This window comes from Neorhizobium sp. T25_13 (assembly GCF_002968675.1).
GTDB classification, from domain to species: Bacteria; Pseudomonadota; Alphaproteobacteria; order Rhizobiales; family Rhizobiaceae; genus Neorhizobium; species Neorhizobium tomejilense.
This window is the reverse complement of sequence record NZ_PVBI01000006.1, coordinates 342,921-396,912: the sequence shown is the minus strand read 5'-3', so window position 1 is coordinate 396,912 and position 53,992 is coordinate 342,921. Positions and strand designations below refer to the sequence as shown.

The window sequence follows — 53,992 nt, the reverse complement described above, 5'->3', positions numbered from 1 at the left end:
TCGAAGGCGCCGGCGGAGCGCTGATTTCCGGCAACCTGTTCGAGGCGGTGAAGGACGGCGCGGTGATCGGCCACCGGTGGAAGACGCCTTCCACGACCGAACTGGCTCGCGGAGACGGTCAGGCCCAGGGGTTCAAGCACCTGACGATCGTGAACAACCGGATCGTTTAGTCTTTCGCCACCATCTTTTCAAAACGGGCGTCAAGGCGTTTTCGGACCTCTTCAGGAGACAAGAGGCGGTCCGGATGCGCCCTGAGTTCGTCATAGGCCGGAACCACCTCCTCCACCAGCCACTTCTCGATTGCCGCATCGCGGGCGAGCAGCGTGCGCAAGCCGTCGCGGATGACTTCGCTTTCGGTGGCGTATTGGCCGGAAGCGACCTTGGCCTTGACCATCTGCGCCATTTCGAGCGGCAGGGTGATGCTGAGCGACTGGGTGGTGCGCATGATCGGTTCCTTTCCAAGAAATCGGACACGATTAAATCCTATCGAAAACTTTCATGATCGTCCAACGCGGATTGGTCTTCCGTTTTGGGCGGCCTGCCCGTAGCTTGCGCTCGCATTTCCTGGAGGGACTTTAATGCTGAAAGTATATGGTGTTTACCGTTCGCGCGCCACGCGGCCGCTGTGGCTCATCGAAGAGCTGGGTATTCCTTTCGAACTCATTCCGATCATCCAGGGCTACCGCCTGCCCGAGCCGATGGCACCGGGCGCCCCGGTCAACACGCTGTCGCCGGAATTCCTGAGCATCAACCCGATGGGCTCGATCCCGTCGATGGACGACGACGGTTTCGTGCTGCACGAGTCGCTGGCGATCACGCTCTATCTCGCCCGCAAATACGGCGGCGACCTCGGCCCGAAGGATATTGCCGAGGAAGGCCAGATGGTCCAGTGGTCGCTGTTCGGCGCGACCAGCGTCGAGACGCCGGCCCTGAAGATCTCCGCCACGATCGCCGGCGGAAGGGCGGAAACGGAAGAAGGCAAGGCCGACATCGAGGTTGCGGCCCGCACCCTGAAGCGGCCTTTCGACGTGCTCGAAAAGCACCTGTCCAAGACCAGCCACATGGTCGGCGGCCGTTTCACCGTGGCGGATATCAATGTCGGAGAAGTCGTGCGATATGCGCAAGGATATGCGCCGCTGTTCGATAGCCGCCCGGCCTTGAAGGCCTGGATCGAGGCTGCCCAAGCCCGCCCCGGCTTCAAGGCGATGTGGGACAAGCGGACCGCCGAACCGGCGTAACGCCTTACTTCCGGCTTTCCGCGAGCGGCGGCAGTTCCGTCTTCAGCCAGTCCCGGAAGGCCCTCACCTTCGCCGGCGCCCGAGCACCGGTGCGGGTCACGAGATAATGCCCCATGCCGGTGCAGGCCCGGATCGAAAACGGCTCGACCAGCCGCCCCTGTTCCAGCGCGTAGGTCGCCAGGGTATGCCAGGCGAGCATGACGCCCTGGCCCGCAATCGTCGCATCGAGGCAGAGTGAGGCGTCGTTGAACACATGCCGCGTCGCCATGCCGGCACCGGACAGGCCCGCTTCGTTCAGCCAGATCTCCCAGGAAAACATCGAGGGGCCGTCGATGATCGCCGGCAGCTTCAGGATGTCCTTCGGCTCCTTCAGCTTTTCTGCAAGCGCGGGCGAGCAGACCGGAAACACTGTCTGCTCGATCAGCAGTTCGGCATCGACGCCCGGCCAAGTGCCCGGCCCGACGCGGATGCCGAGATCGATATCGTCGACACCCAGATCGGCGAGCCTGGTCGTCGCATCGATGCGCAGGCGGATTTCCGGGTGCAGGCTCGAGAACCGATCGAGCCGGTGGACGAGGAACCGGGCTGCAAACACGGGTGCGACGGAGATGGTCAGCAGCGCATCGTCCTGCCGCCGGCCGATCGCCACCGCTTCCGAAAGCGCATGAAACCCTTCGCTCAATCGCGCCAGCATGGGCCGCGCCGAATCGACCGGCATCATGCCCTTCGGCAGGCGTTGAAAGACCGGCTGACCGAGTTGGGCTTCGGCCTTGATGACCTGCTGGCTGACGGCACCCACCGAGACGCCGAGTTCGTCGGCAGCCGCCTGCAGCGAGCCCAGGCGTCCGACCGCCTCAAGAGCCCGCAAACCGTTGAGATGCACGAGGTTCAGATTGCTCATATAGCTTTTCTATAGCCACGCTCTCAAGAACTCAATTGAAAAACCGAACGGTAAAGCCGATGTTACGTCTGCAAATGGTCACATATTTGCGAGGTAACGGTCATGGCACCGCTGAAGATTTTCTTGAACTTGAAAGCCTGGTTGGAAACGACCGAAACATTGACGGACCTGCAGTCGAACGACCCGTTCCGTCATCCCGATATCCGCGCGATGGACCTGCGGCAGCTCGCCGACCTGCCCTTCCCGCGCCCGCTTCAAGCCGACACGAACTGCAATAAGGCGCCTCTGGCGAAATGCGCCTGACGCTCCGATGATCCGCTTACCGGGCAAGGGGCGGATCATGAGGCTGAGGTGAACCCGTATTCGAGCGGAAAATCTTGATGCCGTCTTCCGGCGTTAGACCGCGGTCGCGGCAGCCTGTTCGGCCAGGGCGCGCTGAACGGCGGGACGCTGTTTCATCCGCTCGTAGTGCGCGTTGACCTTCGGAAAATCCGCACGATCAAGCTTCATGTTCGCGAGCCAGTCGGCCATCAGGTAGAGATAGGCGTCGGCGACCGAATAGGTTTCCCCGAGCACGTAGGGGGCTTCGAGCAACAAGTCCTCGATCACCTGAAAACAATCGTGAAAGACTTTTGGTGCCTTGGCGGCCATGTCGTCGAAGGAGGACTGGTTGTCCGCCCAGCGGTAGCCGCGGCGCCAATGGGCGTAGGCGACATGCACCGTCGAGGCGATATAGGCGTTGAACGCCTGCATCTTGCCGAACAGGAACGGGTCGTCGAGCGGCGCCAGCTTCGCCTCCGGTGCAGCCTGGGCGATGAAGGCGAGGATCGCGACGGACTCGGTGATGATCCCCCGGTCCGTTGCGAGTGCTGGGACGCGGCCCTTCGGATTGATCTTCAGGTAGGTTTCCGACTGCTGTTCCTTGTCGGCGAATTTCACCCATTTGATCTCGTAGGGAAGACCGGATTCGGCAAGCGCGATGTGGCTGGCCAGCGAACAGGCATTGGGCGAAAAGAACAGCGTATACATGAAAATCCTCCTTTGGACCGCGTGTGTTCTAGCACGGTTTTTTCAGGCCAGAAGTCTCAAACCGCCGGTCAACTGACACCGGGCACGTCTTCCAGCCGATGCCAGACCGGAATGCCGCGTTCGTTGGCGATCCGGACGTCGTTGTCGGCGCCCTTGGAGGCACCCGGCAGGCGCAGGACGCCTTCGCAGAGCTGCAGCAGACGTCCCGCCACCGGGTGAAAGATCTCCTCGTAGAGGTCGTCGCCCACATGTTTTCCGCCGGCTGCATGCCAGACCGGCAGTGCCACCCATTCGCCGATCATCGGCACATGGCCCGCCTTGAACAGCGCATGCGACGGCGCTTCGAGCCGTTTCAGGTTCTCGGCCATCTTCTCAGGGTCGTCTCCGGTGCCGGAGCGATAGGGGCCAGCGATCAAAATCAACATCTTCGTTTCTCCAAACTTGTCCGCATTCATCGCGGAATTGCACGAATGTGCCGGAAACGCTTTACATCAATGGCATTTTCAGGCACACTTGCGCTTATTCATGCAATTTCGTGCAGAGTCAAGAACCATGCTGACAACCCAACGCAAGAACCTCATCCTCGACATATTGCGCCGGGAGGGGCAGGTCGTCGCCAAACGGGCGGCCGAAGAGTTCTCGCTTTCGGAGGACACTATCCGGCGGGACCTTCGGGAGATGGCGACGGAAGGGCTGCTGCGGCGGGTGCATGGCGGAGCGATGCCTATCTCGCCCGACCTGCCGGATTTGTCCGCCCGGCGGGCGGTGTCGTCAGATGTGAAGCAGCGGCTCGGCAGGGCGGCGGCTGACATGGTGAAGCCGGGCCAGACGATCTTTCTGGACGGCGGCACGTCGACTGCGGAGATCGCCCGCGCCCTGCCCCGCGACTTCGCCGTGACGATCGTCACTCACAGCCCGACGATCGCGGCGGAACTCGAACACCATCCGACAGTGGAGGTGATCCTGATCGGCGGGCGGCTCTACAAACATTCGATGGTCGCGACGGGTGCAGCGGCAATGGCGCAGATCGCGCTGATGCGGCCGGACATATTCTTCCTCGGCGTCACCGCTGTGCATCCCGCCCGCGGGCTTTCGACCGGCGATTTCGAGGAGGCGGCGATCAAGCGCCACATCGCCGCCTGTTCCACAGGGACGGTCACGCTCGTGACAGTGGAAAAGCTGGATGCGGCCTCGCCGCATGTGATCATGCCGGTTTCGGCATTGTCGGGCATGATCGTGCAGGAGGGCATCGACGAGGAGCGGCTGGCGTCCTACAGGGCTTTGGGGATGCGTGTGATCGAGGTTTAGTCCGGAGCGCGAAATCGGACGTAGCCGGGCACAAGCAACGTCTTTTCACCGCCGTATGCGCAGGGGGCCACCATCCCCACCGTTATCCTCTGCCTCACAAGCGACGCTGGGCGATCGAACTGTTCTTCCGCGGGGTCAAGCAGACCCTGAAAATCCGCCATTTCCTCGGCACCTCCGAGAACGCCGTACGCATCCAGATCGCCGTCGTCCTCATCGCCTTCCTGCTCCTGCGTATGGCCAAGGACGACCAACACCGTCCAAGGCCCGCTCGCCTTCGCACGCCTCGTGCGCGCAAACATCATGCACCGCAAAAGAACAGACCAACTCCTCAAGCCGCCTCCCGACACGCCGACAGACCAAAACCAAATGGTCTTTACATGGTCAGCAATTTAAACCGGACAGGAGCGGACTTGACCCGAGGATGATGGAGCGTGGGTAAGCCCCTACGCTTTTCTATTCTCTTTCAACAACGAGTTTCCGCAGGACACCGCGACTGTCAGGAACCTGGACTTCGATAGCTTTGCTCTTATTTCCGGGTTTCGCCTTGTCACAAATTGCGATCGCAGCCCTCATGAGGCCTCTGTCAGTCACGCGTTCTCTGTCAGTGGGTATAATTGGCTTGAAAGTATCTGTGGCTTCTCTCGCCGATTCCCATGTCATCTGGAAATTACATCCCCTCATCACAAGATCCCGAAAGAAGTGTTGAATAAGCGGTCGACCGTCAGCGGTAATGCCAGTTGTAGTGCAGCTTGCAACGGCGAAAGAAAGCGCGGCAGCGCCAATAAAGCGAAATTTCATTGTCCCCATCCAATTGATCAATCCCCGCGAGCACTAGAGGCGGAATATTGGTAAAGTCAATCGGAGGTTGGTGGAAATGCGGTTCTAATCTTTGTCATCCTGGGCCTTGAGCCACTGCTGTCCGGTCCTCGGCACCTCCGAGAATGCCGTACGCATCCAGATCGCCGTCGCCCTCATCGCCTTCCTGCTCCTGCGCATGGCCAAGGACGACCAACACCGTCCAAAGCCCGCTCGCCTTCGAACGCCTCGTGCGCGCAAACGTCATGCACCGCAAAAGAACAGACCAACTCCTCAAGCCGCCTCCCGACACGCCAACAGACCAAAACCAAATGGTCTTTACATGGGCAGCAATTTTAAACCGGACAGCAGTGGACTTGACCCGAGGATGATGGAGCGTGGGGAAGCTGCCACTCCAATTGCCTTCCGCCGAAAACAGTCTAGCCGATCTCACGCAAACAGCGCGTCGGTCACCCTCACGTCACCCACATGGATGCCGTTCCAGTTCTTCATCGGCTTGTTCGCCATCGCCATCAGGTTGGCGTGCACCTCGCCGCCCTTTTCGAAATAGCGGGCGATCAAGGCGAAGATCATCGCTTCGGCGGCGCGGGTGGTGCCGTCCTCGCATTTCACCGCCATGGCGATGCCCTGGTCCGGCAGGGCAGCGACGAAGACGCCTTCGGCTCCGGTCTTGGCAAAAATCTTGCCGGGGGCGACTTCCATCAGCTTGGTGCAGGCGCGGTTGGTGCCGGCGACGTAAAAGGGCTCGGCCATGCAGGCATCCATCAGCCGGCGCGAGGCTTTGGCACGTTCGGCCGACAGCGTGTTGCCGGTCGCCATTTTTGCAAAACCGTGGGCAAGGCCCTTCAGCGGCACCGCATAGGTGGGGATCGAGCAGCCGTCGGTGCCGCAATTCTGGTGGCCGATGATGGCGCCGGTCAGGGTTTCCATCGTGCTGCGGATTTCGGCCTGCAGCGGATGGTCGTAATCGACGTAGCCTTTCAGATCCATTCCCGTGTGCACGCAGGTGCAGACGAAGCCGGAATGTTTGCCGGAGCAGTTGTTGTGAAGTGCCGTCGGCGCCTCGATGGTGCGGGCCTGATGGATCAGCACCGCCTGTTCCGAGGACCAGTGGGCGCCGCATTCGAGCGCGCTGTCGTCGCGGCCGGCCTTGCCCAGCATCGAGGCGGCCATCGCCACATGCGCGTCCTCGCCGGAATGGGAGGCGCAGGCAAACGCCAGTTCCCGGTTTCCGAAGCCGTAAGCATCCGCCGCACCGCTTTCGATGAGCGGCAACGCCTGCATGGCCTTGCTGGCGGAACGGGGGAAAACATGCGCGTCCGCCTCGCCGAACGAGAACAGCACCTTGCCGTCGCCATCCACCACGGCGCCGAGGCCGCGGTGACGGCTTTCGACCAGATTGCCTCTAGTAACTTCGACGGTAACGGGGTTTTGCATGGTCTGTCCTGAAAATGCCGGTTTCAATGTGCCTATCGTCTGGCGATATCACAGGCTCTTAAACGAGTCCGAGGGGATTTTCATGGGGGGCCGTATGAAATCGGTTAAGCGGTTGTTTCTGGTCATCTTCATCGTCTACCTGATTCCGACCTTTGCGTCGGCCGGGTTATGGGCGATGAAGGAGCGACCGTCGGGCTGGCGCGATGCGCGATGGTCCTCGGCCGGTATATTGCCGAAGCCAGAGACGAGCAACGAAGCGGCGATCTACGTCTTCTCGGCGATGACGGGGGGCATGAAGGGCGCGGTCGCAAGCCACGCCTGGATCGTCTTCAAGGAAAAGGGCGCGAAAACCTACACGCGCTTCGACAAGGTGGGCTGGGGCAGTCCGATCCGCCGCAACGGCTATTCGCCTGACGCCTACTGGTATTCCAACACGCCGCAGCTCGTCACCTCGGTGACCGGCTCGAAGGCGGAACTGCTGATCCCCAAGATCGAGGGCGCGATCGCCGCCTACCCCTATGCCGAGCCGGGCGGCTACACGATCTGGCCGGGACCGAACTCCAACACCTTCGTCGCCCATGTGCTGCGCAGCGTGCCGGAGCTCGACGCCGTGCTGCCGCCGCACGCAGTCGGGCGCGACTATCTGCCGGATGGCGAATTCATTCATGTGGACGACGACTGGCGCGACATACACCTGACCGTGCGCGGCCTCATCGGCCTGTCTGCCGGTTTGCGCAGCGGGTTCGAGGTGCACTTCCTCGGCCTGGTCGCAGGCCTCGATTTCGCCAATCCCGGCATCAAGGTGCCGGCGCTCGGACGGGTCGGGATTTAAGATGGCAGCTATGCATGAAATGCAAAACGCCCGCGGATGCGGGCGTTCGACATAACTTCGTGTCAGATGGCGATCAGAAGCCGACGGCCTGACGCGCAACCCGGCGGATGTCGCCCTGGGCGATGCCGAGATCGCTGAGTTCGCGCGGTGTCATACGGCCCAGTTCGGCAACCGTCTGACGATACTTGCGCCAATTGTTGAGAGTGCGTGCGACGTTCATGATGGTTCCCCTTTCCTGGGATTTTCGAAGCCCAGCTGCCAGTCCTTGGCGCTCTCGTTTGCTTCGATGACGCTTATATAAGCTCATCAAACGTGCACTGAAAGCGCCCACTTAGCAGGCCACCTATGCGAGAGGCGCATGGGTGTTCTCATATTAGAAATAATGAAAAATGAAGAACCGCCAGCGCTGAAGAAAGAGCCGCGGAAATGAAAAGGCCATAAAATGGAAAAGGGCCGCTCGAGGCGACCCTTCCATGAGTTTGGTCCGGTTCAACGAACCCGGGGCGCTTCGTGAGCTCCCCGAAGGAAGATGAGGTTCAGGCCGAGGGTTGCCCCGTCAAGACCGCCACCTTTCCATTGCCCGTTACACAGACCGAAATCTCACTAGACATTGGACCACCTTCCTTTCACTACGTTGATGATGATTAAAAGGTAGGGGCCAAAGCCTGAGTCTGCAAGCCACGTTATATAAACGATCGCGAATTTAATTGAGTTGCGGAAGCGGCCTTCCGTCCCTAGAATTCGCCAGCTTCAATCGAGGCAGATTCTCCCCTTCAGCTCAGCGCCACCACGATCTTGCCGATTTCCGCCAACTTGTGGGATCGGAAATCAAGCTGCGTCCGCGATATCCAACCGGACGGAAAGCCCAACTTTCCCGGCCAATTCAACGAGCGCGTCCAGACTGAAATTTGCGATCCTGCCCCGCAGCAAGTCGTTCAGGCGGGGCTGGGTGATGCCGAGGCGAGCCGCGGCATCCTTCTGGGTCACATTCCAGTTCCGGACCTTCTGCTCGATCGCAATCAGCAGGGCCGAGCGCATGGACATATTGGCCGCTTCCGCCGGGGTGTCTTCCAGCGCGTCCCAGACATTTGAAAAGCTCTGACGTTCCATAGGTTCAATCCAATCAGATCTGCCGCAGACGTGACAGCTGCAAGGCGACTAAGCAAGCGTCACCACGATCTTGCCGATATGGCTGCTGGTTTCCATCAGCTTGTGGGCCTCGACCACCTCTGCGAACGGCAGGACGGAGTGGATGACCGGGGCGACCGTTCCGTCCTCCAGGAGTGGCCAGACCTGGGCCAGAAGATCGTCGCGGATGGCGCGTTTTTCGTCCGCGGTGCGCGGGCGCATGGTCGAGCCGGTGACCGTCAGGCGCTTGACCATTATCGGCGACAGGTTGACCTTTTCGGCGAGGTTGCCGCCGAGGAAGGCGATGATCGACAGGCAGCCGTCCTTGGCGAGAACCGAGAGGTTCTTTTCGAGATAGGCAGCGCCGATCATGTCGAGCACGACATCGACGCCCCGGCCAGCGGTTTCCGCCTTGATGACCTCGGCAAAGTCCTCGGTCCTGTAGTCGATGCCTCTCACGGCGCCGAGCTTTTCGCAGGCCTCGCATTTTTCCCTGGAGCCGGCCGTCGCGTACACCGTCGCGCCGAACGCCTTGGCGAGCTGAATGGCCGTCGTGCCGATGCCGCTGGTGCCGCCGTGGATCAGCACGCTCTCACCTTCGGTCAAGCCCGCCATCTGGAACAGATTGGCCCAGACGGTGAAGAAGGTCTCCGGTAGCGCCGCGGCTTTCACTGCGTCAAAACCCTTCGGCCAGGGCAGAGCCTGCCCCGCCGGCACGGCACAATATTCGGCATAACCGCCGCCGTTTGCGAGCCCGCAGACCTTGTCGCCAAGCTTGAATTCGCTGACGCCCTCCCCGATTGCCACCACTTCGCCTGATATTTCCAGACCGAGGATCGGGCTTGCGTCCTTCGGCGGCGGATAGGCGCCCTTGCGTTGCTGCACGTCCGGGCGGTTGATGCCGGCCGCCTCCACCTTGACCAGGATTTCGCCCGGCCGCACCGCCGGCAGCGGCCCTCTGGCAATGGTCATCACCTCCGGCTCTCCGAAGGACGGCAGATCGACGAAACGCATTTCGGTGGGAAGCGGCATGGCGGGACTCCTCTCAGTGCGGCCACCGACGGGATCGGTGATAGGCCTCCTGACTTAGGATAGTCGCCCCGCGATAGGAAGGCGGCGTTCCGCCGCCTAGGTCATTTTGTCTCGCCGAAACTTGCGAAAACCAGACCGCCATCGCTTTCCTTGGCTTCCGCCTTGACGGCGGCGATCTCCGAACCGATGCGGCCGACATCGTCGAGCAGCAGGCCCTGGGGCAGTTCGAGCACGCCGATCGAGCAGCGCAGCAGCGGGAAATCCCGCTCAGTGCCGGAACGGTCGTGGCCGCGGATCTTGCCGGCCGCGCGTTCTTCCGGGGAATAGAGTTCGACGACATCGTCATGGAAATCGGAGAGCAGGCGCTCGAGGATTTCATTGAGCTCGTCGCGGCTCCAGCCGCGTACGCCGATGAAGAAATCGTCGCCGCCGACATGACCGAGGAAATCGCCGTCGGAGAAGAAATAACGCTTCACCAAGGCTGCGAACAGCGAGATCGCATGGTCGCCCATCTGGAAGCCGTAATGATCGTTGAACGGCTTGAAGTTGTCGAAGTCGCAATAACAGAAGAAGCGGGTCTCGTCGTCGTCGCGGCCGGTTTCCTGCATGAAGTCGCGGATGGCGCGGTTGCCCGGCAGGCCGGTCAACGGGTTCTGGTCCTGGGCGATCTTCAGCTGCTTTTCGTTGACGACCTTGATCAGCGAGGCGGCGGAGACGACACCCGCATACCGCATGTTTTCGGTGAGGATGATGCAGGCGCTGTTTTCCATGTTGGCAAACAGGGTCATCAGCTCTTCGGCTTCCGCATCCAGCCCGACGATCGGGGCGCGGTCGACGAAATGCGAGATCGAGCGTTCGTAAACCTTGTTCTTCAGGAGATCGCGACCGAAGGGTTGATAGATATATTCCTTGAGGTGGTATTCGTTGATGACGCCGCGCGGCTCGCCGTTTGCATTCAGCACCGGGAAGAAAGCCTGGCGCGGATTGCGGCGGAACAGGTCGAAGACGCTGTCGATGCTCTGGTTCTCATAGACGGTCGGCAGGTGTTCGATCTGCTTGCGGATGAGGATTTCGTCGAGCGACTGGCTGGAGCGACGGGTACGGCCGATATCGGCGAGATAGGGGAAGGAGGGCTGCAGTTCGGACACGAATGTGGTCGGTCGGGCAATGAACCAGCCCTGGACGAGATCGACGCCATATTCGCGGCAGACGAGGAATTCCGCCTCCGTCTCGATGCCCTCGGCGATGACGCGGATGCCGAGCACGTGGGCGATGCTGACGATGTTCTTGACGAGGTGGCGCTTGCGCGGGTTTTTGTCGATGCCGGCGACGAAATGGCGGTCGATCTTCAGATAATCGACCGGATAGTCGCAGAGCAGTTTCATCTCGCCGTGGCCGACGCCGAAATCGTCGATCGCCAGCTTGAAGCCTTCCTTCCGCATCTGGGTGACCAGATCTGCAAATTCCGGCACGCTGGTATTGTCGAAACGCTCGGAGAATTCGAAGCAGACGGAAGACGGAGCGATATTCGCCTTGCGCAGGTGCTGCACGACCTTTTCGAGGAAATGTTTGCCGTGGCGGATCAGCCGGACATCGAGATTGAGAAACAGGGTCTGGGACGAAAAATCCGGCAGGCTGGCAAATTTCGCCAATGCCCGGGTTGCCATCATCTGTTCGAGCGCCAGAAGCTGGTTGGTCTCCTGAGCCTCATCGAGCAGTTCGAGCGGTGACGAGAAGCCTATCCGTTCCTGGCCGCGCAGCAGCGATTCATAACCGAAGACCGAACCGGTGCCGACCTCGACGATCGGCTGGAAGGCATTTTCGAGTACCAATTTTGCCAGAGTGACAAGCTGATCGCTCGCATACCGACGGAAAACGCCCGGTTCCAAGATGGCCGCAGACGACATTACTCATTACTCCACTGCGCAATGGCCTAAAACATGCCTCAACACGAACGTCAGGTTCCCAGCAATTGGTCAAAAATACCTTTCCCGAACATGAAGGCTGGATGAAAGTTTTGTGACGATGAAAAGCATTTTTATACAAGATTTTATAGACTTAGCGGCAACCTCTGCGTGCCTCAGGACTTGGCCGCAAGCGCTACCGCGACCAGGGCCCAGCCCTGCATCGTGAGGTCGATCGCGAGGAACAGGCCGAGGATCCAAAGGCTATTCACCGGCCAGCCGAGCGCGATCACCAGGCCCGGCAAGCGCCGTTAGGACGCCGCCGAAAATGATCCAGCCGGAACCGCGCATCGGCCGCATCAACGGGTCAACGGGTCAACGGATCGATCATGCGGCATCGTGGAGCGGGCGGGCGCGCTCGATCCGCTCGATCTCCCTGGGGTCATGCATGGCTGTCCAGAGATCGTTACGCCGCTGGATATTCAGCCAGAAATCCGGGCTGTTGCCGAATACCCGCGCCAGAATGAGTGCGGTCGGTGCGGTCACGCTCCGGCGGTCGTTGCAGAGTTCATTGACGTGCTTGCGCTGCACTCCCATGGCTTCCGCCAGCGCCGCCTGCGTAAGGCTCATCGGCACCATGAATTCTTCGACGAGGATTTCGCCGACCGTTACTGGTTTACGCTTGGTCGTCAGCATGCTCATGTTGAGTCACCTGCGCTTTTGGAACAGGAAGGTTCGCAAACTATCCTTGATTGCTGACACGATCAAAAATAACTCAAATCACTGAAGGAATCTAAGGCAAAATCGAAATGATGATAGCCGAGCGACGACGCATGACGCCCCGCCTCCTCAAAAGCGCTGCCATTGCAGGTGGTGACGTATCGCGGCCCATCCGCGGCAGTGCACGCGGCTGGATCCTCGGGTCAAGCCCGAGGATGACGACGGAGAGGCCCCGGGATGACGACGGAGAGGCCCGAGGATGACCATTAAGAGGGAGGTGCGACAGATGCCCAAAGAGACCTCTGAGCGAATTGCAATGTTTCCTATTTCGCCGATCGATCCCACGCGCTCCGTCATCCTCGGGCTTGACCCGAGGATCCATGCCCCACCGAGCGGCATGCTATCGCCCACGGCATGCGTGAAAATCTGTGCCTTGGGCGCCCATGTCGACATTTGAGGACAGCATGACCAAACCCAATATCCTCATCGTCATGGTCGACCAGTTGAACGGGACGCTGTTTCCTGACGGGCCGGCTTCGTTCCTGCATGCGCCGAACCTCAAGGCGCTTGCCGCGCGTGGCGCGCGGTTTGTCAACAACTACACGTCGTCGCCGCTCTGCGCGCCGGCGCGTGCCTCGTTCATGGCCGGGCAGTTGCCGAGCCGGACGCAGGTCTATGACAATGCCGCCGAATACGTCTCGTCGATCCCGACCTTCGCGCATCACCTGCGCCGGGCCGGTTATTACACGGCGCTTTCGGGAAAGATGCATTTCGTCGGGCCGGACCAGCTGCACGGGTTCGAGGACCGGCTGACGACCGATATCTATCCCGCCGATTTCGGCTGGACGCCGGATTACCGCAAGCCGGGAGAGCGCATCGACTGGTGGTATCACAATCTCGGTTCGGTGACCGGCGCGGGCGTCGCCGAAATCACCAACCAGATGGAATATGACGACGAGGTCGCCTTTCTCGCCAACCAGAAGCTCTATCACCTCGCCCGCGAGCGGGACGATGCGGAGCGGCGACCCTGGGCGCTGACCGTCTCCTTCACCCATCCGCACGACCCCTATGTGGCGCGGAAGAAGTTCTGGGATCTCTACGAGGATTGCGAGCACCTGCTGCCGGAAGTCGGGCCGATCCCGCTCGAAGACCAGGACCCGCATTCGAAGCGGATCATCTTCTCCTGCGACTACAAGAACTTCGACGTAACGGAAGAAAATGTCCGCCGCTCGCGGAGAGCCTATTTCGCCAACATCTCCTATATCGACGAGAAGGTCGGCGAGCTGGTCGACACGCTGACGCGGACGCGGATGCTGGATGACACGCTGATCCTGTTCTGCTCCGACCATGGCGACATGCTGGGCGAGCGCGGACTGTGGTTCAAGATGAACTTCTTCGAGGGCTCGGCCCGCGTGCCGCTGATGATCGCCGGTCCCGGCGTGCCCGCTGCCCTGCATCTGGCGCCGGTCTCCAACCTCGACGTGACGCCGACGCTCTGCGACCTCGCCGGCATTTCGATGGACGAGATCAAGCCCTGGACGGATGGCGAGAGCCTGAAGCCGATGATGGAGGGCGTTCCGCGCACGAGCCCGGTGCTGATGGAATATGCCGCCGAAGGCTCCTATGCGCCGCTCGTCGCCATCCGCGAGGGCAAGTGGAAATATGTCCATTGCCTGCTCGATCCGGACCAGCTGTTCGACCTGGAAAGCGATCCCCAAGAGCTCAATAACCTCGCCGACGATCCGGACCTTGCCGAAGTGGTTGCTCAGTTCCAGCGCCAGCGCGAAGAGCGGTGGGACATGGGTGCCTTCGACGCGGCGGTGCGTGAAAGCCAGGCGCGGCGATGGGTGGTCTACGAAGCGTTGCGCAACGGCGCCTATTACCCCTGGGACCACCAGCCCTTGCAGAAAGCATCGGAGCGCTACATGCGCAATCACATGAACCTCGACAATCTCGAAGAGTCCAAACGCTACCCGCGCGGAGAATGAGATGAAAGCCCAGCCGATCGCCAGCCATTTCATCGATGGCGAATATGTCGAGGATACCGACGGCACCGTCATCGAAAGCCTCTATCCGGCGACAGGAGAGGTGATCGCGCGGCTGCATGCGGCGACGCCCGCGATCGTCGAGAGGGCGATTGCTGCCGCCAAGCGCGCCCAGCCGGAATGGGCGGCCATGAGCCCGACCGCCCGCGGCCGCATCCTCAAGCGCGCCGCCGACATCATGCGGGAGCGCAACCGCGAGCTTTCCGAACTGGAGACTCTCGATACGGGCAAGCCGATCCAGGAAACAATCGTCGCCGACCCGACATCGGGGGCCGACAGCTTCGAATTCTTCGGGGGTATCGCAGCGGCAGGACTCAACGGTAGCTACATCCCGCTGGGGCAGGACTTTGCCTATACGAAACGGGTGCCTCTGGGCGTTTGCGTCGGCATCGGCGCCTGGAACTATCCGCAGCAGATCGCCTGCTGGAAAGGTGCGCCGGCGCTGATCTGCGGCAATGCCATGGTGTTCAAGCCCTCGGAAAACACACCGCTCGGGGCGCTAAAGATTGCCGAAATTCTCATGGAAGCCGGGTTGCCGAAGGGGCTCTACAACGTCATCCAGGGCGACCGGACGACCGGGCCGCTGCTCACCAACCATCCGGATGTCGCCAAGGTGTCGCTGACCGGCTCGGTGCCGACCGGCCGCAAGGTGGCGGCGGCTGCGGCCGGGAGCCTCAAGCATGTGACGATGGAACTCGGGGGCAAGTCGCCGCTGATCGTCTTCGACGACGCAGACATCGACTCGGCGGTCGGCGGGGCGATGCTCGGCAATTTCTATTCGACCGGCCAGGTCTGCTCCAACGGCACCCGCGTCTTCGTGCAAAGGAGCATCAAGGAGACATTCCTCTCCCGCCTCAAGGCACGCACCGAAAACATGGTGATCGGCGATCCGATGGACGAGGCGACCCAGATCGGCCCGATGGTCTCCTTCGACCAGCGCCAGAAGGTGATGAGCTATATCGAAAAGGGCAAGGTCGAGGGTGCCACGCTCGTCACCGGCGGCGGCATTCCGAACCACGTCACCGGCGAAGGTTATTACGTGCAGCCGACCGTGTTTGCCGATGTCACCGACGAGATGACGATCGCGCGCGAGGAGATTTTCGGGCCTGTCATGTGCGTGCTCGATTTCGACGACGAGGCCGAGGTGATCGCGCGCGCCAACGGCACCGAATTCGGCCTTTCGGGCGGGGTATTCACGTCCGATCTGACGCGCGGCCATCGGGTGGCGGATCAGCTCGAGGCCGGCACGCTTTGGATCAATACCTACAATCTCTGCCCGGTCGAAATCCCCTTCGGCGGCTCCAAGCAATCCGGCTTCGGACGCGAAAATTCGCTGGCGGCGCTGGAGCACTATTCCGAGCTGAAGACTGTCTATGTGGGCATGGGCAAGGTCGAGGCGCCGTATTGATGTTCACCACGGCTGTCGTCGCGCTGGCACGACACGACCTCAAAAAGATGTCTGGAGAACACTGACATGCTTCAGGCAGACTTCGTCATCATCGGTTCCGGGTCCGCAGGCTCCGCCATGGCCTACCGCCTGTCGGAGGACGGCAAACATTCGGTGATCGTCATCGAGGCGGGAGGATCCGATTTCGGGCCGTTCATCCAGATGCCGGGGGCGCTCGCCTGGCCGATGAGCATGAAGCGCTACAACTGGGGTTATCTTTCCGAGCCCGAACCGAACCTCAACAACCGCCGCATCACCGCACCGCGCGGGAAGGTGATCGGCGGGTCGTCGTCGATCAACGGGCTTGTCTATGTCCGGGGGCACGCCGAGGACTATAACCGCTGGGAGGAGCTGGGTGCGACCGGCTGGGCCTATGCGGACGTCCTGCCCTATTTCAAGCGCATGGAGCATTCTCATGGCGGCGAAGAAGGCTGGCGCGGCACGGACGGGCCACTGCATGTAAAGCGTGGGCCGGTGACCAATCCGCTCTTCCACGCTTTCATCCAGGCGGGCTCCCAGGCCGGTTTCGAGATGACGCAGGATTATAACGGCTCGAAACAGGAAGGTTTCGGGCTGATGGAGCAGACGATCCATAACGGCCGGCGCTGGTCTGCCGCCAACGCCTATCTGCGGCCGGCGCTGAAGCGCAAGAATGTCGAACTGATCTATGGGCTGGCGCAGAAGATCGTCATCGAGAATGGCCGCGCCGTCGGCGTCGAGATTTTTCGCCGCGGCGTCAACGAGACGATCAGGGCCAACCGCGAGGTGATCGTTTCGGCCTCCTCCTTCAATTCTCCGAAACTGCTGATGCTCTCCGGCATCGGGCCGGCGGACCATCTGAAGGAGATGGGCATCGAAGTCACGGCCGACCGGCCGGGTGTCGGCGCCAACCTGCAGGACCATATGGAATTCTATTTCCAGCAGGTTTCGACCAAGCCGGTATCGCTCTATTCCTGGCTGCCCTGGTTCTGGCAGGGCGTGGTCGGCGCGCAGTGGCTGCTGTCGAAGGGCGGCCTCGGCGCCTCCAACCAGTTCGAGGCCTGCGCCTTCCTGCGCTCAAGCGCCGGTCTCACGCAGCCTGATATTCAATACCATTTCTTGCCGGTGGCGATCTCCTACGACGGCCGCGCGGCGGCGAAAAGCCACGGCTTCCAGGTGCATGTCGGCTACAACCTGTCGAAATCACGCGGAAGCGTGGCGCTGCGTTCGCCCGATCCGAAGGTGGATCCGGTAATCCGCTTCAACTACATGAGCCATCCCGAAGACTGGGAGAAGTTCCGCCATTGCGTGCGGCTGACCCGCGAGATCTTTTCCCAGAAGGCATTCGACCAGTATCGCGGGCCGGAAATCCAGCCGGGCGAACAGGTCGAGACGGACGACCAAATCGACGCGTTCCTGCGCGAGCACCTGGAAAGCGCCTATCACCCCTGCGGCACCTGCCGCATGGGCCGCGCCGACGATCCTCTTGCGGTGGTGGACCCGGAGTGCCGGGTGATCGGGGTGGAGGCCTTAAGGGTCGCGGACTCGTCGATCTTCCCGCATGTGACCTACGGCAACCTCAACGGCCCCTCGATCATGACCGGCGAAAAGGCGGCCGATCATATCCTCGGCAAGACGCCCCTGCCCCGCAGCAATCAGGAGCCCTGGGTCAATCCGCGGGCGATGGTGAGTGATCGGTGATCAGTGGTAGTCTTCTTCGCGCTGATGACGGACTGCGGCGATGGTGACAGTCTTGTCATTGTCGATCCTGAAGAGGACGATATAGCCGGATGAGCCGAAGGGAACCAGAAGTTCTCTGAGAAACGCATTTTCTCCGGGCGCTTTGCGACAGCTGAACGGAAACTCCTCAAGCAACTCCATTGATTTCGCAATCGCGTCGAGCGCGCGGGCCGCCGCCTCCTCATCGCGATCAAGCATAAATGCATAGAGGCGTTTCAGATCTCCACGCGCCCTCTCTGTCAGCCTGATCGCATATGTCATTTAGAGCGTTTCTCAGCTCGTTTGGCATCGAGCATGCTCTTCAGTTCGCCAAGAACCTCTTCAGAGGAATAGTAGACGCCTGTTCGTTCCGCCTCAGCCAGCGAAGCAAGCCCCCTTGCGATAAATTCGGCCTGCGTCTGCCTATAGTTGATCTGAGCCCGCAACGAGTTCTCGACGAAAGCAGAAAGCGTTTCGCCCTCTTTCAGCACACTCTCGGCTGCGGCACGCAGTTCCGGATCGACGCGCAGAGAAGGAATGGTCGCAGTTTTCATATCTTCACCCCATGCATTGCAATTGCGATGCAGTGTGCTTCAGACGTTTGAATTAATCAAGACGTCTACAAAAACCCGATCCATCTGCCGGCGATCACCGCGCTGATCCAGATCACGATCGAGAGGATGGCGGAAAACCGAAGTGCCGTCGTCGGCGCGTTGCCGGCGAGCACCGTCCGCCATCCGGAATTGAAATGAACAATGGCAACGTTCAGAAGGCCGAGCGCCACCAAGCCGAGCTTGGCGAGGAAAGCCGGGTTGCGGACATATTCCAGCGGCCGCACCGAGAACAGGCAGAGGCCGGTAACGATGGCAATCAGGACGCCGGCGCCGGCCAAGCGTGACAGGTAGGGCGCGATCGCGGCAAGCGGGACGACCGGGGCCAGGCCGAGCAACCGGAGATCCAGCGCCAGGATGGCGCCGAACAGCATGCCGATGCCGAGGATGTGCGCAGCGTTGACCAGAAGATAGAGCGTCGAAGACGTGATCAGCGCCCGTGCGAGCGGCGTTTCGACAAGCGACGCGAGAAATTCCATGCCCGCCTCAGTTGGTCTTGATGCGTTCCGGATAGATGTCGAAGGTCTTGCCGGAGACGACGATCCGGACTGCCTTCATGCGTTTTTCACTGCGGTCTTCGGAGCGGTTGCCGGTTGCGGTGATTTGGTCGCCGACCTTGGCCTGCCCTTCGACGAAGCCGGAGCGCTGGGTCTGATTGGGATTGCCGAGCTCGACGCGCCAGACGCCGTCTTCGGCTCTGATCTCGAGTGTCGGATGCGGCGGCGCGAACGAAATCGACTGGATCGTACCCTTGAGGTCTATCTGGTCGGCTTCCGCCCAGGACCAGCCGTGATGGGCAACGGCAGTGCCGGCGAGCGATGCGGCGATCATGGTGCCGGCTAGAATGCGGGCGATCGAAAGGCGGGGCATGACGGCTCTCCTCTGTTCCGGATCATATGCCGGAGATGTAGGATGCCTTACCGAATAACCAGAGGTTTCACCGTTTCTTGAACGTCAGCCCGCTATCGACGCTCAGTTGGTCGCCATCAGCGCCACGGCCCTGTCGACGATCAGGCGGTTGAGGGCGCGGTAGTCGCCATCGAAATGGTGGCCGCCTTCGCGGGCGAGAACCTGGGTGCCGCGGATCTCCCGGACTGCCGGGCAGGCGCTGCCATCTTCTTTCAGGCCGTAGATGCACTGGATCTTGGACGGCTCGACCTCGCGAAGATCGTCGACCGGATCGCCGTATTTGCCATGGCCTGCAAACCCGAGCCAGCCGGTCACGTTGATCTCAAAATCCGCCTGGTGTGACAGCGCCAGAAGCGAGATGAGCGAGATCGCCTGCTTGTCGGCATCCGGCAGCAGCCGGTAGGTGGCCGGCAGGATATCGGCACCGAAGGAATATCCGATCAGCAGGACGTTATCGACGTTCCAGCGTTTGCGGTAGGAACTGATGATACGGGAAAGGTCGGCTGCGGTCTGTTCCGGAGTTCGCTCGGTCCAGAAATAGCGCAATGCATCGACGCCAACGACCGGGATGCCTTCTTCCTTCAGATAGGCGCCGAGCTGCTGGTCGATATCGCGCCAGCCGCCGTCGCCGGAATAGATGATCGCCATGGTGTTGTGCTTCGGCGTCGCATGGATCGGCACGATCGGCAGATTGAGTGGCGAAGCGGACTGGGCGAGCCGCCGGACGGTGGCCGATGTATTCTCCAGCAGGGCCACATCCGCGGCCCCAGCCGTTTCCCGGTACTCGATCGCGGGATGGGTGTTTTTCAGATTTTCCGTGTGGATGCGGCCCGCCGCGTCGGCCTTGGGGGTGAACACGATCCGGACGGGATTGGGGAGATCGCCTTCGGTCAGGCCGTAGACCGTGCCGTCGGTGACCGGCGTCTTCGGCGCCGGAGTGCAGAGGATGGTCGACAGCGGAATGGCAGTCTGCGGGTCGATGGCAAGCGTCTCGGCGATCGTCGAATCAGGCGTCTGGGCGGCGATGGCGAGCGCCAGCGTACCGCCGTCGCCAATGCCTGCCACGACCGGCGGATAGTAGGTGGCGATATCGGCCGAGCGGTGCAGCTGGCGCGTCACGTCTTCAATGTCGGAAACCAGGTAAAGGCAGTCGCTCCGCTCTTCCTCGAGCGCCGCATAATAATCGCGAATATCCACGCCGACCACCATGGCACCGTCCCTGACCAAGGCCTCGGACGTGCGTTCCTCGCGGTCCGACCACCCCTCGCCGCCCGAAAGCAGCACCACGACCCCAGTCGCCTTGGCTTCGGGAAAAGAAATCCGGTCGATCGGCAGGCTTTTGGCCTTCAGGGCCGGGTCGGAGACGATATTGACGATGGCAGCGACGAAGGTGATGCCTGCAACAATGATCGGCAGAACCTTCATCTGCGAAGGATGCCCTTCAGCCCGCCGCCGATCAGCATGGTAACGTCGACCAGTGAAACGATTGGCAGGCCACGGCCGGAGACAGCGATGTAACGCGGCTGCCATTCCGGATCGAACTTGTCCTTGAACAACCTCACGCCGCGGAAATTGTAGAAACGCTCGCCATTCTGGAAGATGCGCTCGCCCACGTGGTTCCAGAGCGGCGCCTTGCTGTGGGTCGAAAGGCCGGCAAGCGGCGCCATGCCGAGGTTGAGGGTGCGAAAGCCTGCAGCCCTCAAATGCTCCATGATCCTCACGAACAGCAAGACCATCATACCCTGATGAGCATTCGGCAGGTGGCGCATCAGGTCAATGCAGGCGTCCCCGGCGGAGCCGGTCGAAAGGACGTTGGCGAATGCAACAATCTTGCCCTCGATGCGGATGACGCCAACCGGGCCGGTCGCCACGTATTGAGGCTGGAAGGTTCCGAGCGAAAAGCCTTTTTCCGTGGCATTCTGGGCCGTCAGCCAGGCACGGGAGACGGACCGGAGTTCATCGAGAACGGCGGGCACGTCATCTGCCTCGATCATCGAAAACTCAAGGCCATCGCGAACCGCGCGGTTGACGGCGCGCCGAAGCCTGATCCGAGTGCCACCCTTGAGGTCGAAGTTCGCCAGGTCAACCACCGCCTGTTCGCCGAGCTTGTAGGGCTTCAACCCGGATTCGACGGTGAGCGGCAGGAAATCCTGGGAGACCTGATAGAAAATGGCGCGGCAACCCGACTTGCGGGCATGTTCCATGAATTTCAGCGTCAGGCCGGACCAGGCGCTGCCGGGGCCGATGGGATCGAACAGCGCCACCCAGGAACGGCCCCGCTGGGCGTACATGATGAACGCGTTGCCGCAATCGGAAAATAGCAGCTTCTTGTCGCCGAGGCGTACGAGACCGGCGCTCGCATTCGGCTGGGTGGCGAGGATTTCGACGGCGCGGTTCATTTCGTCGCTCGCCGGCGGCTTGCGGCAGCGCCGCGGGCGCCGCAGCCGGTTCGTGGCAAGCGTGCCGATCAGGAGCGTCAGCGCCAGGCCGGTCGGCGCTTGGATATTGGTGTTCGACAGAAGCAGGCTCCAGCCGAGCCTCACCAGATTTTCCTCGAGGAAAACACTCACGCCAAGCGCGATCACGAACAGAACGAAACCGAAAGACAGGAGAATGCTCGTATCGGGAGTCAGGCGATCAATCAGCACCCTCCCCATGGAGATGGCCGACTGTGCCGACTGTTTTGCGGGCGAGCCGGCGACCGGCTCGGAGGGTTCTTCGAGGTGGGCAATGTCTGCCATAGGTTATCCGTCGCGGAAATAAGCGTTAGGCCTGCATTTCGTCAGAGCTTGCGCCCAAAAGGTTCTTACCTGTTCTGTGCCAATCAACAATTGACACATATCAATTTTGAAAAACTTTCCGTGATTAAGGTAAAAACGCCACGCAACAACGGCGCGTGCACTGCGATTTCAGTGGCACCGCATATGCCGCAGCGTGTAACGGGCGGCTAACGTCATCTTGAGGCTGCGGAAACGCTATTTGCGGAAAACCTTCCAGCGTGTCGGACGGAAGCGCGTTTCACTGCCGAGCTCGATCGGCGCATGCAGCGGGACCTCCACCTCGACGTGATACGGCGCGTGGCCGTCATTGGCGATGTCGATCTCGGCGATGCGGGTGCCGGCGAGGCGACGGCAGGCGGTGACCTTGCCGAACAGCGCATCAGGCGCATCGACAAGCGTCACGTCTTCCGGCCGGAAGAACAGTTCCCCTGCCCCGTCACCCGCCTCCGCAATGCCGATCGGCTGGCCCTGGAAAAGCGTGGTGCCGTCTTTCACCTCGACCGGGAGCTGCGAGGATTCGCCGATGAAGGAGAAAACGAAGGGAGAGCCCGGCCGGTCATAGACGTCGTCGGCCGATCCGACCTGCTCGATTTTGCCCTGGCTCATGACCACGACGCGATCGGCAAGTTCCAGCGCCTCTTCCTGGTCATGGGTGACGAAGACGGTGGTGTGGCCGGTGCGGTCGTGAAATTCCCGCAGCCAGCGGCGCAATTCCTTGCGCACCTTGGCGTCGAGCGCGCCAAACGGTTCGTCGAGCAGCAGGATGCGCGGCTCGATCGCCATGGCGCGGGCAAGTGCGACGCGCTGGCGCTGGCCGCCGGAGAGCTGGTTCGGATAACGCTTCTCGAGCCCGCCGAGCTGGACCATGTCCAGGAGTTCGGAGACGCGGCGGCGGATTTCCGTCTTCGGCGGGCGGCTGGCGGTTGGCCGGACCTTGAGGCCAAAGCCGATATTCTCGGCGACCGTCATATGCCGGAACAGCGCATAATGCTGGAAGACGAACCCGACATTGCGCTCCTGCACGGAATGGTGCGACGCGTCCTGATCACCGAAGAAGATCTTTCCCGATGTCGGGAAATCGAGGCCGGCGATCAGGCGCAAGAGCGTCGTCTTGCCGGAGCCCGAGGGACCGAGCAGCGCGATCAGTTCGCCGGAGGCGATCTTGAGCGACACGTCGTTCAGCGCCGGGAAACGCTCGAATTCCTTGCGGATATTGTTGATGGTGACTTCCATCTGGTCTTTGACCTTTCAATGCCTGCCGCCGGCAACGCCGGCGCCGAACCGAAGTTCGAGAAGAGTTTTCAATGCAAGGGTGACGAGCGCCAGCAAGGCCAGCAGCGAGGCCACCGCGAAGGCCGCGACGAAGTTATACTCATTATAGAGTATCTCCACATGCAGCGGCATGGTGTTGGTGAGGCCACGGATGTGGCCCGACACGACCGAGACGGCGCCGAACTCGCCCATGGCGCGGGCATTGCAGAGGAGCACGCCGTAGAGCAGGCCCCATTTGATGTTCGGCAGCGTCACATACCAGAAGGTCTGCCAGCCGGATGCGCCGAGCGACAGGGCCGCCTCCTCGTCGCCGGTGCCCTGGTCCTCCATCAGCGGGATCAGCTCGCGCGCGACGAAGGGAAAGGTGACGAAGACCGTGGCGAGCACGATGCCCGGCACGGCAAACAGGATGGTGATGCCTTGGCTTTTGAGGATCGGGCCAAGCAGGCTGTTGGAGCCGAAGAGCAGCACGTAGACCAGGCCGGAAATGACTGGCGAGATCGAGAACGGCAGGTCGATCAGGGTGATCAGGAAGGACTTGCCCTTGAACTCGAACTTGGCGATCGCCCAGGAGGCGCAGAGCCCGAAGACGAGGTTGAGCGGAACGGAAATCGCCGCCACCAGAAGCGTCAGGCGGATCGCTGCCGCTGCGTCGGGCTCTATCAGCGCCTCGTAATATTCCGCCCAGCCCTTGCGGAAAGCTTCCACAAAGACGGAAACCAGCGGCAGGAGCAGGAAGAAGGCGAGGAAAACCAGCGCCAGCCCGATCAACAGGATCTTTGCGAGCGGCCGTTCGTCGGCGGGATTGCGGAAGGCCGGCGGTTTGCCGAGCGCGGAGCGGACGTCTTCAGACATTGCCGTATCTCCTTCGGTTCCAGGCCTGGATGAGGTTGATGATGAAGAGCATCACGAAGGAGATGATCAGCATGATGGTGGCGATCGCCGTCGCGCCCGCATAGTTGAACTCCTCCAGCCGGATGACGATGAGGAGCGGCGCAATCTCCGAGACATAAGGGATGTTGCCGGCAATGAAGATGACCGAACCGTATTCGCCGACGCCTCTGGCGAAGGCGAGCGCAAAGCCGGTCAGGATCGCCGGCGTCAGCCCCGGCAGGATCACCCTCGAAATCGTCTGGAAGCGATTGGCGCCGAGCGTGGCTGCGGCTTCCTCCACCTCGCGATCCAGTTCCTCCATGACCGGCTGCACGGTGCGCACCACGAAGGGAAGGCCAATGAAGACCAGCGCCACGACGATGCCGAGCGGCGTGAACGCGATGCGGAACGGCATGAACAGCGAACCGACCCAGCCGTTGGGCGCATAGAGCGCCGCAAGCGCGATACCGGCGACCGCCGTCGGCAGCGCAAACGGCAGGTCGACGATCGCATCGATCAGCCGGCGACCGGGGAAATTGTAACGGGTCAGCACCCAGGCGACGACGGTGCCGAAGACGACATTGACCAGCGCGGCCACGAAGGCCGTGCCGAAGGATATATAAAGTGCGTCCTGCGTGCGCTGGTCGGTCAGAACGGCGAAAAACCCGCTCCAGCCAAGCCCGGCGGTACGCCAAAGCAGGCCGGCAACGGGGATCAGGATAATTATCGACAGGTAGGCGAGCGAAAAGCCGAGCGTCAACCCAAAACCTGGGATGATGCTCGGCCGTTTCAGTCGCCACTTTGCCGGTGAGGCAGTGGCGTTATGGATCATTTAATGTTCCGACTTACTTACCGGGCTTGTAGATCTGGTCGAAAATGCCGCCGTCACCGAAATGTTCGGGCTGCGCCTTCTTCCAACCGCCGAAGATCGGATCGTCGATTGTGACGAGCTTGATGTTCGGCAGGGCCTTCAACAAATCCGGCTTTACCACATCGGGCTTCGAAGGACGATAGAAGTGCTTCGCCGCGATATTCTGGCCTTCATCGGAGTAGAGATACTGCAGATAGGCCTCCGCCTGCTTGCGGGTACCCTTGGAGTCGACGGTGGCGTCGACGACCGCGACCGGCGGCTCGGCGAGGATCGAAATCGGCGGAACGACGATCTCGAAGGCATCCTTGCCGAACTCGGCGCCGGCGAGATAGGCCTCGTTTTCCCAGGCGAGCAGCACGTCGCCGATCTGGCGCTGGGCGAAGGTGACCGTCGAGCCGCGGGCGCCGGTATCGAGGACCGGAGCGCGCTTATAGAGCTCGCCGACATAGGCCTTGATCTTGGCCTGATCGCCCTTGTACTCCTCGTTCGCCCAGGCCCAGGCGGCAAGGTAGTTCCAGCGGGCACCGCCCGAGGTCTTGGGGTTCGGCGTGACAATCGCAACGTCGCCCTTCACCAGGTCGCCCCAGTTCTTGATCCCCTTCGGATTGCCCTTGCGGACGAGGAAGACGATCGTCGACGTGTAGGGCGATGCGTGGTTCGGCAGCCGATCACGCCAGCCGGCCTTGATCTTGCCGGACTTCTCGATCGCGTTGATGTCGCTTTCGAGCGCCAGCGTCACGACATCGGCCTCCAGACCATCGATGACGGAACGGGCCTGAGCACCGGAACCGCCATGCGACTGGCGGATCGTCACGTCGTCGCCGCCTTGCGCCTTCCAGTATTTCGCGAAGGCGGCGTTGAAGTCCTTGTAGAGTTCGCGGGTGGGATCGTAGGAGACGTTGAGAAGCTGACTTTGGGCAAAAGCCGGCGCGACGATCCCGACCGAAATGCCGGTCGTCAGGGACAGACCGAGCGCGACGGCGCCCAAACGGGCACCCAGTCGCCGGCCCAATCCCGGGGCAAAATTGAACATGAGGTTCCCTCCTGTGGTTCTGCCAAAACTCTATCGGTTAGGTCGTCTTAGTCAATCGAGGCCGGCAAGAAGGCAAAACTGTTTCCCTTTGGCGGCCCGCGACGACAAAGAAACCATTAACCCTCACGACATGGACAGAACGCCCGCGTTGGCAAACGGGCGGTTTGCAAAATCACAATCCCGCCATAATCGGGATTTTGAGGGGACGGGAGGAGAATTTTACGGGCGATTTGCGAGAAATCTGCTGAGGCGCTCGCGGATAAGGGTTGGCCATCGAGGCTGGCACCCTCTTCTCCCCAGCGGGGAGAAGGTGGCCCGAAGGGTCGGATGAGGGGGTAGCCAACACCAGGGAGCTTTGCGGGCGTGGCCCCCTCATCGCCTCGCTTTGCTCGGCACTTCTCCCCGCTGGGGAGAAGAAGGGATTCCGTAGTGCGGCTACCGGCCGTACCGTTCACGCATGCGCTTGAGGAAAGCTTCGTTGTCGAAGGACTGCGGAGGCCCGGATAACTCGCCGGCGATCAGGGCATCCTGCAATGCCTTGGTCCGCGCTAATTGATCATCGAGGGAGATGGGAGTGTTGTGCGACATGTCAGCCTCCAGCTTCGCGATCATACCAAACTTTGGTACATCGCCAAGCCGAAACCAGAGGCCTCAGGCCGTCAGTAGCTCCCTGACCGGCGGCTTGGCGTCGCCGGCGCCTTCGACGGCATCGGCGATCGTGGTGTTGAACAGCACGTCGCGGGTCGCGTCGGCGACCCGGGCGAAGACATGGCGAATTTCGCAGAGGTGTTCGCCGTCGCAATCCTCGCATTTGCGGTAGGCGGTCTGCGAGAGGCAGGGCAGCGGCGCGATCGGGCCGTCGACCAGGCGCAAGACTTCGCCGAAGGTGATGGCGTCGGCGGGTTTCAGGAGAAGATAGCCGCCCTGCTTGCCGCGGCGGGAAACGACGATACCGGAGCGTTTGAGGTCGAGCAGGATCTGTTCCAGGAATTTCTTCGGAATGCTCTGCTGGAGGGCAATCTCGGAAATCAGCATCGGCTCTGCGGGATCGGCCTGTGCCAGGGCGGCCAGGGCCCGAAGGGCATATTTCGCTTTCTGGGATATCATCACGCAACCATCGACAATAGCGCCGCCGCAAGGAAATAGTCCTCACGGCGCCGCTCACTTCAGCTTCGTTCGGGGCATCCACGGGGGCGCCGGAAGGGCGCTCAGGGGCTGCATATCCGCCAGGGGAAACAGCGCCCCGGAGACATGTTCCCGCAATATCTCAAATCACGAGAAAATACAAACCAATGCAGGGGTTTCGGGGATAAAATTGGTCACTTTTGGTTAAGGCGGCAGGTTTTCTGTGTGAGCGCCGCTTTGGAGAGATATTTGCTCCGCATCACCATGGGAAGAAACGGGTTTTCCTGTCCTTGCGCGCGTGGAATCCGGATAATCCAGCAATTGCTCACGGAAGAAGACCCATGACACTGCACGATGCCGCCGGCCAGGACCGTTCGGGACTGGCCGCTACCCTCGACGCAAAGCTCGAAAGCCTGGACCTTGCCGGGCGCCTGGCGCTTGCCGCCGAACTCGGCCACGCCGTGTTCACCACATCGCTCGGCATCGAGGACCAGGTGATCACAGCCGCGATCGGCACGCACCGCCTGCCGGTAGAGGTCTCGACTCTCGAAACCGGGCGGCTGTTCAAGGAAACCGTCGACCTGATCGGCGAGACCGAGGAGCGCTACGGCATCGAGATCCGCCGGTTTCGGCCGGAACAGGACGACGTCGACGAATACGCGGCGAAATACGGGCTCAACGGCTTCTACGACAGCGTCGAGGCCCGCCACGCCTGCTGTCATGTGCGCAAGCTGAAGCCTCTCGCCAAGGCGTTGGCTGGCGCCGACGTCTGGGTCACCGGCCTTCGCCGCGGCCAGTCCGGCAATCGCGCCACGACCCCGTTTGCCGAATATGACGCCGAGCGCAACCTGATCAAGATCAACCCGCTGGCCGACTGGGACATCGAGACGATCAACGCCCATGTGGCTTCCGAAGCCATCCCGGTCAACCCGCTGCACAAGCGCGGTTATCCGTCGATCGGCTGCGAGCCCTGTACCCGCGCCATCAAGCCCGGCGAGCCCGAGCGCGCCGGCCGCTGGTGGTGGGAAAACGACGAAAAGCGCGAATGCGGCCTGCATGTGCCGGAAAACGCCGCTCAACCGATCGCAGAACCTTCGCCCCAAGCGAACTGAAGCTCTTTCTTGTTTGTTTCTAGAGACTACCCGGAGACCGAAATGCCTTTGTCAGTACAGGAAACGGAAGTGAAGAACCCGCCCGTTTCCAGACCGCCGCTTGATCCGCATCTGAAGGCCCTCGAAAACGAAGCGATCCACATCTTTCGCGAAGTAGCGGCGGAATTCGAAAAACCTGTCATGCTCTATTCGATCGGCAAGGACTCGTCCGTCCTGCTGCATCTCGCCCGAAAGGCCTTTTATCCCGGCCGCGTCCCCTTCCCGCTGCTGCACGTGGATACGACGTGGAAGTTCAAGGAGATGATCGAGTTCCGCGACCAGATCGCCGAGAAATACGATCTCGACCTGGTGGTCCACACCAATCCGCGCGGTGCCGAGGAAGGCATCTCGCCGTTCAGCCACGGTTCGGCGCTCTATACCGACATCATGAAGACCGAGGCGCTCCGCCAGGCGCTGGATGCCGGCGGCTATGACGCGGCCTTCGGTGGCGCCCGGCGCGACGAGGAGGCCTCCCGCGCCAAGGAACGGATCTATTCGTTCCGCACGCCGGACCACAAGTGGGACCCGCGCAACCAGCGTCCGGAACTGTGGAACGTCTATAACGGCATGGTCCGGAAAGGGGAAAGCGTCCGCGCCTTCCCGCTCTCCAACTGGACCGAGGTCGATATCTGGCGTTACATCCAGGCGGAGGACATTCCGCTCGTGCCGCTCTATTACGCCGCCGAACGCCCCTATGTGGAGCGCGACGGTATGATGATCCTCGCCGAGGATCCGCGGCTTGAACTGCTGCCCGGCGAAACCGTGCAGCAGGGCATGATCCGTTTCCGCACGCTCGGCTGCTTTCCGCTGACCGGCGCCATCCGCTCGACCGCCTCCAACCTCGAAGAGGTGATCGCCGAGCTCGAAATCGCCACCGTTTCCGAACGCCAGGGCCGCGCGATCGACCGCGACCAGTCCGGCTCGATGGAAAAGAAGAAGCGCGAAGGATATTTTTGAGATGAACGCTCCCGCCCAAAACGCCTCGGCGACCATCCTGCCCTTCGCAGAACCCTTGAAGGCGGTGCGCGACACGCGTCCGCTGCGCCTCATCACCTGCGGCTCCGTCGACGACGGCAAGTCGACGCTGATCGGCCGACTGCTCTGGGACACCAAGGCGGTCAAGGAAGACCAGGCCGCGACGCTTGCCCGCGACTCGGGCGGCCAAAACGACCTTGGCCTGCCGGACTTCGCCCTGCTGCTCGACGGCCTGCAGGCCGAACGGGAACAGGGCATCACGATCGACGTTGCCTATCGTTATTTCTCGACCGACAGGCGTTCGTTCATCGTCGCCGATACGCCCGGCCATGAACAATATACCCGCAACATGGCGACTGGCGCCTCGACCGCCGATCTCGCCATCCTGCTTGCCGACGCCCGCGCCGGGCTTCTCGAACAGACCCGCCGGCACGCGACGATCGCCGCCCTGATGGGCATCCGCCAGTTCGTGCTCGCGGTCAACAAGATCGACCTCGTCCACTACGACAAGGCAATCTTCGACAGGATCTCGCACGAATTCCGCGAATTCGCGCTGTCGCTCGGCGTGCGCCAGATCACCGCCATTCCGATGTCGGCGCTCAAGGGCGAAAACGTCGTTTATCCGGCCGATGCCTCGATGCCCTGGTATGACGGCCCGACCTTGGTCGAGACGCTGGAGCTGGCGACCGTGCGTTCCACCCAGGCCGGCGGCTTCCGCCTGCCGGTGCAGCGCGTCGTGCGTCCCGGCGAGAGTTTTCGCGGATATCAGGGGACTGTCGCGGGCGGCTCGGTGAAGCCGGGCGACTCCGTCGTCATCCTGCCTTCCGGCACGGTCGCCAATGTCAGCCGGATCGTCACCTTCGACCTGGTGCGCAACGCGGCGGTCGCAGGCGACGCCATTACGCTGGTCCTCGACCGGCAGGTGGACGTGGCGCGCGGCGACGTGATCGTCTCGCTCGACGGCCAGCCGATGACCGGCCACCATTTCGACGCCCAGCTCGTGTCACTGCAGCCGGGCGGCATCGAGCCCGGAAAACGCTACTGGCTGAAGAGCGGCTCGCGCCGCCAGCGCGTCGCGGTCGAACCGATCAGCCAGCTCGAGCTTGCGACCGGCAAATGGCAGCCGCATGCCTCGACGCTCGCCATGAACGCGATCGGCAAGGTCCGCCTTTCCTTCGAGGAACTGGCGGTCTTCGACGCTTACGAGCAGAACCGCTCGACCGGCGCCTTCATCCTGATCGATCCGGATACGCTGAACACGGTGGCGGGCGGCATGATCACCGCCAAGCGCGCCGAAATCGGCGGCATACATCGTGGCCAAGGAGGCGAAGGCCAGCGCGTCGTGCTGTCGCTGCCGGCCGATCTCGCCGAGCAGCTGATGGCAAGCGAACTCTTCGCCAACCGCCGCGACGAGACCGAGGTCAAGCGGATGACCGCCAAACAGGCGGCAGAGCTTTTCTCCAACGCCGGCGGCGATATCTGATCGTTTCGATCGGCAGGAAATGGAAAAGGGGCCGGAAGGTCCCTTTTTTCGTGGCCCAGCCCCGTCAGGAGAGCCGCCGCGTCGAACCGCGCTGGATGAGATCGAACGGCAGCTGGATGACGCGGCTCGGCAGGCATTCGTCGTTGATGGCCCGGACGATGAGATCCGCGGCCTGATAGCCCATCTGGAAACGCGGCACGCGGACGGTGGTCAGCCTCGGCTCCGCACAGAGCGCGAAATCCAGGTCGTTATAACCGCAGATCCCGAAATCATCCGGCACGCGCAGGCCCGCCCGTTGCGCCTCGAACAGCGCGCCGAGCGCAAGATCGTCGTTCTGGCAGAATACCGCGTCGACATCGGGCGCCGTTTCCAGCAGCCGCTTGAAGAGGTCGCAGCCGAGCTGCATGCTGGTTTGCTTGTGCTCGGTCATGACGAGGCCCGGATCGTAGAGCCCCGCCTCCTGCATCGCCAGCGCATAGCCATCATGACGCCGCTGGGCGCGAAGATCGCGGCTGCCGCCGATCAGGCCGATGCGGCGGTACCCGCAGGCGAGCAGATGGCGCGTCGCAGTCTCCGCCGCCTCGCGGTGATTGATGCCGACTGCGATACCCGAGGGCAGCAGGTTGAGATCGACGATCTGAACCACCGGGCACGGAGCGAGCTCAAGCAGATCGCTGACCCGCTGGTCCTGCAATCCCGTCAGCAGGATTCCCGCCGGATGCTGTGACAGGAAAAGCTTGACCTGGCGGTACTCCTGCTCCGCATCGTGGTTGGTATTGGCATATTGGATGCGGAAATCCGTATCACGCACCCGTTCCTCGATGCCGCTCATGATGCCGAGATAGGCATGATTGGTCAGCGCCGGCGCCAGAACCCCGATGATGCCGTTGTGGCGGCTTGCGAGCGCTCGGGCTGCAAGATCGGGCACGTAGCCCATCTGCTCCACCTGGCGGAGGATCTTCTGCCGAAGCGGCTCGGACACCTTTTCCGGTTCTCGCAGGGCGCGGGAGACGGTGATCGAGCTTATCCCGAGGACGTTCGCAACGTCGAGCAGGGTCACCCGTTCCGATCTGGCGCGTCTAGGCGGCATGCGTTCTGCGGCCCTCTCCACGCCCGGGTACAGGCTACCACCCGAAGAGGTTCCTGAGCCTGGAAGTCTTTCGACAAGTTACAAGTTCCCGCCGCCATGATGCAGCAATGGCATGTCGAGACCTAGCATATTTTTGCCCCGTTAAAGTGCGGGTTGTGGATAAGAGCAATACACCGCGCCAAGCTCGGCATAGTCAGCCGGATAGCGGTCCACTGGGACTGCAATTTGATCGGAAAAACTTCGGGAGAAAGGAACCCCTGGAAAGCCAGAGTTCAATCTGGTCGGAGTGAGAGGATTCGAACCTCCGACCCCCACGTCCCGAACGTGGTGCGCTACCAGACTGCGCTACACTCCGTGACCAGCGGCGCCTCTATAGACCAGCATTTTTCATTGTACAAGCGCCGCTCATGAAAAATATGCGACGGGGTCGCTATCGCCGGCAAGCCGGCTCCGGAAAGGCGGAAAACCGGGGCGTTGCAAAAAAGCGGCGCAGGACAAATTTGATGTCGGCGGGCACTCATCGCCTCGCGAAGCCTGACAAAAATCTGTTACGTGCAGTCTCGAAAACCTTGCCTCCCAGGCACAACAGAAGACATGAAGGATTTTTCAGGATCATGAGCCGCCGCGTCATCGCATCGACTGCCCTTTTCGCGCTCGCCCTTTCGGCCTGCACCACCGTCAGCGTTGCCAGCAATCCGATCGAGAGCCGCTGGGTGGGTCATTCGGCCGGCGAGTTCTTCGCGAAATTCAGCCCGCCGATCAGCGATATCGATGAGGGCTCCACGACCGTCTACACTTGGCGCGGCGGCTACAACCGCATCAAGCAGCAGGGCGGCCGCACCGCCAGCGTCAGCTGCACCGCCAAGATCACCGTCTCCTCCAGCTACGTGATCCGCGACATCACCATCATCTCCGATCGTCCGGGCGCCAACGGCCCGAGCTATTGCACGGAACTGCTGACCGCCGGCTGAGGCGTGTAAGCCCGCGCAAGCGGACGACATAGTCATGAAAGCCGCCGACCGCCGCCCGACAGGGTAAGGGCCGGCGGCAATTTCCGAATGCACCGCAGCGAAAGCGATGCTAGATCTCACGAGCGCCTTGAACAGCGTAAACGACGCGATCAGAGGCCCGGCGCAGAACGGCAATGCCGCGACGGCCGTCATCGAGATCGCATCAGGCGCGGAGGCACGGCATGGCGGAAGACATTACCTTCGACATGGAATTCACCCCTTCCTATGGCGTGCCGGTCACCGTTGCCGAAGGCGTGCAGCGGCTGACCGTCAACAATCCCTCGCCGTTCACCTTTCACGGCACCAATAGCTACATCGTCGGCGGCTCCTCGGTCGCGGTCATCGATCCCGGCCCTGAGAACGAGGCGCATTTCGAAGCGCTAATGGCGGCGCTGAAGGGCCGCGAGGTCACCCATATCTTCATCAGCCACACGCACCGCGACCATTCCCCGCTCGCCCGTCGGCTGCGCGAAGAAACCGGCGCGGTCACCGTCGCCGAAGGACCACACCGGGCCTCGCGGCCGCTGCATGCGGGCGAGGTCAACCCGTTCGCCGAAAGCGCCGACAGCGGTTTCGTGCCCGATATCGCGGTTACCGACGGGCAGTTGATCGAGGGGGACGGCTGGGCGCTGACGGCCGTGCATACGCCCGGTCACACGGCCAACCATTCCGCCTTCGGGCTGGAAGGAACCGGCGTACTGTTTTCCGCCGATCACGTGATGGCTTGGGCAACCACGATCGTCGCGCCGCCGGATGGGTCGATGGCAGATTTCATGGCTTCGATCGAAAAGCTGCTGCCGCGCGAGGACCGCATCTTCTTTCCGGGCCACGGCGGGCCGGTGAAGGAGCCGGGCTCGTTCCTGCGGGGGCTTCGCACCCATCGGCGCATGCGCGAACGGGCGGTGCTGGAGCGCATCAGGGCCGGCGACCGGCTGATCCCCGACATGGTCAAGGTGATCTATGCCAGCACCGACCCGCGCCTGCATGGGGCAGCTGCCCTTTCTGTGCTTGCGCATCTGGAAGACCTGGTCGAGAAAGGCCGCGTTCTGACCGAAGGCCCGCCGTCGCTTGCGGGCGTCTACTGGCCGGCTTGAAGCGTGCCGCGATCCTTCGGATTCGCGGCACGCTTCAAGTCTTTAGTTTCTCCGCTGCCGTTATCGCAAAACTGCTGCACACTTTTGCGCGACATGCTTTAGTTCCCGGCGATTCCCAGAAGTTCGGTATCGAGCCAGTCGAGGAAATCCTCGGCGATGGCTTCGCTCATCCCGAGGTCATGCGGCCCATAACGCGAGGCGACGCGGATATCGACGGAGGTCGTCTCGGCATCTTCGCGCAGCCGGATCACCAAGTCGAAACGCAGGCCGAGAACCAAGGTGCGGGTCTCGCCCTGCAGCAGGACATCGCCGGCATTGACAAAAACCGGTGCGAGCGAGGGTTCCGGGCGCGGCAACGGGATCGGCGCCACGTCGGGCACCGGCGCCTGTTCGTCCTGCGGCGCGGGGCGCTGAGCGATATCCGGCGCGATCAGTTCGACGCCTTCCTTCTTGGTGATCGCGATCCGGGCGGAAAGCACCGCCTTCTGCACACCCTGATAGACGCGGTCGAGGGCGCCCTCGTAACGCCTGCCGGTGAGGCCGGGATAGGCGGCGAACTGCACCCGCCGATCGGCAGGCGTAATGATCGTCGAGCGCGGCAGCCATTTCTGGCCGGCCTTCGGCTCGGCAACCCATGGCGGCGGGTCGGCAATATCGGTGGAAATGTCGAAGAGCGGCGGCAGGGTGTAATAATAGAAGGCGCCGGTCGCCACCACGGCAAGCGGGACACCGGCATAGATCAGCCCTTTCGTCGCCGCGACGCCACCGGTTGCGCCGACCTGCCAGAGCCGGATCAGGCCAATCAGCGACAGAGGCACCGAAACGGCGGCAATCGCTGCCGAGAGGAACAGCAGCGCCAGGAAATCCGGGGTCGCCAGCGGGCCGAAACGATGGGCCAGCGCGGCGATGACGAACAATGCCAGCGCCGACAAGGCCAGCCTGCGGGCCGTATAGGCCGAATGGGAAACGGGCCGGACAAAACGGACGGGCATGGGATCGGCAAAGGCTCCATGGCAAAAGCGCTTGCTCCTGTGTAAAACAGCTTCGCCCGGAATGGAATCCCAAGGTTGCAGCCCGGCCGAATGAAAAGGAGTTCATCTGATGCGCCCTCACCGCCTTCTCCTCGTCGCCTCGCTTATTGCCCCGCTGGGCGCCCTTCTGGCCGGCTGCCAGACGATGACGCCGGAGGAACGCCGCGCGGCGGACGAGACCACCTGCGCCAGCTACGGCTTCAGGCGCGGCACGGATGCGATGGCACGCTGCATGCTCGACATCGAACTCGATCGCCGCGCCGAAGGCCGTTCGATGCAGTCCCGCGCCGATGCGATGATGTGGCGGCCGATGGTGGTCGAGCGCCGGGTGATAGTCGAGCGGCGCTGAACGGCCGGCATAAAGGCGGTGCCGTAGAACGGTCTCCTCGATCAGCCTGCAGGGATATCCGGCCGCGAACGCGAATGCCTATTCGATCACCGGCGGTATTGCAGCTCGATCTTTACGCCTTCCGGGCCGTAGACGAAGATCTGGCCGATATCGGTATCGGGTATGGCGTCGTGTTCGAAACGATAACCCGTCGCTTCAATCTCCTTGACGGCAACATCGTGGTCGTAAAAGGAGAAGGCTACGTGGTCGTAGATGCCGACCGGAGGATCGCCGTCCCGCTCGACGATCAGCAGGTGAATGCAGGAATGGCCGTCGATATAGAGCCAGTGGCCCGGGAAAGGGAATGGCGGCCGAAACCCTTCCTTTGCTCCCAGCACCTTCTCAAGGAACGCCATCATCGGCCCCGCATCGCGGGTGCGGATCGTCACGTGGTCCAAACGCGGCATATGCCCCTCCCCTTTGTCGCACGTCTGTGCCGAGCATAACACGGCAACACAGACGTGTGAGCAAAAGATCGAGAGTCAGAAGTTCTTCATGTTGTAATGGGGAATTCCGACGTCGAAGAACTCTTCCCCATAGGTCTTGAAGCCGAAACGTTCGTACATGGAGATCTTGTCGCTCTGGGCCGCCAGATGAAAGCGGTTATCCCGCGCTTGGCCGTGCGCCTCCATGGCGGCGCGGATCATGGCGCTGGCGACGCCCTTGCCGCGCCACGGGCTGGTGACCGCGACCCGGCCGATCTTGACGCAATCTTCCGCGTAAATGACCCGCAACGTGCCGCAAACCTCGCCGGAGACGACGGCGACGAAGTGGAAGGCGGTCAGGTCTTCGGCATCGAATTCCATGTCGGCAGGCACGTTCTGTTCGACGATGAAGACTTCGCGGCGAAGGCGGAAACCCTCGTTGCAGAGCGTGCTGAAGACGGGGACGGCGAGAACGGTAACCTGGTTCATGATGGCCTCCTCGACCTTCATTTTCGAATAGCGATTTTGTTTTGCCGGTGACGGCCGGCATGACATAAACATCCCCAATCAGCTTTTAAAAGCGGCTTCGATCTGCCATGATCCTTCCATGAGCGAAACGCAAAAGCCAATTTCGATTGAGGATGCTATTTCGCCGGCGCCGACGGAGGCAGCCGACGATCTGCACGCGTGGCAGGTCAAAAAACTGGCAGAGCGAAAAAAGTCGGCTGATGCCGGACGATTTGCTTCCGCGGAGACAGTGAAGGCAGTGATCCGCAAATTCGTCCCCAATGGATGAACTCGTCTGGCGGACGAGGCGCTGCAAGATCTCGATGAGATCGGCTCCTATATCGCACTCGACAATGCGCATGCTGCCGAGAACGTGGTCCGTCGCATCGTGGAAGCTGTTTCAATGCTGGCGTGGCACCCGAAAGTCGGACGACTGACATCGGATGGGGATACACGGCGCCTCATCATCGCCGGCACCCCCTACATCGCCTTTTATCGCCTCCGCGAACGAGCGGAGATATTGGCCATATTTCACACGTCCCGAAAATGGCTGGACCATCTGAAATAGGAGTGGCTCTCCGGTTCATCCCTTCCTCCTTTCGATCGCCGCCTGGGCTGCGGCAAGGCGGGCGATGGGCACGCGGAAGGGCGAGCAGGAGACGTAGTCGAGGTCGGCATTCTCGCAGAAGCGGATCGAGGCAGGATCGCCGCCATGTTCGCCGCAAATGCCGAGCTTCAGGTCGTTGCGGGTCCGGCGGCCACGCTCGGCGGCCATCTGGATGAGTTCGCCGACGCCGTCGAAATCGAGCGAGATGAACGGGTCGTGCTCGATGATGCCCTTCCTCTGATAGGTGGGGATGAAGGCCGCCGCATCGTCGCGCGACATGCCGAAGGTCGTCTGCGTCAGGTCGTTGGTGCCGAAGGAGAAGAACTCGGCCGTCTCTGCGATGACATGGGCGCGGATGGCGGCGCGCGGCAGTTCGATCATCGTGCCGGCGAGATAGGCGATCGGAACGCCGGTTTCCTGCGCGACATCCTCGGCGACGCGGTCGATGACGCCCTTCACATAGTCCAGTTCCTTGCGCAGGCTGACGAGCGGCACCATGATTTCCAGCTCGACCGGTTCGCCTGTGAGCTTTCCGGCCTCCACCGCCGCCTCGAAGATGGCGCGCGCCTGCATTTCGGCGATCTCGGGATAGGAAATCGCCAGCCGGCAGCCGCGATGGCCGAGCATCGGGTTGAATTCATGGATGGCGTCGATGCGGCGGGCGAGGAAGGCCGGCGGCATCGCCATCGCCTTGGCGACCTCGGCGATTTCCGCCTCCGTCTTCGGCAGGAATTCGTGCAGCGGCGGATCGAGCAGGCGGATCGTCACCGGCAGGCCGTGCATGATCGAGAACAACTCGATGAAATCCGAGCGCTGCATCGGCAGGAGCTTTCCGAGCGCCTCGCGGCGGCCCGTCTCGTCCTCGGCGAGGATCATCTCGCGCATGACGTGGATGCGGTCGCCCTCGAAGAACATGTGTTCGGTGCGGCAGAGGCCGATGCCTTCGGCCCCGAAGGAACGGGCAGCGCGGGCGTCCTGCGGCGTGTCGGCGTTGGTGCGCACCGTCATGCGGCGGGTCTTGTCCGCCCAGGCCATCAGCTTGCCGAAATCACCGGAGAGCGCAGGCTGGATCATCGGCACCGCGCCCTTCAGCACCTGCCCGGACGAGCCGTCTATGGTGACCGTGTCGCCGCGCTTCAGCGTCACGCCGGCGCCGATCAGGAGTTCGTTGCGCAGGTCGACGCGCATCGAGCCGGCACCGACAACGCAGGGGATGCCCATGCCGCGGGCGACGACCGCGGCATGGCTGGTCATGCCGCCGCGGGTGGTGAGGATGCCTTCGGCAGCGTGCATGCCGTGGATGTCTTCAGGGCTGGTCTCGATGCGCACCAGGATGACCTTGCGGCCTTCGTGTTCCGCCTCGACCGCCTCTTCGGCGGTGAAGACGATCTCGCCGGTGGCCGCACCCGGGGAAGCCGGCAGGCCGGACCCGACCACGTGGCGCTCGACGCGCGGATCGATGGTCGGGTGGAGAAGCTGGTCGAGCGAGGGCGGCTCGATGCGGCAGACGGCCTCTTCCTCGGTGATGACGCCTTCTTCCACCATGTCGACGGCGATCTTCATCGCAGCGCGGGTGGTGCGCTTGCCGGAGCGGGTCTGCAGCATCCATAACTTGCCGCGCTCGACGGTGAATTCGAGATCCTGCATTTCGCGGTAATGGGCTTCCAGCCGGTCGCAGATCGCCTTGAACTCGGCGAAGGTTTCCGGCATCAGCTTTTCCATCGACGGCTTGTCGGAGCCTGAAGCGATACGCCCTTCCTCGGTAATCGATTGCGGCGTACGGATGCCGGCGACGACATCCTCCCCTTGCGCATTGACCAGAAACTCGCCGTAGAGCGCCTTGTCGCCGGTCGAGGGATTGCGGGTGAAGGCGACGCCAGTCGCCGAGGACGAACCGAGATTGCCGAACACCATGGTCTGGACGTTGACGGCCGTGCCCCATTCCTCCGGAATGCGGTGGAGCATGCGGTAGGTCATGGCGCGCGGGTTCATCCAGCTCGAAAAGACGGCGCGGATGGCGCCCCAGAGCTGCACATGCGGATCCTGCGGAAAGCTGCTGCCCAGCTCATCCTCGATCATCCTTTTATAGAGGCTGACGACGTGCTGCCATTCGACGGCGGAGAGATCGGTATCGTAGTCGTGGCCGAGCCGAGCCTTCTCGTCCTCGAGTATCTCCTCGAAAATCTCGTGGTCGAGGCCCATGACCACATCGGCATACATCTGGATGAAGCGGCGGTAGCTGTCCCAGGCAAAGCGCGCATCGCCGGCATCGTGCCCGAGCGACTGCACCGTTTCGTCGTTGAGGCCGAGGTTGAGGACGGTGTCCATCATGCCGGGCATGGATGCCCGGGCGCCGGAGCGCACGGAAAGCAGCAGAGGCTTCGTCCTGCCGCCGAAGACGCGGCCGGTCAGCCCTTCGATCGCGGCAATGCCTTCGAGGACCTGCGCCTTCAGGTCGTCCGGAAGCGTGCTGCCATTCTCGAAATAGAAAACGCAGGCATCGGCAACGATGGTCAGCCCTGGAGGAACCGGCAGGCCAAGGCTTGCCATCTCGGCGAGATTGGCGCCCTTGCCACCCAGCCGCTCGACATCCGTGGCGCGGCCCTCCGCCTCGCCACCACCGAAGCGATAGACCCATTTCGACATTGCTGCTCTCCACCCGTCGCAGTCTTTTGCGCAATAACTACAAGTTTTATGACGGTTTGGGAACGGATCTAGGCAGGAATATGTTGCGTCGCAACAAGAGCGGCCGGAGACGGCTACCAAATTGGCCCGGGAGCGCTGGAAAACAAAGCTTTGCGGGGCCGGATCACAGGCGGCCCCGCAAAGCTTTCCGCCCGGGACAGGAAACCCGGACGGGGGGTAGGAAACTTTGAGTTGGACTGCGAAGCGTATGGACGCTCAGGCGCGTTCCAATTCCACAGTCCACAAAATAACAATAGTCAGAAAATTACATCCCCCATATGGGTGATTCTACGTAGGTCGCAGGTACTTTACCCCCGGATGCAGCCTTAAAAATTGATGCTAGTCAATGAATTGACGTAAATTACGTCGCTAGAGAATGCAACTCGCAACAACGGCACCCCATTCAGCTCGCCTCGCGCAGAAGCTCCGCGGTCTGGAGATCGACGGAAACGAGCTGGGAAACGCCCTGTTCGCCCATCGTCACGCCGAAAAGGCGGTTCATGCGGGCCATGGTGATGGGATTGTGGGTGATGATGATGAAACGGGTCTCGGTCGATGCCGCCATTTCGTCCATCAGATTGCAATAGCGTTCCACATTGTGATCATCGAGCGGCGCATCAACCTCGTCCAGCACGCAGATCGGCGCCGGATTGGTGAGGAAGACGGCAAAGATCAGCGCCATCGCCGTCAGCGCCTGCTCGCCGCCTGACAGAAGCGTCATGGTCTGCGGCTTCTTGCCCGGCGGGCGGGCGAGGATTTCAAGACCTGCTTCGAGCGGATCGTCCGATTCGATCAGCTGCAGTTCCGCCGTGCCGCCGCCGAAAAGATGGGTGAAGAGCCGCCGGAACTGCTCATTGACCACGTCGAAGGCGGCCAGCAGCCGTTCGCGGCCTTCGCGGTTGAGGCTCTGGATCGCGCCGCGCAGCTTGCGGATCGCATCGATCACGTCGGCGCGCTCGCGCATCAGGTTGTCGAGCTTGTCGGAAAGCTCCTTCTGCTCTTCGTCCGCGCGCAGGTTGACGGCGCCGAGCCTTTCCCGCTCCATGCGCAGGCGGTCTACCTCGCGTTCGATCTCGCGGACGTCCGGCAGGGCCGATTCGGGCTTCAGGCCCGCCAGCCGCAGGACCTCGTGGGGCGCGACATTGAGCGCCTCGCGGATGCGGTTTTCGCTCTCATGGCGCTTCTCGGCAGCCGAAACCAGACGCTCCTCGGCACGGCCGCGCTTTTCGCGCACTTCGGCCAGTTCGGAAAGGGCAACGACCGCGATCCGGTCGGCTTCGCGCTGATGGGTTTCCGCCTCGGCCAATCGGTCGGCGGCGGCGCGGCGGGTCTCTTCCGCCTTCTGCAACTCGGTCAGCAGCGCGCGGCGCTTGTCGTCGAACTCCTCGGGCGCAGCTTCGAGATCGGCGATCTCCTCGCGGGCCTCTTCCTCGCGCTCTCTGAGGCTGGCGATATGATCGGCGGCGCTCGCCGCCCGGGCAGTCCAGGAAGCGCGCTCCTGGGCGATCGCTGCCAGGCGCCGCTTGCGGGCCTCTGTCTCGCGGCTCAGGCCCTCGTAACGGGCGCGCGCTTCGGCGAGCAGGCCGCGGTCGGTCGCGACAACCGCCTGCTGGTCGCGCAGCCGGTTGTCGAGATCGGAAATATCCGGCGCACCCTCGAGTTCGATGCGGGCGTTTTCCTCCTGGACGCCGAGATCCTCGATCTGCGCGGTCACCTGGTTCACGGCCTCGCCGGCCACGTCGCGGCGGCGCATCAGGTCGCCGGCCGCACGTTCGGCAGCGGCCAGCGCATCGCGGGCTTCGGACAGTTGGCGCGCGCCGATGCGGGCGCGATCGCGGGCGTCGGTCAGGCGCCGTTCGGCGGAGGTGATTTCGGATGCGGCGGCGGCGAGCGCCACTTCGGTTTCGGACAGCACGATGCGCGCTTCGTCGATCTCGGCTTCCAGTTCCGAAAGCCGGTTCTTCTGGGAGAGACGCAAGGCGGCGGCACCCGGCGCCTCGGAGCCGGTAACGTGGCCGTCCCAGCGATAGACGGCGCCTTCGCGGGTCACCAGGCGCTGGCCGGGCCGCAACAGGCGCATCATCCGCTGGGCCTCCGCCGAAGCGACGACGCCGATCTGGGCAAGGTTGCGGGACAGTTCCGGCGGCGCGGTGACATGCGCGATCAGCGGCTGGGCGCCCTGGGGCAGGCCGGGATCACCGGAACCATCGCCATTCACCGACCAGTAGGTCGGAGCCGAGGCATCGACCGGGCTTTCGAGATCGTCGCCAAGCACTGCACCGAGGGCTGCCTCGAAACCGCGATCGACGCGGATCATGTCGGCGACCGCGACGAAATCCCCCGACGTGGCGCCGGCTGCGAGCATTTTCGAAATGGTGCGGGCCTCGGTCTCCAGCGCATTGAGCACAGAGCGTGCAGCCTCCACCGGGCCGCGGGCCATCAGCTCGGCCGAGCGGGCGGCGGAAAGTGCCGCCTCCACGTCTTCGACAGTGATCGTCGCATCCTCGACGGCGATTTCCGCCGCTTCGACCGCTTCCCGCCTTTCGGCCGGATCGTCGAGGGCGGATAGCCGCTCGTTGATGGCGTCAAGCTCGCCCGTCGCATCGCCAAGCTGCCGGTCGAGGCGCTGGCGGCGCTCTGCGAGATCGCGGATCAGCCGTTCGAGCTGGTGACGGCCGGCGGCGGCCTCGGCGCGCTCGGCGGTGATTGCCGAAAACAGCGCTTCGCTCGTCGCAAGCGACGCCGCGGCAGCCTCGAAAGTCTCGCGCAACTCTTCGGCTTCGGCGCCGGAATCGGCGAGCATGTCGTTGAGTTCGGCCTCTTCCTCGCCGAGCTTTTCGAGGAAGGCGGTATTGTCGGCGGCGAGCCGTTCTTCGCGGCTGATATCGTCGCCGAGCTGGACGAGCCGGCGGGTCAGTTCGTCCCGGCGCTTCAGCAGGCGGTTTGCCTCTTCCTCGAGCTGGCCGCGGGCGATCTGCAGGCGCTGCAGGGCGGCACCGGCCTTCGCCTCCTCCTCGCGCAGCTCCGGCAGCTTGAGGCTGGCGATCGCCTGTTGCTTGGCGGCCTCCATCTGCGCCTGCGCCTTTTCGGCAACGACGCTGGTTACCTGGTTGAGGGCGCTTTCCGCCTCGCCTTCCGCCTCCTTGGCCTGCACCCAGCGGATATGCAGCAGCATCGCCTCGCGGGCGCGGATATCGGCCGACAGGGTCTTGAAGCGGCTCGCCTGGCGGGCCTGGCGTTTCAGGCTCTCGATCTGGCTTTCCAGCTGCGAAAGCACGTCGTCCAGGCGTTCGAGATTGCCTTCGGCGGCGCGCAGCCGCAGTTCCGCCTCGTGGCGGCGCGAATGCAGGCCGGAAATGCCGGCTGCCTCTTCGAGCAGCTGGCGACGCGCCTGGGGTTTTGCCTGGATCAGTTCGCCGATGCGGCCCTGACCGACCATGGAAGGCGAGCGGGCGCCGGTCGAGGCATCGGCAAACAAAAGCTGCACGTCCTTGGCGCGGGCTTCCTTGCCGTTGATGCGGTAGACGGAGCCGGACTCGCGTTCGATGCGGCGGGTCACCTGGATTTCGTCGGAATCGTTGAAGGCGGCAGGTGCCGTGCGGTCGGAATTGTCGAGGTAGAGACCGACTTCGGCGGTGTTGCGGGCCGGCCGGTTGCCGGAGCCCGAAAAAATCACGTCGTCCATGCCGGACGCACGCATGTTCTTATAGGAGTTTTCTCCCATCACCCAGCGGAGCGCCTCGACGAGGTTCGACTTGCCGCAGCCGTTCGGGCCGACCACGCCGGTCAGCCCGCGCTCGATGATAAATTCCGTCGGTTCGACGAAAGACTTGAATCCGAGAACGCGCAGCTTGTTGAACTTCATGCCGCGCCCCTCACCTTCCCGTCGGGGAAGGCGTGCTCACAACAGGCTGTCGATGAGCTTGGACATGGATTCAACAGACATATCTCCCGAATACTTCTTGCCGCCAATCAGGAAGGTCGGCGTGGAATTGACGCCAAATTCGTCCGCGCCCCTCTTAACGACGGCGTTCACTTCATCGAGAAGCTTCTGGTTCGTCAAGCAGGCCTCGAAAGTCTGCTGTGAGTAACCTGCGAGTTTGACCGCCTGGAGCAGCGCGTTGCGCACATTTCCGTCCGCGGGCGCCGCCCAGCCGCGCTGCTGCTTGAAGAGCATCGAGACCATCGGGAAATACTGGGCGGGCGTCGAGAGCTCGGCGGCGTTCTGCGGGCTGCAGCGGGCAAGCATGAAAGCGGCGGTCGCGACCGGATCGAACGGGAATTCGCGGAGGATGAAGCGTACCTTACCGGTATCGATATACTTGGTCTTGATCGTCTCGAAGGTCTTGTTGTGGAAATTGGCACAATGCGGGCAGGTCATCGACATGTATTCGATGATCGTGACCTTCGCCTTTTCGTCGCCCAGCGCCATTTCCGGCAGCGGACCCGGCTTCACTGCAGCGGCCATGTCCACGGTGCCCTGGGACTCCGGCAATTCCTGCGCGAAAGCTTCGGAAGCACCAAGCGGCAAGGCTAGGCAAACAGCGGTGACTGCCACTCCGCCGAGAAGCGCGCGCCTAGTCATGGTCATTTCGTTCATCTGCATGGAACACCCGTGTGCGAGAGATCTTCAATAGAGGTGACATTCCGTATCGCGGCGCCCCAGCGCGAACAAGCTGTCGATAGGCAAATCTCTTCAAAGAATTGTGACAAATCGGAGATCTATCAAGAGGATCGGCGGGTTTCTCTCTCAGACCTTGCGTTTCTGCTGCAGCACGGCGGTGCCGAGTCTTGCCACGGCCTTCCTGAGCGCCTCGCTTTCGATGCCTTCCATCATGGTTTCCAGCCGCTTGGCGGCCTCGCCCTTCAAAGGCGGCGGCTTGCGGGGATGCTTGAAGGTCTGGGAGACCGGTTTCTGGACGATGCGGATCTGGCGCACCGCCGGAAAACCGAAAAAGCCGTTGATGCGGGCGATCAGTTCGCCCTGGGCATGGGTGAGGAAAAGCGCCCGCGCGCCTTCGCAGGCGATCGTCAGCACGCCCGCCTGATGACCGCCGCCCGAACCGGTGCCCTCGTCGCGGCGCGGCCAGGCGATCTTTTCCGGCCGCGTGCAATCGGCAAAGTCCTCGCCGGCGATCTCGTCCCAGGAGCCGAGCAGCGCCGTCGAGATGCCGGCGCGGCGAGCGAGCACGGGATCGATGATACCGTTCGCGATCTCCGATATCTGCAGCTCGCGTTTCTTGGGATAACTCATGACGCCCGCCATTGCGGCCCCGGCAGGCCTTGATGCCGGCGCACTATTCCCACAACTATACGCCATCTCTTCCCATTACGGCAAACAATGCTCCAGACGATCCACATCACCCATGCGCAGAAGCTGCTGACCTGGTACGACCGGCACCATCGTGAGCTTCCATGGCGGGTAAGCCCGGCTGCGGCAAAGGCCGGGAAACGGGCCGATCCCTACCACGTCTGGCTTTCGGAAGTGATGCTGCAGCAGACCACCGTGCAGGCGGTGAAACCCTATTTCGCCAAGTTCCTGACGCTCTGGCCCAAGGTGACCGACCTTGCCGCCGCCCCGGTCGAGGACGTGATGGCGGCGTGGGCGGGGCTTGGTTATTACGCCCGCGCCCGCAACCTGAAAAAATGCGCCGAAGCGGTTGCGGCCGAGCATGGCGGTGTGTTTCCCGACACCGAGGAAGGCCTGCGAGCGCTCCCCGGCATCGGCGACTATACGTCCGCCGCCGTCTCTGCCATCGCCTTCAACCGGCAGTCCGCCGTCATGGACGGCAATGTCGAGCGGGTGATTTCGCGGCTTTACGCCATCGACGCGCCGCTTCCGGGCTCCAAGCCGGCGATGAAGGCAAGGGTGGCTGAACTGACGCCGACCGACCGTCCCGGCGATTTCGCGCAGGCGATGATGGATCTCGGCGCAACCATCTGCACCCCGAAACGGCCGGCCTGCGCTCTCTGTCCCTTCCGCGACGACTGTCTGGCCCTTGCAGAACACGACCCGGAACGGTTCCCAGTCAAGGCAACGAAGAAGGAAAAGCCGGTGCGGTTCGGCGCCGTCTTCGTGGCCGTGACGCCGGAGGGCGAAGTGCTATTGCGGCGGCGGATCGACAGCGGGTTGCTCGGCGGCATGACCGAAGTGCCGACCACCACCTGGACATCGCGCATCGACGGCGGGACCACGACCGACCATGCCCCCTTCCCCGCCGCATGGGAGGCATCGGGCTCCGTCACCCACGTCTTCACCCATTTCGAACTGAGGCTCTCGGTCTTCCGGGCGAAGACCGAGAGGATCACTACCGCCGACGGCTGGTGGGAGCCGGTCGCAAATCTCGAGGCCCAGGCCTTGCCTACGGTGATGAAAAAAGCGATCACCCAGGCTATTCCACTGGCCTTCGAAAAAGCGTGATTATGTCGCGACTTCCACCGATAATCCCGCTCGCCAGTCGGGGGAAATCGGCGGTGCTGGACTCATTGCCGTGGACAAGGCTTAATGCTGCGCGGGAATGGCGAAATTGCCGGGGCGATTATGAGATCACCGCAGCAAATGACTGATGACAGCGATGTTCTCGATGCTGTCGTCATCGGGGCCGGTTGGGCCGGCCTGGGTGTCAGCTACTGGCTGGCGCGACGGGGCCTGCGCCACAGCGTGTTGGAGCGGGGCCGCGTAGGAGAGACCTGGCGCGCGCAGCGATGGGATTCCTTTCGGATGAATACTCCCAACGTGCAGACCGTCATGCCGGGCGACTGCTATGACGGTCCGGATCCGGATGGCGCCCTGACGCGCGACCAGTTCGTCGCTCTCCTTGAGGACTTCGCCGGGCGCAACGCGCTGCCGATCGAACCTGATACTGCCGTGAGCGAACTTACGCACGAGAATGGCGCCTATCGACTGAGTACCTCACGCGGCACGCTTTTGGCACGCAATGTGATCGTCGCAAGCGGCAGCCTGAATTGTCCGGTGCGCCCGGTCTGGGCCGCCGAGTTGACGCCCGCTCTCCACCAGATCGACGCTTCCGGCTACCGCAGCGCTGCCGATCTGCCCGATGGAGCGGTGCTGGTGGTCGGAGGCGGCCAATCTGGTGTTCAGATCGCGGAAGAATTAGCGGGCGCGGGTCGAATGGTCTTCCTTGCGACCAGTCGTGTCGGGCGGCTGCCACGGCGCTACCGGGGTCGCGACATCATGGTCTGGCTGCTCGAAAGCGGGTTTCTCGACGGGCGCCGGGAGGAAGTTATTCGGCTTGCCGGACGCATCCCGCCGCGTGGTGTGCTCGGGTCGACGCATACGATAAGCCTTCAGGCGCTGAGCGCCCAAGGTGTCGTGCTTCTTGGGCGTCTCATCGGCATCGTGGACGGCGGTAGCCTCTCGTTTGCCGGCGATGTCGAAGCGAATGTCCGCTTCGCGGATGAAGCCTCCGACAATATCAAGCGCCATGTCGACGACTATATCAGCCGCGCCGGGATCGACGCACCCGTTGCGGAGCCGGACCCGGCGGAGACTGTCGCGATGTGTCAGTCGAGCCCGACGATCGGTACGCTCGATCTCTTCCGCTCCGGCGTAACGAGCGTGGTGTGGTGCACGGGCTTTAAGGGCGATTTCAGTTGGATGAGGCTTCCCGGTGCGCTCGACAGTGCGGGACAGCCTGTTCACGCAGATGGCGTGGCCGCCCTGCCTGGCCTTTACTTCGCGGGGCTGGACTTTGCCTCCACACGCAAGTCAGGCATCATCTTGGCGATCACCGAGGAAGCACCTCGCCTTGTCGGACATATCGCGGGGCATTCGTGACCGCCTTTGGCGATCCGACCGTCATACGTTCCCAGGTTGGTGGCATTTGCTACCGAATCGCGCGAAAAATCCTCGAACTGATATTCCCGGGACCTGTTCATGGCAGCCAAGATCGACCACATCGTCTTCGACATCGGCAAGGTGCTGATCCACTACGATCCGAACCTTCCCTATGCTCGCGTCATTCCGGACGAGGAGGAGCGCAGATGGTTCTTTGAGAACGTCTGCACCCACGAATGGAACCTGGAACAGGATCGCGGCCGCAAGTGGGAAGATGCAGAGGCGCTGCTGGTCGCGCAATATCCCGAGCGCGAGGAACAGATCCGCGCCTTCCGCAAATGCTGGCACGAAATGGTGCCGCATGCCTATGACGGCTCGGTCAAGATCATGGAAGGGCTGATCGACAAGGGCCACGACGTGACGATGCTGACCAATTTCGCCGCCGACACGTTCGCCGAGGCTAGACAGATCTTCCCGTTTCTCAACAAGCCGCGGGGCGTGACCGTGTCGGGCGAGATCGGTCTGATCAAGCCGGACGTGGGGATCTACGAAAAGCACGCCCGCGACTTCGGCCTGACCCCGGAGGCCTCGATCTTCATCGACGACAGCCACGCAAATGTCGAAGGTGCGCGCGCGGCCGGCTGGCAGGCGGTGCATTTCAAGGATGCCGAGACGCTGCGGCAGGACCTGATCGCCCACGGCATCGAGGTATAAGGCCGTCCGGTCGCGGGGCCGGTCCCTAGAGGATCCGGCTCGCGACGCAGACACGCCCGACGACCTTCAGCTCCGCTAAACCGTCCTTAAGGATATGCTGCGAGCGATACCGTTCCAGATTGTCCGGCAGGAGTTCGATACTGCCATCGGCAAACCGCTGCACCCGCCGGGCGATCAGTTCCGCGCCGGCATCGAACAGATAAACGCTCCCGTCCTCCAGCTTGCGGTCGCTGATGTCGACGAAAATAGGCGTACCGCCGACGATCGTCGGCGACATGCTGTCGCCGCTTGCGGATACGACCCGCATGTTTTGCGGATCGACCGAGAGCTTCGCCCAGAAACCTCCGGGGATGGCCGTCCATGTGGTATCGAGGGAAGACTGTCCGGACACAACGTCTTCATAAGCCGGGATGACTATGCGATCGGCGAGATCCCAGAGCGGGCTCGGCTCGGAAAATCCGACCGGCGGGATTTCGGGGGGCGAAAAATGGATGATCCCGTCCTCGACCGACCAGTCGTTGCCGAGATATTCGATCGGCACTTCGGCGAGCTCCGCCATCATGTTGAGCGTGCTGTGGCGTGGCTCGGTCTTGCCGTGACGGTAGTTGTCGAGCGTGTTGTCGTTGAGGCCGAGCGCATCCACCACGCGCAGGCGGCCGCCGGCCAGTTCGCAGAGGATCAGCATCTTCAGCGCCACCGCCCGGCGCGCGGCATCCCTGCCCTCCCAGCTTGGAGAGAACCGCGCCAACGCACGCTCGATCCGGTGGCGCAACTCGCCATTGACAGGCATGGACATTTTCAAAAACGCAAAATTAGCAATTCGTTCAACCCGATACAACCTACGATATCAAGCGCGGGTCACGGCGTGAAGACCTGAAATTTCGCAAAGTCGAGTTTGATCAGGCGGCAGAGGCGACCAGAGCGGCGCGCAAAAAGAAATGGCGCCCGGGATCAGCCTTCCCGGGCGCCAATTATCCTCGTCCGGGACTAGAGGTACGAAACCGGACAAGGCATTCGGTCGATGTGGCGGGGACCGGTGGATCAGTCCAGTTTCGCCATACCGTTTCGGATAACGGATCGCAGTTCATCGATGGGCTTGAGCGATTTGCCATCGTCGAAATGCCAGAACGTCCATCCGTTGCATGCATCAAGGCCCTGCACTTTCGCGCCGAGGCGATGAATGGAACCGGCGTCGCCATTTGCCGAGAGCGTGCCGTCGGCGCGAATGATCGCGCTGTGGCGGCGCTTCGCGTCGGTCAGGACCTGACCGGGCTTGACGAGACCGCTTTCGACCAGCGTGTTGAAGGCGACACGGGGTTCGGCCTTCTTGCCGGTCATGACCGTCAGTTCCGCCTTGCCGAGCGGCTCGACGGAGGCGATGCGCTCGGAAGCCGCATCGATATAATCCTGCTCGCGCTCGATGCCGACGAAATTGCGGCCGAGACGTTTTGCAACGGCGCCGGTCGTGCCGGTGCCGAAGAAGGGATCCAGAATGACGTCGCCCGGCTTGGTCGAGGCCATGATCACACGGGCAAGCAGCGACTCCGGCTTCTGGGTCGGATGGACCTTCTTGCCATCGTCGCCCTTCAGGCGTTCGCCGCCGGAGCAGATCGGGAACAGCCAGTCGGAGCGCATCTGCACGTCGTCGTTGGAGGCCTTCAGCGCATCGTAGTTGAAGGTATAGCCCTTCGACTTGGCGTCGCGGCTCGCCCAGATCATCGTCTCATGGGCGTTCTGGAACCGGCGGCCCTTGAAGTTCGGCATCGGATTGACCTTGCGCCAGACGATGTCGTTCAGAAGCCAGAAGTTCAGGTCCTGCATGATCGCGCCGACGCGGAAGATATTGTGGTAGGAGCCGATGACCCAGATCGTGCCATTCGGCTTCAGAACGCGGCGGCAGGCGAGCAGCCAAGCGCGGGTGAAGGCGTCATAAACTTCGAAGGAGGCGAACTGGTCCCATTCGTCATCGACGGCATCGACCAGCGACTGGTCGGGACGGTGCAAAGTGCCGCCAAGCTGGAGATTATAGGGTGGATCGGCGAAGATCGCGTCGACGGAATGATCCGGCAAGGCTTCCAGAGCAGCGACACAATCGCCCTTGATGATGGAGTTTAGCCAAGTGTCCGGACGGACCTGACGCTTCAGGTCGGCCAGCGGAAGAACTGCTGCCATGTGCTACTCGCTACGCTCTACTCGATACCAATTTTACTCGCTGTTATGGTTACCTATTTTGGTTACCAAAGCCTGAAGCGGTGCACGATTTCGGGAAAAATTTTGAGGCGTGGAAAGATGGTGCGGGTTGATCATTCCGACACATGCCGTATCTTTGAAGAACAACGATGGAGTGCAATCATGCCCACCACAAAGGCATCCGCAAAGCGAGGCGAGCAGCCGGCAAGAAGAGTGCTTCTTGCTCGAGAACTCAGCGATGCGGAAATGGCAGCGATCCGCGCCGCGCAGGTCAAGGCGGACGTGCCCTATAATCTCGACGACCTCGACGACGAAGGCAATCTTGTCTCCCGAAAACCCTCGGATCGGGCGCGTTGAAAATCCCTCTTTCGGCGCCAGTCGGTAGCATTGTCGCCTACGAATATCTCTGGCATTCCCAATCCGGAACAAGGGACGACGGTGAGAAAACGCGCCCTGCGGTTATCGTCTTGTCCGCCGTCCGCGATGGAAGCAAAGAGATCGTCTATTGCCTCGGCATCTCGCATAGCGAACCGAAATCTCACCAACGCGCATTACCTCTGCCAACAAAGCTGCTGAGGTATCTCGGCCTCTCGGAGGAGCAGTCCTGGGCTTATACCGACCAGTTGAATGTCTTCATCTGGCCGGGTCCCGATTTACGTCCCGCCTCATGGCTGTCAAGCCGACCGGACACCGACGACAGTTGCGTGATTGGCCATTTGCCGAGCGACTGGTTCGAGTTGCTCAAGATGCATCTTGAAGAAAGCCGGCAGCTCGGCAAGCTCGCCGCCATCAAACGCAGCGAATAAACATCTAAGCCACATGCACCTCGCGGCTGTCCTTCGGCGCTTCGTCCCGCTCGAACATGCCGTAGTCCCTGACGACATGGCCGATGCGCAGGCGGTAATCGGCGAAGACGCCGCCGCGGCCGGCTTTCTGGGCGGCGCGATGGCTTTCGAGGTTGCGCCACGCCTTGACCGCCTCCTCGTCCCGCCAGAAAGACAGGGAGAGGATTTTTCCGCGCAGGGTGAGGCTTTCGAAACGCTCGATCGAGATGAAGCCATCGATGGTTTCCAGTTCGGACCGCAGCTCGCCGGCAAGGTCGAGATATTTGTGGCGCTCGCCCATATAGGGAATGACTTCGAAGATGACGGCGATCATGGCTTTACCGAAGCTCCGTGCGGCATCGAGACATTCCTGAGGAAGATCCGGTCCTCCTTCAGGATGAAACGTTCGCGTTTCGAGAACGCGTAGTTTTCCTGGCCCAGCGGATCGGCCATCAGCCGGGCGCGATAGGCTTCGTAGGCGGCGAGGCTGTCGACATTGTAGACGCCGTAGGCCGTCGTCGCCGACCCCTCGTGGGGGCCGAAATAACCGGTCAGATCGGCGCCGCAGCGCGGGATCGCCTGGCCCCAGTTACGGGCATATTCGGCGAACTCGTCCTTTTTGAACGGGTCGATTTCGTAGCGGATGAAACAGGTGATCATGACTTCGTCTCCTTCTGTTGTGAAGGTGTTTTGCCATATTGCCAGACGAAGATGCTTCGGTTACGGTCGAAGTATGAAGGAAGGTCCAGACATTGCCCGCATCGGGATGTTGTTCGGCGATCCCGCCCGCGCCAACATGCTGACTGCCCTGATGGGCGGCCAGGCGCTGACGGCGACGGAGCTTGCGCAAGCCGCCGGCGTGACGGTGCAGACGGCGAGTTCGCATCTCTCCAAGCTCGAGGAAGGCGGCATTCTCACCCAGCGCAAGCAGGGCCGGCATCGCTATTTCACGCTTGCCGACGCGGCCGCCGGCACGCTGCTCGAAAACATCATGGGGTTTGCGGCAAGCAGAGGCCATCTACGCCACCGGCCAGGGCCGAAGGATCCGGCATTGCGCAAGGCGCGCGTCTGCTACGACCATCTCGCCGGCGACTACGGGGTCAGGATGCTCGACAGTTTCGTCGCCCGCGGCGCCATCGAGAGCGATGGCGAGAACCTGACGATGACCGAGGACGGCCGCGCGGAACTCGGCACGCTCGGCATCCATGTGGCATCGCTCACATCCAATCGCCGGCCGCTCTGCAAATCCTGCCTCGACTGGAGCGAGCGGCGTTCGCATCTGGCCGGCACGCTCGGCAAGGCGCTGCTTGCCCATTTCCTCGAAAACGGCTGGGCACGGCGCAGTGAAGAGAGCCGCGCGGTGCTGTTTACGCCGGACGGCGAGCGGAAATTTCTTTCGCTGTTTCCGGCGGGCTGAACTTCATCACCAGCGCGCCTTTGTAATCTTCTCCTGCAATGCGATCGCAAAGGCTGCTCCATTCGCAGCCCGTGCAAGCCTCGCGGGTCACGCCGGCGGAGAAGGCGCGGCGCAGTGTCTCGAACAGCGCCTGATCGGAGGCGATCATCGCCCCGGTCTCCAGCTCCCGCCCAAGCAGGCGGGCGATATCCGCCAGCGCCGCCGCGTCGCGGCCGGCAACCGAAGCACCGAAACAATGCGCATCTTCATCCGACAGGAGCGGAGCGCAGATATCGTCGGGGCCGGAGACGATCTCGATTGGCTCGCCGGCGGAAAGCCGGCCGGCGAGACGACGATAGTTGGCGACGAAGGCTGGGCTATAGCCCTCGCCGACAAAGGTCAGCATGCAGAGAAGATGATGCGGCCGCAGCCTCACCGTCACTCTGCCGCGGCGCGATTGCGGGAGGCGACCGCGGCAAGGACGGCTGCAGCCAGGCCCGACTTCAGTGCAGCACCAAGGATGAACGGAGCAACGCCGGCCCAGAACGCCTTTTCAGCGCCGATCAATGCCGCGAGCCAGGCCCAGCCGAGCGCAAGGCATAGAAGGTTTGCGATGAGATGCGCCGAGAAGCTGGCGACGATGCGCCGCCCGGTCCAGCCGCGTTCGGCAAGCCAGCCGGCAACGGCGGCAATCACCGGAAAGGAAAAGAGATAACCCGCGGTCGGCCCCGCGAACACGGCAATGCCGCCCGCCCCACCGGCGAGCACTGGCGCTCCAAGCGCAGCCTCCCCAAGCCACGCAAGCACCGTCACGGCGCCGAGCCGCCAGCCGTAAAGCGCGCCGATCATGGTCACGGCGAAGGTCTGCATGGTGATCGGGACCGGAACCATCGGCACGGCGATCCGGGACGCGATCGCCAGCACCAGCGTGCCCGCAAGCACGAACAGGACTTTGGCGGGCACGGACCGCTCGACAAGTCGAAAGGGATCGAAAACAAGCGTCTGGGACGAATTAATCAGGGACATCGGCTCTCCTTCTCAAATTATAGATAATTTTGATTCCCATCTATTTTATGAGGTGAATTTTCGACGGACGCAAGAGTTAGGCGTCGAGTACACGATGGAAGGAACCGAAACGACGGCACAAGTCGACCAGAACCGGCCGATAGAGGCCAGATTTCGCGGAAATAAAATTATCTATAATTTTGAAAAGTGACTAACCGACGATGGCGAAAGTCTCACGCGAGGCACCAGTCTTGGCCGGCTGCGGGCCACGGCCGATCCATTGCACATGTTTCTGCAGGATGGCGGCGGCCTCGTCGGCCTTGCCCTGCCTAAGAGCGGAGAGGATGGCGCGATGGTCGTGGTCGGTGCGTTTTTCCCAGCCGGATTGCCAGGCGGAGAACAGGAACCTGGCGCTTGCCGCATGCAGATCGTCGATCGAGGCGAGCAGGCGCTTCATGCCGCAGGGGGCGAGGATCAGCCGGTGGAAACGGCGGTTCGCCGCCTCCCAGGCATGCACGTCGGCAGCGGCATCGCCCTCACGGGCCGCGTCTTCCGCCGCATCGAGGATGGCCGGGGTCAGGTGGCGGGCGGCATGACGGAGCGCCAGCAC

59 protein-coding genes, 1 tRNA gene and 3 pseudogenes (2 of these 63 only partly in view) are annotated in these 53,992 nt (G+C 62.2%); 24 read left to right on the top strand and 39 right to left on the bottom strand.

What is annotated here, in order from left to right; translation table 11 throughout:
* Positions 1-170: the end of a TIGR03808 family TAT-translocated repetitive protein gene (locus C5J22_RS17100; RefSeq protein WP_105439169.1), read on the top strand. It extends 1,210 nt beyond the left edge of the window; only the last 170 of its 1,380 coding nucleotides appear in the window; the start codon falls outside the window, past its left edge; the stop codon is at positions 168-170.
* Here C5J22_RS17100 and C5J22_RS17095 read toward each other — a convergent pair.
* Positions 167-445: a type II toxin-antitoxin system ParD family antitoxin gene (locus C5J22_RS17095; RefSeq protein WP_105439168.1), complete on the bottom strand. Its 279-nt coding sequence runs from the start codon at positions 443-445 to the stop codon at positions 167-169. The genes C5J22_RS17100 and C5J22_RS17095 overlap by 4 nt on opposite strands.
* 133 nt (positions 446-578) lie before the next feature.
* Here C5J22_RS17095 and C5J22_RS17090 point away from each other — a divergent pair, with 133 nt between their 5' ends.
* Positions 579-1,238, top strand: coding sequence for a glutathione S-transferase family protein (locus C5J22_RS17090; protein WP_105439167.1), 660 nt, complete (start codon positions 579-581; stop codon positions 1,236-1,238).
* A gap of 4 nt (positions 1,239-1,242) precedes the next feature.
* On the opposite strand, the gene C5J22_RS17085 is transcribed toward C5J22_RS17090, so the two are convergent.
* Positions 1,243-2,139, bottom strand: a complete 897-nt coding sequence (locus C5J22_RS17085) for a LysR substrate-binding domain-containing protein (protein WP_105439166.1) — start codon at positions 2,137-2,139, stop codon at positions 1,243-1,245.
* A gap of 102 nt (positions 2,140-2,241) precedes the next feature.
* Between C5J22_RS17085 and C5J22_RS17080 the strand changes: the two genes are divergently transcribed.
* Entirely contained in the window at positions 2,242-2,442 is a 201-nt protein-coding gene (locus tag C5J22_RS17080) for a hypothetical protein (RefSeq protein ID WP_105401912.1), read from the top strand.
* Between the two features lie 93 nt (positions 2,443-2,535).
* Here C5J22_RS17080 and C5J22_RS17075 read toward each other — a convergent pair whose 3' ends face one another.
* Together C5J22_RS17075 and C5J22_RS17070 are read right to left on the bottom strand one after the other, a co-directional pair.
* Entirely contained in the window at positions 2,536-3,168 is a 633-nt protein-coding gene (locus tag C5J22_RS17075) for a glutathione S-transferase family protein (RefSeq protein ID WP_105439165.1), read from the bottom strand.
* A 68-nt stretch (positions 3,169-3,236) separates the two neighbouring features.
* On the bottom strand, positions 3,237-3,593 hold the full coding sequence (locus C5J22_RS17070) for a hypothetical protein (RefSeq protein WP_046641593.1): 357 nt from the start codon (positions 3,591-3,593) through the stop codon (positions 3,237-3,239).
* A 127-nt stretch (positions 3,594-3,720) separates the two neighbouring features.
* Here C5J22_RS17070 and C5J22_RS17065 point away from each other — a divergent pair, with 127 nt between their 5' ends.
* The 3 genes and pseudogenes from C5J22_RS17065 to C5J22_RS17050 form a co-directional block, all read left to right on the top strand.
* Complete coding sequence (locus C5J22_RS17065; protein ID WP_105439164.1) at positions 3,721-4,476, top strand: DeoR/GlpR family DNA-binding transcription regulator; 756 nt, start codon at positions 3,721-3,723, stop codon at positions 4,474-4,476.
* A gap of 95 nt (positions 4,477-4,571) precedes the next feature.
* Positions 4,572-4,869: pseudogene (locus C5J22_RS17060) on the top strand (transposase); the annotation flags it as partial.
* A gap of 532 nt (positions 4,870-5,401) precedes the next feature.
* A pseudogene (locus C5J22_RS17050) lies at positions 5,402-5,663 on the top strand (hypothetical protein); the annotation flags it as partial.
* Positions 5,664-5,721: 58 nt separating this feature from the next.
* Here the strand turns inward: C5J22_RS17050 and C5J22_RS17045 are convergent.
* Positions 5,722-6,729, bottom strand: coding sequence for an asparaginase (locus C5J22_RS17045; protein WP_105439162.1), 1,008 nt, complete (start codon positions 6,727-6,729; stop codon positions 5,722-5,724).
* A 94-nt stretch (positions 6,730-6,823) separates the two neighbouring features.
* Here C5J22_RS17045 and C5J22_RS17040 point away from each other — a divergent pair, with 94 nt between their 5' ends.
* A complete protein-coding gene (locus C5J22_RS17040; protein WP_105439161.1) occupies positions 6,824-7,561 on the top strand; it encodes a DUF3750 domain-containing protein in 738 nt (245 codons plus the stop codon).
* A gap of 73 nt (positions 7,562-7,634) precedes the next feature.
* On the opposite strand, the gene C5J22_RS17035 is transcribed toward C5J22_RS17040, so the two are convergent.
* The 6 genes and pseudogenes from C5J22_RS17035 to C5J22_RS17010 all read right to left on the bottom strand — a co-directional run bounded on the left by C5J22_RS17035 (position 7,635) and on the right by C5J22_RS17010 (position 12,321).
* Entirely contained in the window at positions 7,635-7,781 is a 147-nt protein-coding gene (locus C5J22_RS17035) for a DUF1127 domain-containing protein (protein ID WP_065814765.1), read from the bottom strand.
* A 608-nt stretch (positions 7,782-8,389) separates the two neighbouring features.
* Positions 8,390-8,671, bottom strand: a complete 282-nt coding sequence (locus tag C5J22_RS17030; RefSeq protein ID WP_038540835.1) for a helix-turn-helix domain-containing protein — start codon at positions 8,669-8,671, stop codon at positions 8,390-8,392.
* A 48-nt stretch (positions 8,672-8,719) separates the two neighbouring features.
* The gene (locus C5J22_RS17025) at positions 8,720-9,721 is read right to left on the bottom strand and encodes an NAD(P)H-quinone oxidoreductase (RefSeq protein ID WP_105439160.1); all 1,002 of its coding nucleotides are present in this window, start codon (positions 9,719-9,721) and stop codon (positions 8,720-8,722) included.
* Positions 9,722-9,822: 101 nt separating this feature from the next.
* The gene (locus C5J22_RS17020; protein ID WP_105439159.1) at positions 9,823-11,628 is read right to left on the bottom strand and encodes a bifunctional diguanylate cyclase/phosphodiesterase; all 1,806 of its coding nucleotides are present in this window, start codon (positions 11,626-11,628) and stop codon (positions 9,823-9,825) included.
* Between the two features lie 173 nt (positions 11,629-11,801).
* A pseudogene (locus tag C5J22_RS17015) lies at positions 11,802-11,985 on the bottom strand (HdeD family acid-resistance protein); the annotation flags it as partial.
* Positions 11,986-12,012: 27 nt separating this feature from the next.
* Complete coding sequence (locus C5J22_RS17010) at positions 12,013-12,321, bottom strand: HigA family addiction module antitoxin (protein ID WP_105439211.1); 309 nt, start codon at positions 12,319-12,321, stop codon at positions 12,013-12,015.
* A 488-nt stretch (positions 12,322-12,809) separates the two neighbouring features.
* Between C5J22_RS17010 and betC the strand changes: the two genes are divergently transcribed.
* From betC to betA, 3 genes are all read left to right on the top strand, one after another.
* Positions 12,810-14,333 (top strand): choline-sulfatase, encoded by a 1,524-nt coding sequence (gene betC, locus C5J22_RS17000; protein ID WP_105439157.1) that lies wholly within the window; start codon positions 12,810-12,812, stop codon positions 14,331-14,333.
* 1 nt (position 14,334) lies between these two features.
* Positions 14,335-15,798, top strand: coding sequence for a betaine-aldehyde dehydrogenase (betB, locus tag C5J22_RS16995; RefSeq protein ID WP_105439156.1), 1,464 nt, complete (start codon positions 14,335-14,337; stop codon positions 15,796-15,798).
* A 66-nt stretch (positions 15,799-15,864) separates the two neighbouring features.
* Positions 15,865-17,517: a choline dehydrogenase gene (gene betA, locus C5J22_RS16990; RefSeq protein WP_105439155.1), complete on the top strand. Its 1,653-nt coding sequence runs from the start codon at positions 15,865-15,867 to the stop codon at positions 17,515-17,517.
* Here the strand turns inward: betA and C5J22_RS16985 are convergent, their stop codons facing one another.
* From C5J22_RS16985 to C5J22_RS16930, 12 genes are all read right to left on the bottom strand, one after another.
* Positions 17,518-17,817 carry a type II toxin-antitoxin system RelE/ParE family toxin gene (locus tag C5J22_RS16985; RefSeq protein WP_105439154.1) on the bottom strand — a complete coding sequence of 100 codons (300 nt, stop codon included), beginning with the start codon at positions 17,815-17,817 and terminating at the stop codon, positions 17,518-17,520.
* A complete protein-coding gene (locus tag C5J22_RS16980) occupies positions 17,814-18,089 on the bottom strand; it encodes a YlcI/YnfO family protein (protein WP_105439153.1) in 276 nt (91 codons plus the stop codon). The genes C5J22_RS16985 and C5J22_RS16980 overlap by 4 nt, the downstream gene beginning before the upstream one ends.
* Before the next feature lie 65 nt (positions 18,090-18,154).
* Positions 18,155-18,625, bottom strand: a complete 471-nt coding sequence (locus C5J22_RS16975) for a DUF6644 family protein (RefSeq protein ID WP_105439152.1) — start codon at positions 18,623-18,625, stop codon at positions 18,155-18,157.
* Positions 18,626-18,632: 7 nt separating this feature from the next.
* On the bottom strand, positions 18,633-19,016 hold the full coding sequence (locus C5J22_RS16970) for a DUF6152 family protein (protein ID WP_046664480.1): 384 nt from the start codon (positions 19,014-19,016) through the stop codon (positions 18,633-18,635).
* A 102-nt stretch (positions 19,017-19,118) separates the two neighbouring features.
* Positions 19,119-20,480 carry a virulence factor family protein gene (locus C5J22_RS16965; protein ID WP_172746660.1) on the bottom strand — a complete coding sequence of 454 codons (1,362 nt, stop codon included), beginning with the start codon at positions 20,478-20,480 and terminating at the stop codon, positions 19,119-19,121.
* Positions 20,477-21,796 (bottom strand): phosphatidylglycerol lysyltransferase domain-containing protein, encoded by a 1,320-nt coding sequence (locus C5J22_RS16960; RefSeq protein WP_105439150.1) that lies wholly within the window; start codon positions 21,794-21,796, stop codon positions 20,477-20,479. Before C5J22_RS16960 ends, C5J22_RS16965 begins: the two co-directional genes overlap by 4 nt.
* Before the next feature lie 234 nt (positions 21,797-22,030).
* Positions 22,031-23,068: a sulfate/molybdate ABC transporter ATP-binding protein gene (locus tag C5J22_RS16955; protein ID WP_105439149.1), complete on the bottom strand. Its 1,038-nt coding sequence runs from the start codon at positions 23,066-23,068 to the stop codon at positions 22,031-22,033.
* 15 nt (positions 23,069-23,083) lie between these two features.
* Positions 23,084-23,962, bottom strand: a complete 879-nt coding sequence (gene cysW, locus C5J22_RS16950) for a sulfate ABC transporter permease subunit CysW (protein ID WP_105439148.1) — start codon at positions 23,960-23,962, stop codon at positions 23,084-23,086.
* Positions 23,955-24,812, bottom strand: coding sequence for a sulfate ABC transporter permease subunit CysT (gene cysT, locus C5J22_RS16945; protein ID WP_105418862.1), 858 nt, complete (start codon positions 24,810-24,812; stop codon positions 23,955-23,957). Before cysT ends, cysW begins: the two co-directional genes overlap by 8 nt.
* A gap of 13 nt (positions 24,813-24,825) precedes the next feature.
* Positions 24,826-25,884, bottom strand: a complete 1,059-nt coding sequence (locus C5J22_RS16940) for a sulfate ABC transporter substrate-binding protein (RefSeq protein ID WP_105439147.1) — start codon at positions 25,882-25,884, stop codon at positions 24,826-24,828.
* 435 nt (positions 25,885-26,319) lie between these two features.
* Positions 26,320-26,472 carry a type II toxin-antitoxin system ParD family antitoxin gene (locus C5J22_RS16935; protein ID WP_105439210.1) on the bottom strand — a complete coding sequence of 51 codons (153 nt, stop codon included), beginning with the start codon at positions 26,470-26,472 and terminating at the stop codon, positions 26,320-26,322.
* Positions 26,473-26,535: 63 nt separating this feature from the next.
* On the bottom strand, positions 26,536-26,991 hold the full coding sequence (locus tag C5J22_RS16930) for an Rrf2 family transcriptional regulator (protein ID WP_105418860.1): 456 nt from the start codon (positions 26,989-26,991) through the stop codon (positions 26,536-26,538).
* A gap of 359 nt (positions 26,992-27,350) precedes the next feature.
* On the opposite strand from C5J22_RS16930, the gene C5J22_RS16925 reads away from it, so the two are divergent.
* The 3 genes from C5J22_RS16925 to cysN are packed head-to-tail and all read left to right on the top strand — an operon-like array spanning position 27,351 to position 30,618.
* On the top strand, positions 27,351-28,121 hold the full coding sequence (locus C5J22_RS16925) for a phosphoadenylyl-sulfate reductase (protein ID WP_046664488.1): 771 nt from the start codon (positions 27,351-27,353) through the stop codon (positions 28,119-28,121).
* A gap of 42 nt (positions 28,122-28,163) precedes the next feature.
* Positions 28,164-29,117 (top strand): sulfate adenylyltransferase subunit CysD, encoded by a 954-nt coding sequence (cysD, locus tag C5J22_RS16920; protein ID WP_105432736.1) that lies wholly within the window; start codon positions 28,164-28,166, stop codon positions 29,115-29,117.
* A 1-nt stretch (position 29,118) separates the two neighbouring features.
* Positions 29,119-30,618, top strand: coding sequence for a sulfate adenylyltransferase subunit CysN (gene cysN / locus C5J22_RS16915; RefSeq protein WP_105439146.1), 1,500 nt, complete (start codon positions 29,119-29,121; stop codon positions 30,616-30,618).
* A 64-nt stretch (positions 30,619-30,682) separates the two neighbouring features.
* On the opposite strand, the gene C5J22_RS16910 is transcribed toward cysN, so the two are convergent.
* Together C5J22_RS16910 and C5J22_RS16905 are read right to left on the bottom strand one after the other, a co-directional pair.
* Positions 30,683-31,708, bottom strand: coding sequence for a LacI family DNA-binding transcriptional regulator (locus C5J22_RS16910; protein WP_105439145.1), 1,026 nt, complete (start codon positions 31,706-31,708; stop codon positions 30,683-30,685).
* Between the two features lie 278 nt (positions 31,709-31,986).
* Positions 31,987-32,063: transfer RNA gene (locus C5J22_RS16905), tRNA-Pro, on the bottom strand.
* A 259-nt stretch (positions 32,064-32,322) separates the two neighbouring features.
* Here C5J22_RS16905 and C5J22_RS16900 point away from each other — a divergent pair.
* On the top strand, positions 32,323-32,679 hold the full coding sequence (locus C5J22_RS16900) for a hypothetical protein (RefSeq protein WP_046631230.1): 357 nt from the start codon (positions 32,323-32,325) through the stop codon (positions 32,677-32,679).
* Between the two features lie 221 nt (positions 32,680-32,900).
* A complete protein-coding gene (locus C5J22_RS16895; RefSeq protein ID WP_105439144.1) occupies positions 32,901-33,812 on the top strand; it encodes an MBL fold metallo-hydrolase in 912 nt (303 codons plus the stop codon).
* Between the two features lie 98 nt (positions 33,813-33,910).
* Here C5J22_RS16895 and C5J22_RS16890 read toward each other — a convergent pair whose 3' ends face one another.
* Complete coding sequence (locus C5J22_RS16890) at positions 33,911-34,804, bottom strand: DUF1499 domain-containing protein (RefSeq protein ID WP_105439143.1); 894 nt, start codon at positions 34,802-34,804, stop codon at positions 33,911-33,913.
* A gap of 109 nt (positions 34,805-34,913) precedes the next feature.
* On the opposite strand from C5J22_RS16890, the gene C5J22_RS16885 reads away from it, so the two are divergent.
* Positions 34,914-35,192, top strand: a complete 279-nt coding sequence (locus C5J22_RS16885) for a hypothetical protein (protein WP_105401938.1) — start codon at positions 34,914-34,916, stop codon at positions 35,190-35,192.
* 86 nt (positions 35,193-35,278) lie between these two features.
* On the opposite strand, the gene C5J22_RS16880 is transcribed toward C5J22_RS16885, so the two are convergent.
* Both C5J22_RS16880 and C5J22_RS16875 read right to left on the bottom strand, forming a co-directional pair.
* Positions 35,279-35,638 (bottom strand): VOC family protein, encoded by a 360-nt coding sequence (locus tag C5J22_RS16880; RefSeq protein ID WP_105439142.1) that lies wholly within the window; start codon positions 35,636-35,638, stop codon positions 35,279-35,281.
* Positions 35,639-35,713: 75 nt separating this feature from the next.
* On the bottom strand, positions 35,714-36,145 hold the full coding sequence (locus C5J22_RS16875) for a GNAT family N-acetyltransferase (protein ID WP_105439209.1): 432 nt from the start codon (positions 36,143-36,145) through the stop codon (positions 35,714-35,716).
* A gap of 118 nt (positions 36,146-36,263) precedes the next feature.
* On the opposite strand from C5J22_RS16875, the gene C5J22_RS16870 reads away from it, so the two are divergent.
* Positions 36,264-36,452, top strand: a complete 189-nt coding sequence (locus tag C5J22_RS16870) for a hypothetical protein (protein WP_105401940.1) — start codon at positions 36,264-36,266, stop codon at positions 36,450-36,452.
* 6 nt (positions 36,453-36,458) lie between these two features.
* Positions 36,459-36,731, top strand: a complete 273-nt coding sequence (locus tag C5J22_RS16865; RefSeq protein ID WP_105439141.1) for a type II toxin-antitoxin system RelE/ParE family toxin — start codon at positions 36,459-36,461, stop codon at positions 36,729-36,731.
* Positions 36,732-36,746: 15 nt separating this feature from the next.
* Here C5J22_RS16865 and ppdK read toward each other — a convergent pair whose 3' ends face one another.
* The 4 genes from ppdK to C5J22_RS16845 form a co-directional block, all read right to left on the bottom strand.
* Positions 36,747-39,416 (bottom strand): pyruvate, phosphate dikinase, encoded by a 2,670-nt coding sequence (gene ppdK / locus C5J22_RS16860; RefSeq protein WP_105439140.1) that lies wholly within the window; start codon positions 39,414-39,416, stop codon positions 36,747-36,749.
* Positions 39,417-39,858: 442 nt separating this feature from the next.
* Positions 39,859-43,320 carry a chromosome segregation SMC family protein gene (locus C5J22_RS16855; protein WP_105439139.1) on the bottom strand — a complete coding sequence of 1,154 codons (3,462 nt, stop codon included), beginning with the start codon at positions 43,318-43,320 and terminating at the stop codon, positions 39,859-39,861.
* 36 nt (positions 43,321-43,356) lie between these two features.
* On the bottom strand, positions 43,357-44,061 hold the full coding sequence (locus C5J22_RS16850; RefSeq protein ID WP_046664499.1) for a DsbA family protein: 705 nt from the start codon (positions 44,059-44,061) through the stop codon (positions 43,357-43,359).
* Between the two features lie 144 nt (positions 44,062-44,205).
* Entirely contained in the window at positions 44,206-44,709 is a 504-nt protein-coding gene (locus C5J22_RS16845) for a DUF721 domain-containing protein (RefSeq protein ID WP_046631622.1), read from the bottom strand.
* Between the two features lie 87 nt (positions 44,710-44,796).
* Here C5J22_RS16845 and mutY point away from each other — a divergent pair, with 87 nt between their 5' ends.
* The 3 genes from mutY to C5J22_RS16830 all read left to right on the top strand — a co-directional run bounded on the left by mutY (position 44,797) and on the right by C5J22_RS16830 (position 47,967).
* Positions 44,797-45,876 carry an A/G-specific adenine glycosylase gene (gene mutY, locus C5J22_RS16840; protein WP_105439138.1) on the top strand — a complete coding sequence of 360 codons (1,080 nt, stop codon included), beginning with the start codon at positions 44,797-44,799 and terminating at the stop codon, positions 45,874-45,876.
* Positions 45,877-45,960: 84 nt separating this feature from the next.
* Positions 45,961-47,253 carry an NAD(P)/FAD-dependent oxidoreductase gene (locus C5J22_RS16835; protein WP_245440416.1) on the top strand — a complete coding sequence of 431 codons (1,293 nt, stop codon included), beginning with the start codon at positions 45,961-45,963 and terminating at the stop codon, positions 47,251-47,253.
* 99 nt (positions 47,254-47,352) lie between these two features.
* A complete protein-coding gene (locus C5J22_RS16830; protein ID WP_105439136.1) occupies positions 47,353-47,967 on the top strand; it encodes an HAD family phosphatase in 615 nt (204 codons plus the stop codon).
* Between the two features lie 25 nt (positions 47,968-47,992).
* Here C5J22_RS16830 and C5J22_RS16825 read toward each other — a convergent pair whose 3' ends face one another.
* Together C5J22_RS16825 and C5J22_RS16820 are read right to left on the bottom strand one after the other, a co-directional pair.
* Complete coding sequence (locus C5J22_RS16825; RefSeq protein WP_172746659.1) at positions 47,993-48,757, bottom strand: S24 family peptidase; 765 nt, start codon at positions 48,755-48,757, stop codon at positions 47,993-47,995.
* A gap of 251 nt (positions 48,758-49,008) precedes the next feature.
* A complete protein-coding gene (locus C5J22_RS16820; RefSeq protein ID WP_105439134.1) occupies positions 49,009-50,139 on the bottom strand; it encodes a site-specific DNA-methyltransferase in 1,131 nt (376 codons plus the stop codon).
* A 180-nt stretch (positions 50,140-50,319) separates the two neighbouring features.
* On the opposite strand from C5J22_RS16820, the gene C5J22_RS31240 reads away from it, so the two are divergent.
* Positions 50,320-50,514: a hypothetical protein gene (locus C5J22_RS31240; RefSeq protein ID WP_172746658.1), complete on the top strand. Its 195-nt coding sequence runs from the start codon at positions 50,320-50,322 to the stop codon at positions 50,512-50,514.
* Complete coding sequence (locus C5J22_RS16815) at positions 50,511-50,963, top strand: hypothetical protein (protein WP_105439133.1); 453 nt, start codon at positions 50,511-50,513, stop codon at positions 50,961-50,963. The genes C5J22_RS31240 and C5J22_RS16815 overlap by 4 nt, the downstream gene beginning before the upstream one ends.
* A gap of 4 nt (positions 50,964-50,967) precedes the next feature.
* On the opposite strand, the gene C5J22_RS16810 is transcribed toward C5J22_RS16815, so the two are convergent.
* Both C5J22_RS16810 and C5J22_RS16805 read right to left on the bottom strand, forming a co-directional pair.
* Positions 50,968-51,315 (bottom strand): antibiotic biosynthesis monooxygenase, encoded by a 348-nt coding sequence (locus tag C5J22_RS16810; RefSeq protein WP_105439132.1) that lies wholly within the window; start codon positions 51,313-51,315, stop codon positions 50,968-50,970.
* Positions 51,312-51,641, bottom strand: coding sequence for an NIPSNAP family protein (locus C5J22_RS16805; RefSeq protein ID WP_105439131.1), 330 nt, complete (start codon positions 51,639-51,641; stop codon positions 51,312-51,314). Before C5J22_RS16805 ends, C5J22_RS16810 begins: the two co-directional genes overlap by 4 nt.
* Positions 51,642-51,714: 73 nt before the next feature.
* Here C5J22_RS16805 and C5J22_RS16800 point away from each other — a divergent pair, with 73 nt between their 5' ends.
* Positions 51,715-52,398, top strand: a complete 684-nt coding sequence (locus C5J22_RS16800; protein ID WP_105439130.1) for a helix-turn-helix transcriptional regulator — start codon at positions 51,715-51,717, stop codon at positions 52,396-52,398.
* Here C5J22_RS16800 and C5J22_RS16795 read toward each other — a convergent pair.
* From C5J22_RS16795 to C5J22_RS16785, 3 genes are all read right to left on the bottom strand, one after another.
* Positions 52,349-52,819, bottom strand: a complete 471-nt coding sequence (locus C5J22_RS16795) for a DUF1284 domain-containing protein (protein WP_172746657.1) — start codon at positions 52,817-52,819, stop codon at positions 52,349-52,351. The two genes, C5J22_RS16800 and C5J22_RS16795, sit on opposite strands and share 50 nt — an antisense overlap.
* Complete coding sequence (locus C5J22_RS16790; RefSeq protein ID WP_105439129.1) at positions 52,816-53,403, bottom strand: biotin transporter BioY; 588 nt, start codon at positions 53,401-53,403, stop codon at positions 52,816-52,818. The genes C5J22_RS16795 and C5J22_RS16790 overlap by 4 nt, the downstream gene beginning before the upstream one ends.
* 190 nt (positions 53,404-53,593) lie before the next feature.
* Positions 53,594-53,992, bottom strand: the 3' portion of a protein-coding gene (locus C5J22_RS16785; RefSeq protein ID WP_105439128.1) for a GntR family transcriptional regulator. Its footprint extends 270 nt past the window's final position; the window shows 399 of its 669 coding nt (coding positions 271-669); its start codon lies off the right edge, out of view; the stop codon is at positions 53,594-53,596.

Bases quoted from the DNA above. Each gene is read 5' to 3' on its own strand.
- betA (WP_105439155.1), top strand. From the start codon at position 15,865: ATGCTTCAGGCAGACTTCGTCATCATCGGTTCCGGGTCCGCAGGCTCC.
- C5J22_RS16900 (WP_046631230.1), top strand. From the start codon at position 32,323: ATGAGCCGCCGCGTCATCGCATCGACTGCCCTTTTCGCGCTCGCCCTT.
- C5J22_RS16790 (WP_105439129.1), bottom strand. From the start codon at position 53,403: ATGTCCCTGATTAATTCGTCCCAGACGCTTGTTTTCGATCCCTTTCGA.
- C5J22_RS17080 (WP_105401912.1), top strand. From the start codon at position 2,242: ATGGCACCGCTGAAGATTTTCTTGAACTTGAAAGCCTGGTTGGAAACG.
- C5J22_RS16955 (WP_105439149.1), bottom strand. From the start codon at position 23,068: ATGGAAGTCACCATCAACAATATCCGCAAGGAATTCGAGCGTTTCCCG.
- C5J22_RS16970 (WP_046664480.1), bottom strand. From the start codon at position 19,016: ATGCCCCGCCTTTCGATCGCCCGCATTCTAGCCGGCACCATGATCGCC.
- C5J22_RS17040 (WP_105439161.1), top strand. From the start codon at position 6,824: ATGAAATCGGTTAAGCGGTTGTTTCTGGTCATCTTCATCGTCTACCTG.
- C5J22_RS16800 (WP_105439130.1), top strand. From the start codon at position 51,715: ATGAAGGAAGGTCCAGACATTGCCCGCATCGGGATGTTGTTCGGCGAT.
- betC (WP_105439157.1), top strand. From the start codon at position 12,810: ATGACCAAACCCAATATCCTCATCGTCATGGTCGACCAGTTGAACGGG.
- C5J22_RS31240 (WP_172746658.1), top strand. From the start codon at position 50,320: ATGCCCACCACAAAGGCATCCGCAAAGCGAGGCGAGCAGCCGGCAAGA.
- C5J22_RS16925 (WP_046664488.1), top strand. From the start codon at position 27,351: ATGACACTGCACGATGCCGCCGGCCAGGACCGTTCGGGACTGGCCGCT.
- C5J22_RS17085 (WP_105439166.1), bottom strand. From the start codon at position 2,139: ATGAGCAATCTGAACCTCGTGCATCTCAACGGTTTGCGGGCTCTTGAG.
- betB (WP_105439156.1), top strand. From the start codon at position 14,335: ATGAAAGCCCAGCCGATCGCCAGCCATTTCATCGATGGCGAATATGTC.
- C5J22_RS16940 (WP_105439147.1), bottom strand. From the start codon at position 25,884: ATGTTCAATTTTGCCCCGGGATTGGGCCGGCGACTGGGTGCCCGTTTG.
- C5J22_RS16855 (WP_105439139.1), bottom strand. From the start codon at position 43,320: ATGAAGTTCAACAAGCTGCGCGTTCTCGGATTCAAGTCTTTCGTCGAA.
- cysN (WP_105439146.1), top strand. From the start codon at position 29,119: ATGAACGCTCCCGCCCAAAACGCCTCGGCGACCATCCTGCCCTTCGCA.
- C5J22_RS17045 (WP_105439162.1), bottom strand. From the start codon at position 6,729: ATGCAAAACCCCGTTACCGTCGAAGTTACTAGAGGCAATCTGGTCGAA.
- C5J22_RS16820 (WP_105439134.1), bottom strand. From the start codon at position 50,139: ATGGCAGCAGTTCTTCCGCTGGCCGACCTGAAGCGTCAGGTCCGTCCG.
- ppdK (WP_105439140.1), bottom strand. From the start codon at position 39,416: ATGTCGAAATGGGTCTATCGCTTCGGTGGTGGCGAGGCGGAGGGCCGC.
- C5J22_RS16985 (WP_105439154.1), bottom strand. From the start codon at position 17,817: ATGACATATGCGATCAGGCTGACAGAGAGGGCGCGTGGAGATCTGAAA.
- C5J22_RS16870 (WP_105401940.1), top strand. From the start codon at position 36,264: ATGAGCGAAACGCAAAAGCCAATTTCGATTGAGGATGCTATTTCGCCG.
- C5J22_RS16965 (WP_172746660.1), bottom strand. From the start codon at position 20,480: ATGAAGGTTCTGCCGATCATTGTTGCAGGCATCACCTTCGTCGCTGCC.
- C5J22_RS17075 (WP_105439165.1), bottom strand. From the start codon at position 3,168: ATGTATACGCTGTTCTTTTCGCCCAATGCCTGTTCGCTGGCCAGCCAC.
- C5J22_RS17070 (WP_046641593.1), bottom strand. From the start codon at position 3,593: ATGTTGATTTTGATCGCTGGCCCCTATCGCTCCGGCACCGGAGACGAC.
- C5J22_RS16910 (WP_105439145.1), bottom strand. From the start codon at position 31,708: ATGCCGCCTAGACGCGCCAGATCGGAACGGGTGACCCTGCTCGACGTT.
- C5J22_RS16830 (WP_105439136.1), top strand. From the start codon at position 47,353: ATGGCAGCCAAGATCGACCACATCGTCTTCGACATCGGCAAGGTGCTG.
- cysT (WP_105418862.1), bottom strand. From the start codon at position 24,812: ATGATCCATAACGCCACTGCCTCACCGGCAAAGTGGCGACTGAAACGG.
- C5J22_RS16935 (WP_105439210.1), bottom strand. From the start codon at position 26,472: ATGTCGCACAACACTCCCATCTCCCTCGATGATCAATTAGCGCGGACC.
- C5J22_RS16850 (WP_046664499.1), bottom strand. From the start codon at position 44,061: ATGCAGATGAACGAAATGACCATGACTAGGCGCGCGCTTCTCGGCGGA.
- cysD (WP_105432736.1), top strand. From the start codon at position 28,164: ATGCCTTTGTCAGTACAGGAAACGGAAGTGAAGAACCCGCCCGTTTCC.
- C5J22_RS16975 (WP_105439152.1), bottom strand. From the start codon at position 18,625: ATGGAATTTCTCGCGTCGCTTGTCGAAACGCCGCTCGCACGGGCGCTG.
- C5J22_RS17065 (WP_105439164.1), top strand. From the start codon at position 3,721: ATGCTGACAACCCAACGCAAGAACCTCATCCTCGACATATTGCGCCGG.
- C5J22_RS17090 (WP_105439167.1), top strand. From the start codon at position 579: ATGCTGAAAGTATATGGTGTTTACCGTTCGCGCGCCACGCGGCCGCTG.
- C5J22_RS16980 (WP_105439153.1), bottom strand. From the start codon at position 18,089: ATGAAAACTGCGACCATTCCTTCTCTGCGCGTCGATCCGGAACTGCGT.
- mutY (WP_105439138.1), top strand. From the start codon at position 44,797: ATGCTCCAGACGATCCACATCACCCATGCGCAGAAGCTGCTGACCTGG.
- C5J22_RS17095 (WP_105439168.1), bottom strand. From the start codon at position 445: ATGCGCACCACCCAGTCGCTCAGCATCACCCTGCCGCTCGAAATGGCG.
- C5J22_RS16825 (WP_172746659.1), bottom strand. From the start codon at position 48,757: ATGCCTGTCAATGGCGAGTTGCGCCACCGGATCGAGCGTGCGTTGGCG.
- C5J22_RS16805 (WP_105439131.1), bottom strand. From the start codon at position 51,641: ATGATCACCTGTTTCATCCGCTACGAAATCGACCCGTTCAAAAAGGAC.
- C5J22_RS16890 (WP_105439143.1), bottom strand. From the start codon at position 34,804: ATGCCCGTCCGTTTTGTCCGGCCCGTTTCCCATTCGGCCTATACGGCC.
- C5J22_RS17010 (WP_105439211.1), bottom strand. From the start codon at position 12,321: ATGCTGACGACCAAGCGTAAACCAGTAACGGTCGGCGAAATCCTCGTC.
- C5J22_RS17030 (WP_038540835.1), bottom strand. From the start codon at position 8,671: ATGGAACGTCAGAGCTTTTCAAATGTCTGGGACGCGCTGGAAGACACC.
- C5J22_RS16835 (WP_245440416.1), top strand. From the start codon at position 45,961: ATGCTGCGCGGGAATGGCGAAATTGCCGGGGCGATTATGAGATCACCG.
- C5J22_RS16960 (WP_105439150.1), bottom strand. From the start codon at position 21,796: ATGGCAGACATTGCCCACCTCGAAGAACCCTCCGAGCCGGTCGCCGGC.
- C5J22_RS16845 (WP_046631622.1), bottom strand. From the start codon at position 44,709: ATGAGTTATCCCAAGAAACGCGAGCTGCAGATATCGGAGATCGCGAAC.
- C5J22_RS16885 (WP_105401938.1), top strand. From the start codon at position 34,914: ATGCGCCCTCACCGCCTTCTCCTCGTCGCCTCGCTTATTGCCCCGCTG.
- C5J22_RS17020 (WP_105439159.1), bottom strand. From the start codon at position 11,628: ATGTCGTCTGCGGCCATCTTGGAACCGGGCGTTTTCCGTCGGTATGCG.
- C5J22_RS16880 (WP_105439142.1), bottom strand. From the start codon at position 35,638: ATGCCGCGTTTGGACCACGTGACGATCCGCACCCGCGATGCGGGGCCG.
- C5J22_RS16930 (WP_105418860.1), bottom strand. From the start codon at position 26,991: ATGATATCCCAGAAAGCGAAATATGCCCTTCGGGCCCTGGCCGCCCTG.
- C5J22_RS16875 (WP_105439209.1), bottom strand. From the start codon at position 36,145: ATGAACCAGGTTACCGTTCTCGCCGTCCCCGTCTTCAGCACGCTCTGC.
- C5J22_RS16810 (WP_105439132.1), bottom strand. From the start codon at position 51,315: ATGATCGCCGTCATCTTCGAAGTCATTCCCTATATGGGCGAGCGCCAC.
- C5J22_RS16895 (WP_105439144.1), top strand. From the start codon at position 32,901: ATGGCGGAAGACATTACCTTCGACATGGAATTCACCCCTTCCTATGGC.
- C5J22_RS17035 (WP_065814765.1), bottom strand. From the start codon at position 7,781: ATGAACGTCGCACGCACTCTCAACAATTGGCGCAAGTATCGTCAGACG.
- cysW (WP_105439148.1), bottom strand. From the start codon at position 23,962: ATGTCTGAAGACGTCCGCTCCGCGCTCGGCAAACCGCCGGCCTTCCGC.
- C5J22_RS17025 (WP_105439160.1), bottom strand. From the start codon at position 9,721: ATGCCGCTTCCCACCGAAATGCGTTTCGTCGATCTGCCGTCCTTCGGA.